Here is a 57671-nt window from a genome sequence, read left to right as displayed (position 1 = left end):
CTCATGAACCAATTTCTTATCATTAGCGTTTTAACAATTATTTTAACAACAATTTCTGTCTTTGTTTTTTCACGCGTTATTACAGAACCACTTGTAAAAATGAAGAGAGCGACAGAAAAAATGTCAAAATTAAATAAGCCAATTCAATTAGGTATTAAACGGAATGATGAACTCGGAAGTTTAGCAAAAACAATTGAAGATTTATCGAGTGAACTTACGTATATGAAAAAAGAGCGCAATGAATTTCTCGCTAGTGTCGCTCATGAACTATTAACTCCATTGACCTATATGAAAGGTTATGCAAAGGTAGCAAAGAGAGACTCTTTAACAAAAGAGGAGCGGGAAGAATACTTACAAATCATTGAGGATGAAACGGATAGTGTAACCGATCTCGTCCAAGATTTATTTATGCTTGTACAATTAGAACAACACCAATTTGTTATAAAAAAACAAAAAGTGCTTCTTCAGCCATTTTTAGAACGAATGGTTGAAAAAACAAAAACAACATTAACGAATAAGCAAATGCAACTTCATGTATATTGCAAAGATGATTTAGAAGTTTGTATAGACGAAAGACGTATGGAACAAGTTATGTTAAATTTATTACACAACGCTTATCAACATTCGCCAGAAAACACATCCATTACGATACGTGTACTCATGGAAACAGATTCTTTTACAATAAGTGTACAAGATGAAGGTGAAGGTATTCCTGAAGAAGATATCCCGCATATTTTTGACCGTTTTTATCGTGTTGATAAATCTAGAACACGAGCTACAGGCGGAAAAGGCATCGGGCTAGCTGTTGCAAAGGAAATTGTAGAATTGCATAACGGTTCTATTCTAGTAACAAGCCAATTAGGAGCGGGAACAAACTTTATAATCGAGCTACCTTTTGAATAATATGCGTGTGAAAACACCAGTAGTAGTAAACACTACTGGTGTTATTTTGTTCATAAAAACAGCTCATATAAGCTAAGCTTTTGAAATTATTCTTATTTCAATATAAAATAAAGGTACATTTGCAAAGATTTGGAGGGTGATATAATTGGATATCCATGTATTAACAAAAGACGAAGCAGAAATTTACTTAGAACTTCGCGTAGAAGGATTAAAGCAAAACCCTGAAGCATTCAGCTCTTCTTATGAAGATATTATTAATAAAGAGTGTGCGATTGAATATAAAGCACAAAAATTAGCACAAGATGAAAACTATACGCTAGGTGCATTTAAAGATGGAAAATTAATCGGGGTTGCAACACTGGAAACGAAACCATATGTAAAACAAGAACATAAAGCTAAAATCGGTTCTGTATATGTATCTCCAAAAGCACGCGGACTTGGAGCAGGAAAAGCACTTATTAAAGAATGTCTTGAGCTTGCTAAATCTTTAGAAGTAGAACAAGTTATGCTTGATGTTGTTGTTGGCAACGATGGAGCGAAAAAACTTTATGAATCATTAGGTTTTAAAACATTCGGTGTACAAGAACGTTCATTAAAATATAACGGACAATATTGGGACGAAGAGCATATGGTCTTATTCTTAGATGAAAATAAATAATAAAAAACATCCTCATGTTTGGAGGATGTTTTTTACTTTCTTGTAAACCATGCCGTGTGTAATAATTGAATCGCTTTCGCAATCTCTTCCTCTGATAATATCGCAAACCCAAGTAAAACTACACTCTCAGGCGCCGTACCGTCTTTATAGTACGTAGACACAGGATATATTTTAATACTATATTTCGCAGCTTCTTGAATTAATTCTTCTTCCCGCATTCCATTATGCACTTTTAATAAAATGTGTAATCCGGAATCTTCTCCTATCACTTCAACACGATTAGAGAAATACTTCTCTATTTCAAAAACAAGTCTATCTCTCTTCTTTCGGTAGACAACACGCATTTTATGAATATGTTTTTCCCAATATCCTTCATTTAAAAATCTTCTAATCACTTCTTGATCTATTCTTGAAACACTTTGTGTATAAAATAAATATTGCTGTTGATACTTTTTAATTAATTTCTTCGGCAACACCATATAGCTCATCCGTAGCGATGGCAATAATGCTTTAGATAGCGTCCCCATATAAATAACTTTCCCCTCTGTATCTAACCCTTGCAGCGCCGGTATAGGCTTTCCAGAATAACGAAATTCACTATCGTAATCATCTTCAATAATATACCTGTTCTCTTCTTTCTTTGCCCATTGTAAAAGCTGCATCCTTCTCGTAATAGGCATAATCATTCCAGATGGAAACTGATGGGAAGGTGTAACAAATACAACATTCGCATTGCTATTTTCTAAATCTGCAATACAAATTCCATCTCTATCTAAAGATAACATTTTGACTCTTGCTTCTCCCTGTTCAAAAACAACCATCTTCCTATGATACCCTGGGTTTTCAACTGCATAATTGCTTTCCTTTAACAATTGAAACAATAGTTTCACTAATATTTGCGTTCCCGCTCCTAATACAATTTGACTAGCTGAACAACGCACACCTCTAGATTCATACAAATAATTTGTAATCTCTTCTCTTAAGCTTGCTTCCCCTTGAGGGTGTCCTAGAAAGAGAAGTTCGTTATTATGCGGTTGCCATACTTCATTTACAATTTTCCGATACATATTAAATGGAAAAGCATTTGTATCAATTCCTGTTTGTGTAAAGTCAAATTTATAACGCTTCTCCTGAAACAGGACTTCTTCTATCCTCTCTTCGCTATCCTCTACATGAACCATTTGCTCAATCTTGCATACAAAATAACCTTTTCTCGATATCGATTCAATATAACCTTCTGCAAGTAATTGTTCGTAGGCTGCCTCTACTGTATTTTTACTTACTTGTAAATGTATCGCTAACTTTCGCTTAGCCGGTAATTTCGTAAAAGGGACAATCAATCCATCTTTAATCTCTTTTTTTATATACTCATACAATTGCACATACAATGCCTTTTTACTATTCACATTTAAATTAGGCGTTAATTCTAACATAATATCTGACCCCTTAATAAAACTAAAATCTGATACTTTTTACAGTACCAGATTTTATATATAATTCCTTTTATCATGTCACCCATCAAAAATCAAATACCGGAGAGGAGAAACATGATAATGAACAATGGTAGACGTATCGGACTCATTATGATTATTACAGGGGCTACATTATGGGGATTATCTGGTCCAATGATTCAGTGGCTATTTCAGCATACTAATGTATCCTCAATTGATTTTTTAACAATTCGATTGTTACTTGCAGGAATATTTATTTTGTCTTTCTTACTTATAAAGAAACAAAACATATTTCAAATTTGGAAACACCCTAGATATTCTATACAACTTATTATTTTCTCTATTCTCGGCATGCTTGGTGCGCAATACGCCTTTATCGAAACGGTTCATATTAGTAACGCGGTCACAGCAACGCTATTTCAATTTCTAGGTCCTGTTCTTATTACCATGTATGTTGCATTTGAACAAAGAAAATTCCCTGCTTCCATGCAACTATTCGCAATTATAGCCGCGCTAATAGGAACATACTTTATTATTACAAATGGCTCAATTGAAAATATTGTTTTATCTAAAGAAGCTATTATTTTTGGACTATTAACAGCAATTGGATTTGCATTTTATACCCTTCATCCAGCTTCGCTTATTAAAGCATGCGGAACAACTATAGTAATTGGTTGGGGGATGTTAATCGGAGGAATTGCACTACTTATTTATAATCATTCATTCGGGTGGAATCAATTTTCACAAACCTTTACACTAAAAACTTTTTCTATGCTTATTCTTATCATTATTAGTGGTACCCTTTCTTTCCTTCTGTATATCGGTAGTCTTAAATATTTAGCAGCAACAGAAACAAGCATTTTATCTAGCATTGAACCCCTTGTAGCTGCCATCGTTTCAATCACTTGGCTAAGTGAATCTTTTGGAGCATATCAATTATTAGGCGGCATATGTATCGTTCTATCCGTTATTTTTTTGACGATGCCCCAAAAAGAAACCGAACCAACCTATACAACGGAACAAATATAAAATGAAACTTTAATTAGTGGGGCTATCTCCCACTGATTATTAACCTACACCAATCGGGCTTTTACGGGATACAAAATGTCAAAAGAGGTCGTACAAAACTTACGACCTCTTTTGACATTTTAAAGGAATTGTCCCGCCTTCTAGCAAATACAATTACACTAACAATAAAAACTAGGAGTGTGGCACCATGAAAAAAATCGGAACTATGCTACTTCTCTCCTTCCTCATCACTGGATGCACACAAGCACAACCTGATTCAAAAGCATCTAAAACTGAAGCTGTCGCAACGTCCAATCAAGTGAACGCACCTTCCTTCTTTCATCTTAGTGTTTTAAAAGATGTAAATTGGGAAGAAGCACCCTCATTCATAGACGGAAAAATACCTTTAAAAGGCATCGAAGGAAAAATCGCAATGGCTGATAGTCCTATTATCGCAAATGAACAAAATGAAATAATGTGGTACTTTCTAGATTCTGAAATACCAACTGGAAAATTGTCTATTATTGCGCTAAAACAAGGATCTGTAACTCCAACACCAGTACTCTTTCAAAAAGAAATTTCCAAACAAACTTGGACTACTTCAAATACAATCAATTCTACTACAAGCGAACTCCCTCTCGCTATGTCACTACCTTCATCTGGATTATGGTTATTAAATATATATGTGAATGAAAAATATTATGATCAGTTTGTAATCACCGCTGAGTAAAGTGACAAAAATAAACAACTTTCTTACAACAATGTAATTTCTACGTCATGTACTTTGATAGTTGAATTATCTCTCTTCTCTTATACTTAAAGTAAGAAATGAACGAGGAGAGATGAGAGATGAAAAAAATGATAGAAGTAATCGTAGCAGTAACTGAGGTTTTAGTGAATGGTAAACAAGTTGCAATGGAATTAAATAAATAGTGAAGAAACATAAATAATTCTACACTTCTTCATTATTTTGATTTCTTATCTCAAAAAAGCAGTGCCTTTTAGGCACTGCTTTTAGCTATTAATAACGTGGTATTTTCGTAATTTGTGCCACGCCTGAATCAATAGCTGCTTTCGCTACTGCTTCCGCAACACTTGGAACAACTCTTTTATCTAATGGATTCGGGATTACATAATTCGCATTACGTTCTTCATCAGTAATGATGTTAGCGATCCCATATGCTGCCGCTAATTTCATCTCTTCTGTAATATCAGTTGCGCGCACATCTAACGCACCGCGGAATATTCCGGGAAACGCCAATACATTATTTACTTGATTCGCATAATCCGAGCGCCCAGTTCCTACTACGGCTGCCCCAGCCTCTAATGCATCCTCAGGGAAGATTTCTGGAATTGGATTCGCCATTGCAAACACAATTGCTTTCTCATTCATCGTCTGTACAAGTTCTTTCGTTAATACGTTAGGAGCAGATACGCCAATAAAAATATCAGCTTGGTTAATCGCTTCTTTTAACGTTCCACGCACATGTTCACGATTTGTCTTTTTTGAAACTTCAATTTGTGCTTCGTTCATCCATGTTTCACCTTCACAAACAATACCTTCTAGGCTAACTAGCGTAATGTGCTTTGCACCAGCCTTTAATAATAATTTTCCAATTGCAATTCCTGCCGAACCCGCACCGTTAATAACAATTTTCACATTATCCATTTGTTTGCTAACAACTTTTAATGCATTAATAACAGCTGCTAAAACGACAATAGCTGTTCCATGTTGATCATCATGGAATACAGGAATATTCGTTTCTTCTTTTAATCGTTTTTCAATTTCAAAACAACGCGGTGCTGCAATATCTTCTAAATTAATCCCTGCAAATGTAGGCTCTAAATTTTTTACAAGGGTAACGATTTCATCTACATCCGTTGTGCCTAAACATAATGGGAAAGCATCTACATTCGCAAACTTCTTAAACAAAATACTTTTTCCTTCCATAACAGGCATAGCCGCTTTCGGTCCAATGTTTCCTAAGCCGAGTACCGCTGTTCCATCTGAAACAACTGCCACCATATTGCCACGTGCTGTATAGTCATACACCGTTTCTTCATCTGCTGCAATTGCCTTACAAGACTCCGCTACACCTGGTGTATACGTCAGGCTTAAATCATCCGCTGAATTTACCTCAACTTTACTTGTAATTTCAATTTTCCCTACTAATTCTTTATGCAATAACAATGATCTTTCATTAATTTGATTTGCTAACATACTTATAATCTCCCCTTAATTTGACAAGCTAGCTATATGAATATAGCTAGCTTGTTTGATCATGAAAACATCTTTAATAATATTGTCGCCGTTACAACCATTGCTGCCCCGCCTAAACGAGTCGAAATTTGCGCGAACGGCATTAATTCCATACGATTTGAAGCCGATAAAATAGCAACATCTCCAGTTCCACCTAAACCGCTATGACATCCAGTTACAATCGCCGATTCAACTGGATACATCTTCATCACTTTCCCTACAAGAAAACCTGATGCTACCATTGTAAGAACAACCGATGCGCACACAACAACATATCCTACTGAAAGAACTGCTGCTACGTCTTTTAACGGAATATATAGCAATCCTAATCCAACCATTAAAGGCCAAGTTAAATTCTTCGAAATAAATTTATATAAATGGAATGCCCCTTGCTCCATTTTTGCTGGCATTAATTTAAAGTATTTCACAAGCGCTGCTGAGAAAATCATAATGATTGCCCCAGGAATACCGATGAACTTAGAAGCAAATCCTCCGAAGATAAAGAACGTACACGCAATTAATAAACCTGCTCCCATTAATGAGAAGTCAATTGGCTTCTCTGTATTTTGTTCTTTTAATAATTCTGCTTGGTTGTCTGTTTTCACTAATACACCGTTACCACTAAGCTCCGGTTTCTTCTCACCTAAACGCTTCATATACCCTGCACTTACAATTGCGAACATATTTCCAATAATAGCTGCTGGAATAAGCTGTGATACAAACGTTGCTGATGATTCATTTAAAATATCACTATAAGCTAGCGACAATGGTAAAATCCCTTCCCCGATACCACCACTCACAATTGGTACGATGATAAAGAAGAATGTGTGCTTCATTTCAAATCCAAATAATGAACCGACCAATAATCCTACTGCTACAGAAGCTAACGTCCCTACTACTAAAGGAATAAACATGCGAACGAAACCTTGTACTAACACTTTACGGTTCATTCCTAAAATACTTCCGACTACTAAACAAGAAATATATAAATATAAAAAGTTCGATTTTTTCATTAACATAGTCGCAGCTTCCATTGAAGCTGGATTCATCCAGTTAAAAAATACAAGTAATGATGGAATAAATAACGAAAGTATTGCTGGACCGCCGATATTTTTTAAAATTGGAATTCTCATCCCAATATCGCCTAAGAAAATCCCCATGATCATAATAACTGCAAATCCACCAATCATATCTGCTGGCAATTTATTATATACAGATGCCCCATAAATAATAGCAGCCAATACTACATATAACGGTAAAGGTATAACACCGATTTTTACATTCATAATTTTAGAAGCGAAAGATTCTCTTTGTACTTCATTTCCTTCAGAAAATGATACCGCTTCCACATTCTTTTGAATTCCCATATGGCACCCCCTCGTTTTCTTAATAACAATATTAAAACGCTTTCAATAGTAAAAATAGTTTTTGTAAGTTTTGTAATTGATTTTGTAATTAAAAAAAGTATAAGCGACTTATATTAAGTCGCTTATACGTAAAACTCTATTTTCTTTTGATCAACACATCTTAATTTACTTACAGGTCTTCCCACATGTTGGTACATCATTTCGTTTTCTAACACCCCAATGTCAGTCAGAAACATTACATATTTTCGAATAGAAACTCTTGAAATTCCAACTAATTGTGCCATTTCATCTGTTGTAAATACTCTTCCATTCAGAGACTCGATCTTCTGCCAAATTAATTGCAACGTTTGCTTCGTTAAACCTTTCGGAAGCTCTTTAGTGACAGTAGGCTCTCTTTTTTCTTTTTGTAAAATTAACGAATCTAATTCCGATTGACTAATTTTTTGTTGTTCTTTCATGAAAGTAAATTTTTCTCGATATATAGTTAATGCCTCTTTAAATCGTTCAAATGTAAATGGTTTAATTAAATAATCTACAACTCCATATTGTAATGCTTTTTTAATACTCCCCATATCATGTACAGCTGAAATCATCATTATATCGATTTCTTTTTCTTGGTTCCGGATATACATTAAAAGCTCAAACCCAGTCTCTTCAGGCATAAAAATATCAAGTAATACTAAATCAACTCGTGATTTCTCTAATACTTCTATCGCTGACTTTACTGAGTTAACTGCTTGAACAAGTTCAAACCCTCCTACTTGTTCTAAATAATGCGTATTTAACATTGCTACCATCGGGTCATCTTCTACAATTAAAACTTTAATCATATTTGCCTCTCATCCCTACCTTTAGGTATTTCAATTGTTATCGTTGTTCCCTTTCCTACTAATGAATGCATATGAATTTCCCCATTTATTCGCTGTATACTTTCTTTTACAAGATACAAACCATAACCGCGGTTATCTCCCTTTGTGGAATAACCTTTCGTAAATAATTCCTCTATTTCTTTTTCTTGTATACCTTTTCCCGTATCTTGTACTGTAATAGTTAGTATATCCCCATGTTGTATCTCAACTTCAACTTGCTTCTTTTCACAATTCGTCACTGCTTCTAATGCATTATCAATTAAATTTCCGACAATCGTAATAAGTTCATGAGTAATACTTTCATCATCTATTTCCGGCATATAAGAATCTTCACTTATAATTAATTTTATATTTTTCTCTCTAGCATAGCTGAGCTTACCTAGTAAAAAACCAGCAAATACTGGACTTTTTATTCTTTTCATAACTCCACCAATTTCATATTGATGCTCTGATACCATGCCGCTTATATACTTCTGTAATTCTTCATACTGTTTCATATGTGTAAGCCCTAATACGACATGCATCTTATTCATAAACTCATGAGATTGTGCCCGTAATGCTTCTGCATATAGTCTAATACCAGTTAGTTCCTCTGCTAGTTTTCTAATCTCTGTTTTATCACGAAATGTTGCAATTGCACCAACTATTTCTCCTTTTACATATAAAGGAACTCGATTCGTCACAATCGTAATTCCATAAATATTTTGTTCTTCGTTTAATTGTACTTCTCCCGTTTGCAATACTTCTTTTATACGTGAATTTGGCATATACAACTCAACATCTTTACCGATAAAATCTTCTTCAAGTCCGCTTTTTTTAAATAGACGTTTCGCTTCATTATTAATTAACGTTACTCTAGCCTCTTTATCTACAGCAATAATACCTTCCTTTACAGATTGTAGCATCGTATTTCTTTCTTCAAGAATTTTTGCTATCCTGTGCGGCTCAAGACCGAATAAACTTTTCTTTATATGTCTAGCTAGCAATATTGCTCCTATAATTCCGACTAATACACCCACTCCAACACCAATATAAATGATATGTCTACTTTCCTTAACTCTCTCTTTTACATTATCTGCTGAAATACCAACAGCCACTGCTCCAAGTTGTTCACCTGTTTCAGAAAATATTGGTACAAACACTCGCATGGAAATACCTAAAGTTCCTTCTGCTAACGATACATGTTCTTTTCCTTTCAATGCAGGCCCTTCATCTCCCCCAATAAAATGATGCCCTATTTTTTGAGGATTTGGATGTGACTTTCTTATTCCATTCATGTCCATAACTACAATAAATTGAACACCTGTGTTTTGTAATATTCTATTTGTATACGTTTGGATTGCAGAGGTATCTGCTTTCCCAACCAAACCATCGATTACAATCGAATCATTCGCCACAATGTGTGCAATTGTTTTTGCTTTCTCTGCTTGGCTATCCTCCGTCGTCCGTTCTACATTATGACTAATTAATATATCTGTCACAAGTAAAGAAAAAATTACAACTGTACAAACTAACAATGTAATCGTTTTCCATAAATTCCATAGTCTTTTTCTTTTTTTCATCCTGTTAATGACTCCCCTAATTGCTGAATAGAAAAATAAGTAAGGTGATATTATTTTCACCTTACTTATCTGCTGTTATTATACTTTAAATTTACTAGTCATCGCTTGTAGTTCTTCTGCCATCTCAGCTAAGTTTTGCGAAGCTGAACTAATTTCCTCCATGGAATTAACCTGTTCTTCTGTTGAAGCTGCAACACTTTGCATACTAGCTGTATTTTCTTCTGCAGCAGCTGCAATTTCATCAATAGCATTTGTCACTTCATTTGCATCTCCAGCAATTCTCTTCGTTGTTTCTACCATTTGATTAACTTGAGAAACAATATGTGTAGTAGAACTTAAAATTTCCGTAAAACTTACTTTCGTTTTTGTTACAACATCAAGGCCTTGTTGAACTTCTCCATTCACATTATCCATCGCCTTAACAGTATGTTCAATATCCGCCTTAATTTCTGCAATTAAATTTGCAATCTCTCCAGATGACTCTCCTGATTGCTCTGCTAATTTTCTAACCTCATCTGCTACAATAGCAAATCCTCGTCCCTGTTCACCTGCTCTTGCTGCTTCAATAGCCGCATTTAAAGCTAATAAGTTTGTTTGAGTTGCAATGTTTTGAATTGCTTCAGAAATAGCTCCTACTTGCTTTGATTTCTCATCAAGAAGTTTAATAATAGCATCTGACTCGGATACCGACCTAGAAATAGACTGCATTTGTTTTGCGGTTTGTTCAACTAAATCTTCTCCCTCTTTAGCTCTTTCACGGGCATGTAATGAGGAAATAGAAATTGACTCTGCGCTTCCGGTTACATCTTGAATTGCTGTATTTACTTGTTGTAATGTAGCAGCACCTTCTTCAACACCTTGACTTTGTGACTCAGCCCCACCTGATACTTGTTCCATCGCAATTGTAATTTGATCTGTCGCATCATTTGCTTGCTGTACGCTCGCTGTTAACTCTTCAGCCGATGCTGCAACATGTTCTGCTGAAAAGCTAATTTGGGTAATAACATCTTGTAAAGACGTAGACATTTCATTAAATGAATTCCCTAATTTCCCTATGTCATCCTTGGAATGGATTGTAATTTTCTCTGTTAAATCTCCCTTACTAATTTTATATGCCGATTCAGCTATTTTTCGTAATGGCCCTGTAATAGACTTTGTAATGAAATAAATTAATATACTACCAAATGCAATAGCAATAGCAATGACAATCAAAGTCTTATAAAACACTGGACTGGCAGCTTGGTTAATTTCTTCATCGAACATAACACCAACTACTTTCCAACCTGTTTTCTCATTTGTTGCAAAGATTAAATTCTTTTTATCATCTTGTTCTGTATAAGAGACATTTCCTTGTTTTTCTTCATAAATTGGTTTAATCCAAGGATCAGTAACTTTTGCACCTGGTTTTCTAGATGGATGACTAACAATTTGCTTATTTTGATCTAAAATAACTGCATAACCTTTTTCACCAATGTTAATCATTTTGGAAATTTTCAAGATGTTATCTAGATTTAAGTTAATTCCTATAACACCTTTACCATCTTTTACTTCTTTTGCAATTGTCACTACCATATTTTTTGTAGATGCTGATTGATATGGTGCAGTAACAATTACTTTCCCTTTATTTTCATGTGCTTCTTTATACCAAGATCTATCTGTTGGATTATACCCACCATCCATTTGGATAAATGGTTCTCTTATAAACTTTCCTGTCTCTGTTCCAATATAAATACCTTCTACTTCTGGATGAAGTTTTATATATTGCGCTAGCTTCGTTCTTACTATTTCTTCCTGTCCATTTGGATAGGTATCCTCTGTTAAGATGTCTGCAAAGTACGTCGCATCAACAAATTTCTCTTCTATATTTTGAGAAATAACAGTATTTAAAATCGAAATATTCTCCTTTGCTTTAGCTGTCATTTGATGTTCAAAATTTGTTTTGGCAGTTTGATATGAAACACCACCGATAATAATTCCTGGTATAGTTAAAATAATAAAAAATGAAATGATTAATTTTTTATTGATACTCATACATTTAACCCAGTTAAATATTTTTTGCATAATAAGCCTCCTTTATGTAATGTGGATACTTGTGTCATTTTATACAATTAACATGTATAAAACAATATATAATGATAACATGTAAATTTTTCGTCAATTATGCATTTTTACATATTCACTCCTTCTAAAGATGTAATCATAAAAAAATAAGAGAACTTCAGCTTATATAATAAGTTCAAGTTCTCTTATTTCGTAACAAAAAACCCCCACAAAAACTCCTCTTACAATTCCTTACATCTCTTTTCTTACTCATTCATTTAGAGCTTTTCACATAACTAATCGCCTGACTCCCCATTTGCATCCATGCCTTTTCAAAACTTTCTCTCGGTATTTTTACATCTAAACTTTCATTAAGAGGATCTCGAATATATACAAATTCCTTATCATATCCAATAAGCACTACACAATGTTCATTATACGTAATTGAAACATCTCCACTATTTGTTTCCCATGTAGTAAATTCATCTGCATCTAATGGTGCAAATGTTGCATTTGTGATCATGACTACCGGTTGTCCTGCTTTTACACTCTTATAAATTTCTTCTATATTCTTCCCTGTTAAGTCTACAGCTTTATTAGGTAAATATTTTTCCGCTAACTGAAAAAGTGGCCCATGATATACACCGTATCCTGATTCAGAAAATGTATAAATATTACCTACAAATCCTTCATTTGGATTCCCGCGCACACCATCATCTATAAAATCAACTTTTTTTATTTCATTTGCTAATGTCATCTTATCCACTGAAACACCAGCGTATTGTAACATCATCGCTAAGCTTGTCACTTCACAGCCTCGATCTAGCTCTGGTAGTTGCTGAATTAATGGTACACTTGATAAAATGACCTTTTCATCATTATTACTAAATTCCGGTTCTTTTCCGTTTTGTATATTGAAGAATGTCAACTTCTCCACATACTTTGTAACTCCATTTGTATATACACTCCATACCGCTATAGCTAGTAATGCTAATATATACCACTTAAACCTCCGTATCACTCTCACGCCCTTTTTAGTTCGTTAAATAAGAATAAAATGCGTCAGCATCCGTTCGAATCACTGGTACAAAATTTAGTTCTTTTTCTCTCTCAGGTTGATCTTTTTTTATTTTTTCTGTTAGCTCTTGAATATTCATGTTCGCTTTGTCCATATTAAGCTCATCTGCCAATTGTAGCACCTTTTGTTCATTAATTTCTCTTAATACTTGATATATATCTTTCCCATACAAATCAATATGATATTTTTTTGCTTCTTCCTGCACTTTTTGTTCGTACACCTCTTGTGCTAATTCTTCAATTTCTTTTCCCTTTTGAGAAATGTCTAACTTCCCTGCTTCTTCTCTTACTTTCTTTCCATAGATTTCTTCTGCAATGTCCTCTATTTCTTTTCCATTTGTCGAAATACCTAATTTATCTGCTTCATCATTAATTTTAATCATATTAATTTGATTAATTAAATTTACAATTGATGTATTTTCTATAGATATGCCTAGTTTTAACGCTTCTTGCTTCACTTTTGTTTCATAGATTTCTTCTGACAACGTCCCAACATCTTTTCCTTCAATCAATATGCCTAACTGCTCTGCTTCCCTTCCTACTTCTGTTTCATGAATTTCTTTTTCTAGTGTAATTTGTTCTTTTCCTTCCGTTTCAATACCTAGTTTCTCTGCTTTTTCTTCTGTATGCACTGCATGTATCTTACCATTGTTCAATTGTTCTTTACTGCGCTGCGTGTAATCAGTCTTTCCTTTTTGTGTTTCAGAAGGAGAGGCACCCCCTAATATACTTAAGCTCATTACTCCAATAGTGAATACCGTCATCATTTTCTTTTTCAAAATTAATTCCTCCCTCTTATACTTTCTTTCCCATCATTCCCCTAGTTTTTTTAATACTATACATACATCTCATCGCTGCTTGAGATAACATTATGATTGATAAACCCCACTCACATACACCTTGTCTCTTCTTCATGTAACGAGCTTTCTTTATGCCATACATAATATAAATAGTTTCTTAACTTTACCTTAAAAAAAGACGACCTTGTGTAAAAACAAGGTCGTCTTTTTACTTATATTTTTTGATTTTTAGGGAAAATCACTTCAAAACAAGTGCCATCTCCCCATTTGCTCTCTACTGATATTTTTCCGTAATGCTTTTCTACAATCCAATTTGCGATTGAAAGACCTAATCCAGCTCCTTCTGACGTACTTCTTGCTTTATCCCCTTGATAAAAACGATCAAATAATTTCGGAATATCTTCTTCTTTCACTCCTATCCCGTCATCTTTCACCTGTATACGAATTGAACTACTCGTTTGCGTGCAATCAATTTGAATATGCCCACCTTCATTTGTATACTTCATCGCATTATCCAACAGTATGACCATCATTTGATGAATCCGCTCTCTATCCCCCATAAAAGATACACCACGTTCTACTTTTAGCATCATTTCTTTTTCTTGATAAGAAGCAATCTCCTTATATGGAGCTACTATTTCTTCTAACAATTTATCAAGTTCAAATATTTTCTTATCCATCTCAATTTGATTAGAATCAGAACGTGCTAGCAATAATAAATTACTAACGAGTTTCGATAACCGCCTACATTCTTTTGAAATTGTAGAAATATCCATCGCTTTTTCTTCTATCGTAGCGGATGGTGACTGAAATAAAACATCCGTTTTTGATTGAATAACTGCAAGTGGTGTCCTGAGTTCATGTGATGCATCAGAAACGAATTGCTGCTGTTTCTCCCATGAATTTTGAATAGGTACGAGTGCTCTGCCAGCTAGGAAAAAGCCGATACCTATCGCACAGAGGCTTCCTATGCTACAACCTATAACGAGGATTAAAAATAAAGTATTTAACATTCCTTCTTCCGCTGTTATATCTCGCACGATTTGAACTATTTCTCCATCTTTTTGAAGCGAAAATGCTCTAAAATATCGTCCTTGTACTTTGATATCTTGTAACTCCCCTATTTTTTCCGGAGAAAACTTTTCCAAATTCTCTTCAAAAATAGAACGGAATTTACGGTTATCGCCCTCTATTTTCACTATTTTCCCATTCCAAGTTATTCTAGTTACTCGCGGATCTCCAATTTGGATATTCTCCATACGTTTTCTTGGTGGTATTTTAACATTTAATTTTTCTCTATACTGAGCCATCATTTTTATAGATTGATCCACTTCATTATAAATACGCTTATATGTGTATGAATAAATAATACTACCTAATATACCTATTAATAGGATAAATACTAATGAATTCACTATAGTCAATCGAATGCGTGTCTTCTGAAACATACTTCCTTTTTTCATTGTTCTTTTAATATATATCCAATACCTCGAACGGTTTGAATATCTTTCTGATAACCGAATGGTTCTAATTTTTTACGCAAATGATGCACATATACTTCTACAATCGCTACTGTCGTATCTGAATCAAAGCCCCAAACACGATCAAAAATTTGTTCACGCATTAAAATCTTCCCGCTATTTTGAATGAGATACTCTAGCAGCTCATATTGTTTCAATGTCAGCTTAATACTTTGTCCATCTACTTGAACATCTTTATCTTTTCCGAACAATTCAATCCCTCTATAGCGAATCGTTTGCTGCGTTGTTAAACTACCACTTCTTCGTAGTAAAGCACGAATTCTCGCTTTTAATTCAGGGGCCTGGAATGGCTTAACGATATAGTCATCTCCACCAAAATCCAATCCCTTCACCCGATCTTCTAAAGAATCTCTCGCTGTCAAAAACAGGACTGGTGTTTCAATCTTTTCATCACGTATTTTTTGAATTACTTCAAATCCGTCCATCCCTGGCATCATCACATCCAGTAAAATTGCATCATATATATTTTGAAGAGCTAAAAACAATCCATCTTCTCCATTTATTGCCGTATCTACTTCAAATTCATCACGCAAAATTTGTACGATAGACTCTAATAACGAGGCATTATCTTCTACTACAAGTAAGCGCATGCTCTCACCTTCCATCAAATAGTTCAATTCTATTTATTATTACATTTCTTCTCTTCATAACAAAAGAATGTAGTTACATTACGTATTTTCATTTTTAACTATTTCCTTCTAAAATTTTGAAGTTTTATTATAAAAACTTTGTCTTAAATTTAGCTTAATAAAAAATTGAAAGAAATAAGATTCCTCTTATCTCTTTCAATTTTTTATTACATATACCTTTTTACTCGGCAATTCCAAACAATTTAGCTGACCACCGTACACAGCCCCGCCATCAATTCCAATAATACGATTACTACCAAAATACACTCCGCAATCCTCACTACCATGAAGCGTTTTTGTTTCCGTATGCCCAAATACAACAACCTTTTCACCGCTATATCCATTATGAAATTCATTACGGATCCACATTAACGTATATGGTTCAGATTCAGAAACTCGTTTCATCGGTTCAACCCCAGCATGTACAAATATATACTCTTCTGTTTCAATGTAATGATCTAATTCTTGAATAAACTTTATATGTTCCTCTAATACACGAGAGTGTAAAATCGATTTTTGGAAGTCTTTGTCATTAACCGCAATATCCTCTTCTACAAATCCATAGCTATATAATGTCTTATCTCCACCATTTCTTTTTACCCAATGGTTCCATGAACGTTCCTCATTTGTCGTTAACGCCTTAATCATCATATCTTCATGATTTCCCTTTAAAGTGAGTGCTCCCTCTTCTTTCAATTCTCTTACCTTTTCAATTACAGCACGCGCATTTGGACCACGATCTACATAATCTCCCAGTAAGATTAATTGATCCTGTTTCGCATCATATTGAGCTTCTTCCAATAACTGTTCAAACTTTTCTATCTCTCCATGAATATCACTAATAACAAGAATTCTTTTCATATTATCCCCCCCTCTTTCTAATTATAGTTCAAAACGACAGAAAGTTCAGAATTGAAATCCCGAATCATATTTATCCCGCATTAATGGGCCGTAAGACCCCCGCTCATTAAAGTTTCACTTTATTACAAACTAAACTATTATCCTTACAACAATGTAAGTCTCTTGTCATCCAATTCGATAGTTGTAATTACTGTATTTCCTTATACTGAAAGTAAGAAATGAAACAAAAAACAAGGAGAGATGAGAGATGAAAAAAGTAATGGAAGTTATAGTAGCGGTAGTAGAGGTTTTCGTAAATGGTAAACAAGTCGCAATGGAGTTAAATAAATAATGAAAAGGACAACATTCACTCTAGACCCTTTACTCATATAAAAGAGATAAGACTTCATCATTTCTTTGATCCCTTATCTCCCTATAAAGAAAGCCGTATCCCTTTTAAGGATACGGCTTTCTCTTATTTTTGACTTGTACGAGCTGAAATGCTAATTGCTCTATCTGTTGCTTTGGCAGCTTCATCTAACGCTTCTTTACTATTCTTCCCGTCATACATCGCTTCTAATGCTTTTACAACTGCATCTCGTGATTCTGGGAATACACTAATTAAAGCCCCTTGTGTTGCTGGAGATTGCTTCGTCGCTTGCAGTTGATCTACTGTTACTTTCAACTGTGGATATTTTTCATATTGCTCTTTTACTAATGGCTCATTATATGCATCTGGATTAATTGAGAAATAACCTGTTGCAGTATGCCATTTTGCTTGTACGTCTGGCTTCGTTAAATATTTCATAAAGTCCCAAGCACCTTGTTGCGTTTCTTCTGAAACCATATTCGTCATCCATAATGATGCTCCACCAATAACAACACCATTTTGTTTCGAATCCTCTGGATACGGAATATATGAAACACCTACATTAAACTTAGATGCATCAATTAAATCACGAACACCTGCTGAAGAATCTAAATACATAGCAACTTGTCCAGACTGGAACGCGGCACGAATATCATCCCAACTTGCTCCATACTTTCCAAGTGCGCCAGCTTTATTTAAATCATCTAACATTCCAAATACTTTCTGTCCTTCTTTACCGTTAAATACCGCCTTCTTTGCAGCATCCTTACGACCGTTTTCGTTATCTACATATAAAGCACCTTGTGTCGCTAACAATTCTTCAAAGAACCAACCGTAGTTAAGCATGGAGAATCCATATTGTTTTACATTTCCGCCTTCTTTAATCGTTAACTTTTTCGCTACTTCTTGTAATTCCGCATATGTTTTCGGAGCTTTCTCTGGATCTAAGCCCGCCTTTGCGAAAGCATCTTTATTATAAATTAATACTGGTGTAGATGAATTAAATGGCATAGAATACATTTTTCCATCAACTGAATAATAATTTGTAATTGCTTTTTCTAATTTTGACGTATCGTACTTATCTTTTTTTATCCAGCTATCAATTGGTGTGATTTTTTTACTATCAACCATATATTTCGTTGTAATTTCACTCGATTGAACAAGAGCTGGCGCTTCTTTCGTTGCAGACATCGTTCTAAATTTCGTTAAAGACTCTTCATATGTTCCTTGGAACTCTGCCTTTATCTCATATTTATTTTGCGACTTATTATAGTCTGCAACAAGACCATCTAGTACTCCTTGTGTTTTTCCACCCATCGCATGCCAGAAGCGAATTACTGTTTTATCACCATTTTTTTCAACTGGTGCTACTTTTGCCTGTGCTTCAGGTTTTCCCTCTGTTTTACTATTTGAACAAGCGACACTAGATAATGCCATTGTTGCTACCATTAATAGCGCAGCACCTTTTTTAACTAGACTCATTTAAATCTCACCTTCTCTTAGTTATTTAATTGCACCTTTTGTTAATCCTTGTTGTAATTGCTTTTGCCCTAAAAATAGTAAAATCAATGTTGGAATAACGATAACCGTAACACCGGCCATTACGCTTCCCCAATCAGTTGCAACTTCTTGAGACTGAAGCTGCTTCACACCGATTTGCACTGTTCTTACTTTTTCATCAGTGGTCACTAAAAGTGGCCATAAATACATATTCCATGTTGTTAAAAAGCTATATACTCCAAGCGTAATAAAACTCGTTTTACAATAAGGAATTACAACGCTGAATAAAAATCTTATATTTCCAATTCCTTCAATAAACGCAGCTTCTTTCAGTTCATTCGGAAGTGTCATAAAATGTTGACGTAACAAGAAAATACCAAAAGCTGTTGCAAAAAACGGCACTGTCATCCCAGCAGAACTATTGATCCAACCAAAGTTTTGAATCGTTAAAAAATTAGGTACCATCGTTGCTTCCCACGGAATCAGCATCGTTGAAATAAACAGGAAGAAAATTAAGTTTCTCCCTTTAAACTGAAGAAAAACAAAAGCATAAGCTGCTAAACTTGATACGATAAGTTGTCCAATCATAACGACTGTCGATACAATTAAACTGTTATATAAGTATGTAAAAAGCGGTACTTTTTGAAAAATATTAATGAAATTATCAAAAGTAAACTGAGTCGGAAATAACCTTCTCATTTGAATATCGTCTGGTGTCATAAAACTTATTAAAAATGCATACAGTACAGGAAAAAATACCATTACTGCACTAATAATGAGCAGCATATATAATAGGAAATTTTGTTTCCACTGTTTAACAATCATTTATAATGCACCTTTCTCTCAGCAAACTTAAATTGAAGTAATGTAGCAAGGAAAATGAAAACAAATAATACCATTGCTTGTGCACTTGCTGTTCCAAATTGATGATTCACAAACGCCTCTTTGTAAATCGAGTACACAATCAAATTCGTTGCATCATTTGGTCCACCGTGCGTTAAAATATCAATTTGTCCAAAGCTTTGGAACGCACTAATTAATGTTACTGTCACAATAAAGAATAAAGTTGGTGATAGCATCGGTAATGTAACACGGCGAAGTTTATATAAATAACTAGCACCATCTATAGATGCACTCTCATATAACGACGTATCGATATTTTGTAAACCACCTAATATAACTAAAAATGCAAAACCTGTATTCACCCAAACTGTTGTAACTGATACAGAGAATAGTGCCCAGTCCGGACTCGTTAACCATGCGATTGCAGGAAGGTTCATAGAGGCTAATATATTATTAAATAATCCTACACTTGGATGAAATAAAAATAGCCAAATCACTGCACTAGCAGCTACTGATATTCCCATCGTCGAAGAAAACAGAACTCGGAATAACCCAATACCTCTTACTTTTCCATTTGCAATCAATGCAAGAAACAAAGCAAATATAATACTCGTAGGCACTGTATATAAAACAAATAATAAAGTTGATTTTATACTTTTGTAGAAGGCTGGATCAGAGAATAAGTATTGATAATTTTCTAAGCCAACGAAAAGATTAGCTTCCCCATGTATATCGGTTAAATAAAAGCTATAGTAAATCGTCCTAAACAATGGATAGAACAAAAAAATCGAAAATAACAAAATAGATGGCGCCAAAAACAATAATCCTATTCTTAAATCTTTCGTTCTCCCCCATAATTTTTTCTTTTTTGACACCTTTGTTTGAACTGGTAACTTACTTACTTCGATCATTATTTCGCCACCACTTTCAACTCTTTTTCAGCTACCACTTTTAAGCGTTCATTCGTGTTTTCGTTAAAGAAGCATAACTTTTCTTGCGAGAATAATAATTTTACTTTGTCACCTTTGTTCAGGAGTAACTGTCCGATAACTTTCGCACTCCAAGTTGTTCCATTTACCGCAAAGTTCAATATAGATTCATTCCCTAATACTTCTACAGATTGCAACGTCACTTCTTGTCCCTCCTCAGACAGTGCAATATGCTCAGGGCGCATGCCTATGCGAATTGTTCCTTCTGGTAATTGCTTTAACTGTCTAATAGATAATGGAATTTGCAATTGTCCTATATGTAATACACCTTTTTCTTTATTTACTTCCCCATCATTTATATTCATAGAAGGAGAACCTATAAAGCTTGCAACAAATTCGTTTGCTGGTTCGTTATATATGTCAAGTGGTGTTCCAACTTGCTGTATACTTCCTTTATTTAAAACCATGATACGATCTCCCATAGTCATCGCTTCTATTTGATCGTGGGTAACGTAAATCATCGTAATTCCTAATCGCTGCTGAATTTCTCTAATTTCAATTCTCATTTGCGCACGTAATTTCGCATCCAAATTCGAAAGTGGTTCATCCATTAAACAGATTGGTGCTTGACTCACAATTGCCCTGGCAAGTGCAACACGCTGTCTTTGTCCGCCTGATAATTGGCCTGGTTTCATTTTCACATACTCTTTCAGTCCTACCATTTCAATAGCTTCCATTAATCGCTTTTGTCGCTCTTCTTTTTGTACTTTTCTTACCTTAAGTCCAAATAAAATATTTTCTTCTACAGATAAGTGTGGATATAATGCATAATTTTGAAATACCATTGATAGATTACGGTCTTTTGGCTCTAGATCATTTGCAACACGTTCATTAATAATTAAATCTCCTGAAGAAATCTCTTCTAAGCCAGCGATCATTCGTAATAATGTACTTTTCCCGCACCCCGAAGGTCCAACTAAAACAAAAAACTCACCCTTCTTAATATGAACCGATACACCTTTAACCGCTGTCTCTTCTGCATTTTTATATACCTTTGAAACATTTTTCAATTCAATCACAAGGTTGCACTCCTTTTTTCTTCTTGTATCCATACTTCATAATGACTTGTTGAAATCGCACTTGCTCCTGCATGAATTGCAATTTCCGCATCTTCTCGCGTTTGAATCAGCCCGCCTGCAATAATAGGAAACTCTATTTCCTCTACTAGCTGTTTAATTATAGAAGGCATAATCCCCGGCATAATCTCTACTGCATTTGGTTTAGTCGTTTTACAATTTTCAATTGATTTAGTAAGGGATAAAGTATCTACAATAAAAATACGTTGAATTGTTTTCAATCCAATTTTATTAGCATTTCGAATTGTTGAACCCTTTGTTGAAATAATACCTTGTGCCCCGATAACATCTTGAATATACAAAAGCGCTTCCTCTGTATTCGTATTTAAGCCTTGTATAAAATCACAATGAAGAAATACATCATGTCCATGTTTCTGCAATTCATATACACGCTCTGGTAATTCCAGCATTGAACCAGTCATAAGAAAAACTGTTTTCGGCAATTTTTTGTATGCTTTGTATCCTTTCCAATCCTTTATCATCGCAATATAAGGTTCTTTAAACATTTTTTCCACCTAACTGTTCTATTTTTATCCAAACTAAAAACACCTACTTACATAGAACGCCTTTCTCCTTATTTGAACTCTAGGGAATAGAGCACACCTAAGAAAGTGGCACATTATATGTAAGTGGGTGTTCTCAAAGGTTCTCTACCCTATTTATTTTGTTACCTTTACTATATTACGCATTTATTAAGTCAGTTTTGATAGATTGTTAATTAGGTGTTAATCGAATGTTAATATTCACCATATTTTCTTAACATTAATCTAGATATACAAATAAATCCTAACGGCAAACAACTATCTTTAAAATTTAAGTGATATGCAAATTCATTCCATAGTTAATTAGTTTTAGTTTTCTCGCAACGGCTTGTGAAGCATAATTATTCCAAGAAGTACTATAAAGTGGAATGCTTTTTCTTCTTGTATTGATATCGCCCAGGCTGTAACACCATCAGTACCATATCCGTTCCCTTGAAACTCCGCTAAAGTTTCCACACTTACCTCAGCAGCTACGGGCGTACTTCTGGCACTGCAACAAACAGAAACTCCCTTTTCATTTTTTACAATTGCAAAATAAGGTTTCCTCCTTATTTACTCCATTTACCATCCATTCATAATCTATTTTTCATATTCAAAATAAAAATCCCATTCAAATACACATTACTGAATCCATCATACTAACTGATTTCTTCATTCTGTCTATCTAAATGGGATTATTTTTCGTTTTTTACTCTACTGGTTGTTGTGGCTGTACTACTTCATTCGCTCCAGCTACCCTCAACATATTTACAATATCTTTAAAACCTCTTTTTTCAGCGTATTGCAGTGGCGTCAGATGTTCCTTGTTAGCCATATTTACATCTGCACCGTGATCAATAAGCAATTGAATTACTTTCTTATGGTTTTCACTACCATTTCCTAATACAATTGCTTCTAATAGCGCTGTTCCACCACGTTCATTTTTATAATTCACATCAATATCTGTATGCTCTAATAATTCTTTAACAACCTCTACATGGCCACGCTCAGATGCAGAAATAAGTGCTGTCCCACCTGACCTAGTCGTTTCTTTCGTATTAACTCCTGCATTAATTAATACTTTTACAATATCCGTATATCCTTCTCTACTTGCATAAAGAAGTGGATTACTTTTTTTCTCATCTTTAATTTCAATATTAGCACCTGCACCAATTAATGCTTTAACTGTCTCTACATGATTTTGGTACGTTGCTGCAAGGACAGGCGTTTCTCCGTTGTCACCTTCTACGTTTATATTCGCTCCATCCTGAATCAACTTCATAGCTGTCTCTGTGTCTCCAAGAGTAGCTGAAAGTAACAACTGTTTGTCCATTAAATTTATACTTTTCTCTTCTTTAGATTCTTCCTGTTCTTTATGCTTCTCTTTTTTCTTTTCATTTTTCACATGAACCGGTTTCGATTCTGGTTCTTCTTGCTTATCGCAAGCCACTACCGTCATTAAAAGTCCTAATAAAATACATAATAAAATTTTTTGTTTTCTCACAACTACAGCTCCTATGAAAGATAATGTTTTCTTAACCATTCCTCCATCACATACAATAACTCTTCTTGAGTACATTTATCCATAAGCCCTTTATATTCCTTCTTTAATCGGATTATCTTAAGCTTATACTATGTTTCTCAACCTATTGAAATGATACGCCTGATGGCCCCATCATTAACATTATGAAGCAATTAGTTTAGCACGTTTTTACCGCATTTGTATACATTTCTAAAAAGTACATAAAGTGAAACTTTAATTAGTGGGGGTTTTGTTCATCCACCACTAATTATTAGCCCACACCAATCGGGCTTTTACGGGCAGCCCGACTCCACCTAACTTCTTTGCTTTCACTAAATTTTGAGGTGGGGATCTTACTGCCCGTTAATGTGGGATAAATGATTGCTTTAGGTTACTATATTCCATTGTAACCGTTCTTCTAAAAATTTTACACCTTTTCTATATTTGCACCTGAGTAATAATAGAAAAAGACAACTATATAGTTGTCTTTTTCTATCATTAATGATGTCCACCATGATTTCCTGCTTTCGGTTTCCCCATCATCTCTTTATTCATTTCCCATTTATGCTCTGCTAGCTCTTTATATGAAAGAACTTTCCCCTTATAGTTAGATACAAAGCTCTCTGCATCTTTTTTATTTTTAAATGAAATGACATTATAAGCCATCGGTGTCGTTATTGTTTTATCATATACGTAAGTAGCGTCTTCTAACGAAATCCAATCTTTCGAATCATAATCTCGAACAAATTTCTCTTTCGTCTTTTCACCTGAGTTGATCTCCATCCATTTATACATACAACCGATATCATCAAACTTTAACGCTTTTCCATTTTCTAAAATAATTTCTGTTGCAAATTGATTATCTGTTACCCCAATTTGACAAATATCACATTTATCATGTTTCTCATCAATGGCAACAGCTGCTGTTTCCTTTTTCCCACACCCGACTACCGTAAATACGAAACATAAACATATAGCAAGTACGACATATTTTACTTTCATCAATATTCCTCCCTAGAAACCATATACTCCACGAAAAGAATACCAAAAGGTTGTGTGAGATTTGTGAAAAAACAATGTGCTTTTTGTAATATAGGAAACAAACAAAGATGTGTAGTTATTTCTACACATCTCTCATCACTCGCAACCTGTAATTAACAAATCATCTTCTAACTTAACTAATAATGTATCCGCACTAATTTCCTGTCCAACTTCTACATTTACCAATCTTATATTTCCACTAATCCCGACTGCGATTTTTTTAAGCTCACCGTCATTTTTTCGGATCACCAGTAATTTTTCCCATTCATATACGTAAGAAGATTCATTAATAAAAATCTCCTCTACTTTTCCTTCATAAGAGCTATAAATCTCTTCAATTCTCGTTTTCATATAACATCTACTCCCTATTTCACACTTCACTATTTTCATCTTATTCTACCATTCTTACGAGGAGCAGCTTACTTTTTAAAAATTCAAATTAACTACCGTGAACAAAATGAACAAAATAAAAATTATGCTTCTAATGATGTTATTTTTCAAATTATTTACCATTTGAATAGATGCTTTTATTATAAATAAAAAACCTTTTTCTGAATTTTTATTCTATTTTGAAAGCGCAATCATTCTTTTGAGGGGGAAATTACATGTTAGCACTACTTGGATTTGCGATGGTATTTGTCTTTATGTTTTTAATTATGACGAAACGTATGTCAGCGCTAGTAGCATTAATATTAATTCCGAGTGTTTTTGCATTAATTGGCGGATTCTATGCCAATATGGGACCTATGATGTTAGAGGGGATTCAAAAATTAGCACCTACTGGTATTATGCTTATGTTCGCTATTTTATATTTTGGGATTATGATTGATAGCGGTTTATTCGATCCTGTCATTAGTAAGATTTTAAAATTTGTAAAAGGAGATCCTTTAAAAATCGTTGTCGGAACGGCTATATTGACTATTATCGTCTCTCTAGATGGTGACGGTACAACAACATACATGATTACAGTTTCCGCAATGTATCCACTATATAAGCGCCTTGGAATGAACCCCCTCATATTAGCTGGAGTTGTTATGTTAGGGGCGGGGGTAACAAATCTTACACCTTGGGGTGGACCCACAGCTCGTGTTATGAGCGCACTTGGACTTGAGGCTTCTGAATTATTTACACCTCTTATTCCAGGAATGATTGCTGGTGCAATTTGGGTCGTTTTCGTTGCTTACTATCTTGGAAAAAAAGAAAGAAAACGTTTAGGAATTATGGATGTACAGTATTTAAAACAAATGCAAACAATGGATGAGCAAGCTGCAACTGTCGAAGACGCAGTGCATAAACGTCCTAAACTTCTATGGATTAACTTTTTATTAACCGCTACATTACTTGTCTGTCTCATACTAGAAGTTATGCCGTTACCTGTTTTATTTACAGTCGCTTTCGCTATTGCTGTTATGATTAACTACCCAAACTTAGAACAACAAAAAGAGCGTATTGCTTCTCACGCAGGAAACGTATTAGCGGTTGTTTCTCTCGTATTTGCCGCTGGGATTTTCACTGGAATTTTATCAGGAACAAAAATGGTAGATGCAATGGCTAAAAGTGTAGTAACTCTTATACCAGACGCTCTTGGACCACAACTACCAATTATTACAGCACTTCTTAGTATGCCATTCACATTTTTCATGTCCAATGATGCATTTTACTTTGGGGTATTACCTATTTTAACTAAGGCTGCTGCTACTTACGGAATTAGTGCAGCTGAAATGGGACGTGCTTCCTTACTTGGGCAACCCGTTCACTTATTAAGTCCTCTTGTTGCATCCACTTATTTATTAGTTGGGATGGCAAAAGTTGATTTTGGTGAACATCAACGTTTTACTTTATTGTGGGCAGTTGGAACGACAATGGTGATGTTGATTACTGGAATTGTAATTGGGATTATTCCAATATAAGACGCAAAAAACAGTAGAAGAAATAAATCCTCTACTGTTTTTTATTATGAAGAAACAAGAAAATACCGTCTCTCCGGTCTCCCAACACTTCCATATATTAGCTCTGCGTGGACTTTCTTCCCAGATATCAAATACTCTAAATAGCGCCTTGCAGTTGATCGACTTACGCCTACCATTGAACTTAGTACCTCTGCTGTAATCCCTTCTTCATTAACTGTTAACATATGTTTTTTTATTTTTGCTAAAGTTAAGGGGTCTATCCCTTTCGGGGCATATTCCATTTCATTTCCCTTTACGCCTCTTTGAGACCATAAATGTTCTATTTGTTCTGTAGATAATTGATTATTTTTCTTCAGCTGCACAATCTTTTTTTGATAACTTTCCAAACTCGCCTTAAATCGATCAAACATTAGTGGCTTTACAATATAATCTGTTACTCCGCCCCGCAGGGCGTGCCTCACTACATCTGTTTCCGATGCCGCTGTAATCATAATAATATCTGTATCGTGCAAATGATTCCTAATATATGTGACAAGTTCCGTTCCGTGCATATCAGGTAAGTACACATCTAATAACACGAGCTGTGGCTTCACAAGCTCTAGCCATTCTTTCGCTTGTTCTCCAGTCGTTGCCGTTCCAATTACTTTAAATCCCTCAATTTTTTCAGTAAAACGACGATGAATATCAGCAATCCGAATATCATCTTCTACAATTAATACTTCAATCTCCTCACCCATTACTATTCGCCTCTCTCTTTCGGTAGTGCAATAATAAATAACGCACCACCTAAATCCCCTTTTTCAATTGCAATACTTCCATTTAAATCTTCTACTAACTCTTTCACTTTTGCTAATCCATATCCTCGCTCTCCTCCTTCTTTCGTCGAAAAGCCTTTATAGAATATGCTAGTAATTATTTCATCATGAATCCCTTGCCCTGAATCTTCCACTTCAATTACTATTTCTTCTCCAATATCAGTTACAAACATCCTTACTGTCTTATCATTCTCTTCATTTTTTTCAATTGCTTCAAATGCATTCGTAATTAAATTTCCTAAAATAGAAACGACATAATTACTCTCAATATGTGGACTTAATTTGTCTAAACCACTTTCTCTATCTAGCATAAAATCAATCTTCAACTCTCGTGCTCTATTATAAAATCCAATTAAAATTCCACCTAGCCATGGATTTTGAATCCGCTTCATAATAAATTGAACAAAATCTTGATATACCGCTGTTTCCTTATGAATAAGCTCTAAAGCATCTTCGTATGATTCTAATTGAATAAGACCTGAAAGTGTATACAATAAATTGTTATATTCGTGCGCTTGCGCTCGTAATGCCTCTGTATATTGCTTCGTCTGAGATAATTCTGCTGTTAACTGATCCATTTCAGATTTCAAACGTAAGCTCGATACAACGCCAGTTACTTTATTCTTTACTTTAATAGGTAGACGGTTCGCAATAACAGCCTGTCCTTTTATATTTAATTGGCGATCAAACTGTTTTTCACCAGTTTGAAGTACATCTAGTATCGTTGAATTAGGAATTACATTTAAAATAAATTCCCCAATAATATTTTGTTGTTTATCTAGCGAAAGAATATCATAAGCTGCTTGATTGACTAAACTAATCATGCCATTTTTATCGATTACAATAATCCCTTCACGTACAGATTGAATCACTGTACTATGCTCTTCATATAAAGATGAAATTTCTTCTGGTTCCATCCCGAACATCATTCTTTTTATACTTGCCGCTAAATATATAGAGCCAATTACTCCAATTAATAGCCCTATTATTGTAATCCAAAATACACGCTTTCCATACACTTCTATCGCTCCATGAATATCGTCCATTGAAAATCCAACAGACACCACACCAATGATTTCATTTTCCTGATTACGGATTGGAACTTTTCCACGTAATGAAGGGCCTAATGATCCAGTTGCTTTCGAAACATATGATTTTCCTTCTAATAAAACACCTTTGTTATCTCCACCAATCATCGCTTCTCCTATTTTATCTCGCTCAGGATGTGCATATCGAATCCCCTCTTTATTTCCAACTACAATGAAGTCAGCCTCTGTATCCATTCGAATTCTTTCTGCAATCGGCTGAATGATAGAAGCTGGGTTTTCTTTTTGAAAAGCTTCCTTTATTTCAGGTATAGCAGCAACTGTTTTCGCAACATGCAAAGCTCGTTTCCCAATTTGCTCTTCTACCGTTTCAGATAATATGTAATAAAATAAATAACTCGTTAGCATAAGTACAACTAAAATAAGTGTACTTATAGTTAATGTAATTCTCGGTTGGAGTTTTAATTTTTTAAATTTCAAAACCATTCCCCTAACATGATTAAAGATAGAATTTAAAGAATATACAGTCTCTTTAATTATACTTAATCATAACACGGTTACTCTATATTTCTTTCTTTTTCTCTTCATAAAAAAAGAAACGAAGTAAAATTATTACCTCGTTTCTTAATATTTGTTATTACACTTTAAACTTACCAATCATCTCTTGTAATTCTTCTGCCATTTGTGATAAATGAACTGCTGCTGCATTTATTTCATCTACTGAAGCTAATTGTTCCTCAGAGGAACCAGCAATATTTTGAACACTTGCTGCATTTTCTTCAATCGTAGCTGCAATTTCATTAATAGATGCACTTACTTGTTTTGCATCTACCGTCATTTGTTTTGCTACATCTACCATGCTATCAATTTGTACAACTGTATCATTTGTAGACTTCAATATTTCGGCAAAGCTTTGCTTCGTTTCATTTGCAACTACAAGTCCTGATTGTACTTCTACTCCAACTTGATTCATAGAGCTTACTGTTTCTTTTATATCAAATTGAATCTCTTTCACTAGTTTCCCAATTTCCGTAGAAGACTGTCCTGATTGTTCTGCTAGCTTTCGCACTTCATCTGCTACAATTGCAAATCCTCTTCCTTGCTCTCCAGCTCTCGCAGCCTCAATTGCCGCATTTAACGCTAATAAATTTGTCTGTTCAGCAATATGTTGAATCACTTCAAGGATTGCTCCAATTTGTTTCGACTTATCGTCTAACAAACCAATGATTTTGTCTGACTGCGAAACAGACTCATGAATTAATTGCATTTGATTCACAGTTTGTTCAACTAACTTCCCACCATTTTCAGCTTTTTTCTTCGTATACATAGAGGCTGTAGATACTAATGAAGAACTATCTGCAACACGCTGAATTCCTTCTGTAACTTCTTCTAACAATGTTGCTCCTTCTTCAACTTCTTTCGTTTGTATTTCTGCACCACTTGATACTTGCTCTATGGCCTGTGTAATTTGTTCCGTTGCTTCGCTTGTCTGCTTCATACTAGCTGTTAATTCTTCTGAAGATGCCGCTACATGACTTGCTGAAGTGTTTATATTGGAAATGACACTTTGTAACGATGCAGCCATCTCGTTAAAACTTTCTCCTAGCTGTCCAATTTCATCTTTAGAATGAACTGTAATTGACTCTGTTAAATCGCCTTCACTAATCTTTTTCGATGATATAACAAGTTGTTTTAACGGACTAATAATAGAAGCAATTATGAAGTAAATTAAAATCCCACCAATTACTAATGAAATACCAATAACAGTTATTGTTTTATAGAAAATAGGGTTAGCTGCTTCGATAATTTCTTTTGAAGGCATAATTCCTGCTATTTTCCATCCAGTCTGCTTATTTGTTATAAAGGTAATATTGCGATCATCACCATCAAGTTTGAATTTAAAATCACCTGTTTCTTGTTTATACAATTCCTTCTCCACTTTTTCTTCTACCTTGTCACCTGGCTTCATCGTCGGATGCGCTATTACATTTTTAGATTGGTCAAAGATTGCTACATATCCTTTTTTGCCGATATTGACCATTTTTGAAGTATTTACAATATCATTAATAATTAAATCAATACCGAGAACACCACTTTTATCCTCATTTTGTTTTGCTATTGTAATAACAATATTCCCTGTTGTACTTGACTTATATGGGGCTGTGATAACCACTTCTCCGCTTTTTTTCGCTGCTTCTTTATACCAATCTCTTTCGGTAGGATTATACCCATCTGGCATTTGAATAGACGGTGATTGAATAAATTGTCCCGTACTAGATCCCGTATAAACTGCTTCTATTTCTGGATGTAATTTATTATATTCTTCTAATTTATTTTGCACATTTTGGAGCTGATCAGTTCCGTAACTTACTCCATTAAATAACTTTGTAAAATATACTGCGTCTACCTTTTTACTGTCTATCTCTTTGTTAATAACATTATTTAAAATCTTTACGTTATCTTCCGCTGATTGTAAAATTGTTTCGTTAAAATTTGTCTTCGCTTGTTGATAAGACGTCCAACCAATTACAATACTTGGAAAAATTAAAACAATAACAAATGATACAAGTAACTTTGCTTTTAAACTACTTCCCCTTAATTTCCCTTGAAGCATATTCCTACCCCTCCATACCGTTTTAAATGTAATTATTTCACATTTAATTTATTTATATAAATTACACGATTAATTGCATTAACTCTTTTTCTATTAAAGAGTTAATACATACCTTTTTTATTCTATATAAATTAAATAATTAAAACAATATATAAAAATGTATATTATTCGAAATATTATAATCCACAGAAGAACCTCTAGCATCGTACTTACTAGAGGTCTCTCCCGCCTTACTATTCTTTCTCTTTTTCTACTTCCTTTTTCTCATCTTCTACTACAGATACAACAGGTTTATCGCTTGATAATTGCTGTACTGCTCCTTTTCCAGCAAATCCTTCTAATAACTCTTTTAAATCAATGCCAGAAGATGCTTTTAACGTTTCTTGCATCGTTGCCATTAAATCAGTCGCATAACCTGCAACTTTTCCGGCGCCGCTATTTTTACCACCGCCACCTGTATCGACAACTGTAATTTTATCAATATTGCTAAGTGGGCTTGCAATTTCTTTCGCATAACTTGGAAGCATTTTAAGAACCATATCCATAATTGCCGCTTGGCCATATAACTCGAATGCCTCTGCAATTTTTTGTTTCGCTTCTGCCTCTGCTAAACCTTTTAATCTAATAACATCCGCTTCCGCTGTACCTTGTGCTTTTTGTACTTCTGCTTTTGCTTGACCTTGCGCTTTTTCAATTTCCGCCTTCGCTAAACCTTCTACACGTACTTCTTCTGCACGAGCTCTCGCTTCAGCTTCAATCTTATATTGATCCGCATCTGCCTTTTTAATTTGTTTCACTTTTTCTGCTTCCGCTGATTGCTCAACAGCATAGCGATCTGCATCTGCTTTTTTCTTAACTTCTGCATCATATTGCTTCTCACGACGCGCAATCTCTTTTTCTTCTAATTCAATTTGTTTCTCACGCTCAATGATTTTAACGCGCATTTGCTCTTCTGTAACACCTTGTTGTGCTTTCGCCTGTTGTAATTCGTAAGAAAGATCCGCGTCTGCTCGAGCTTGTTCTTGCTCTCTCTTATAAGATTGTACTTTTAATTCTTTATGTTTTTCAGCTTCAGCGATTTGAGCATCACGTTGATATTCAGCTTCTTTTGCTTCTTTCTCAGCACGAGCTTTTTCAATACGAGCTTCTTTTTCACGCTCTGCATTCGCAATTGTTGCATCACGCTTCACTGTCGCAATTTGCGGCTGACCAAGTGCATCTAAGTAACCATTCTTATCCATAATTTCTTTAATTGTAAAGGAAACGATGCGAAGACCCATTTTCTTTAAATCAGTAGAAGCTACTTCATGTACTTTTTGAGCAAATTGCTCTCTATTACTATACGCATCTTCTACTGTCATAGAAGATAAAATCGCACGTAAATGACCTTCTAAAACTTCTTTTGCTTCTACTTTTAACTCTTCTGTTTCTTTTCCTAAATATTGCTCAGCTGCTGTAGATACTTCTTCAATCGTAGAACCTACTTTAATAATAGAAACACCATTTACTGTAACTGGAACACCTTGCTTCGTATACGTATCACGTGTACCCACTTCTAACTTATAGTTTAATAGGCTTAAAGGCTCTGCTCGTTGCATAATTGGAACTACGAATGTACCGCCACCGCGAATAATCTTAATCTTCTTTCCATCATCAGTGGTAACTACATTTTTTCCGCCACCAAGCCAGTTCCCTGTAACAATTAACGCTTCATCTGGTCCAACTGTTCGATACTTCGTAATGAATACTAAAATGAGTAGAATTAAAATTGCGAGTAACACTCCACCAATAATTAATGGAATCGTCATGTGAATTCCCCCTTATAATTTTGGTTTTTTTAAAGAATAAGCGATGTTTTGTACAAGTAAAACACCATCTTGGACTCCCTCGATAATAACTTCAGTTCCTTGTGAAATATCTTTTTTCCCAATTGTTTTAGCTGGAATTGCATTACTTCCAAATTGAGAGGAGATTAGTACTTCTCCAAATCCTTCTGTAGGAATTGTTGTAATGACTTCCCCCTTGCAACCTATGAACTCATCCATACGTTGCACAGTATTTTGTTCTGCTTCTGCAATCGGCTTTAAAATTAGTATTTTCATTATGAATACACCAATAAAGGATATAGCACATGCAGCCCCGAAAATAAGAATGCTATTAAAGGAAAATAAATATTCTCCTATATAACTAAGTCCACATAACATGGCGAAAAAACTAAGTAATAAAGTAACAACGGATACCGATCCGCCTCCAAAACTAAATATGGATTCAAATATATCTCCAAAAAAGATATAAATCACAGTGAGTATAGTAGCAATAATAAATCCGTATAAATAAATTGTTTCAAGTGGATAACCAAACAAAACCATTTCTTATCCCCCTCTCTTAAACAATCCCTTTTTTGTTATGTGTATGCCCCACCTCTTTCAAAGATTATTATTCTTAATTTTCAGTTATTTATTTTTTAAAGAAAAGCCTGTAAGACAGGCCCCCTAAAAAAGAACAGGAGAAGCCTATTGTGACAGGCTCCTCCTAGTAAATAACCGATATATTATATATCTATATAATATACTATTTTCCACAAAAAGTAAAGTTAAACATACATTGGAAAAGCACTTATTTTATTGATAATTTGTACGTTCCATCGCCATTATCATATTTATATACATACAAATAATACTTACCTGGTTTTGCATTCATTTTTGCCTCTATATGATTTCCATTAGCTTGACCGTAAGCTGCATAATTTTGCATATCTGATTCATGGTGCAGCACCCATGTCATCCCGATTCCATACTCATTTAAAACGGAAATATCGATATCTTTCGCTGATGCTACATTAAATGTATAAACATCAGTATGATCTCCGCCGATAAGGCTACCTTTTATAGTAGTGTTTAGCCCAATATAATTCGCTTCTTCTGGAAGATTATTTGGTTCTGATTCTGTTAAACTTCCATCTTTAATCGTAACCGTTGTTTCGCTTCTGCTCTCTCCCCCTTTATCATCTTTTACTAGTAACGCAACTTTGTAAGTTCCTTCTCTTTCATATGCATGTACTGGATTAGCCTCTGCACTTGTGCTTCCATCTCCAAAGTCCCATAAATAAGAAACGATTTTTCCATCTTCATCTTTTGAGCCATCACTTTTAAATTGAATACCTTCTTTTACACGTCCATTATAAGGACCATTTATATGAACCGTTGGAGCTTTATTTTCTCCGTCATCTTTTGCGATACCGTGGAAAACTACATCATATTCAAATTCATTTGAGCTATTCACACGATAATTGACGAAGTATGCTGTAACAGTTTTGTAGCCACTCCATTCTTTTTGCGCCAATTGTTCTAAAGATTCATTTACTCTTTTACTCATTGCTTTCCAATCTTCTGATTCACCTTTTGTGACACTACCTGTATACGTACCTTCTAATGTAAATGTATTAAAGAATTGAGAATTATGTTTTGTCATTTTTGTATCTTTCATAGGCAACGTATCACTAATTTCTTTCTTCACCGCTGCTAACGACTTCGTTGCATGTTCAGCTAAATAATCATCAGCTACTTCTGGTACAGTGTATGTATCTTGATTATCAATTAACTGCTGCATATACTCTTGATACTCTTTATTTAACTTATGATCTTTACTTAGATTTTCACGATATGCATCATAATTTTTCACGTCATTCGCACGAATCAAATCTTGAATTTTATCAAATGTTTCAAACTGATGCGTATATAAGTAAGACTGCAATGCGAACGAGTAATTATAGAAATCCCAAGAACCGTATTTAGCAAATAGTGTACGCTCTGCTGTATAACGGCTTGCAGGATCAGATGATAATCCGCTAATTATACTCTTTCTTGGTACAACGTTATTCGTACGAGTAGATCCTGCGAAAAACTCTGCATTTCCTTCTTGGAACCAAGTTAGCCTTTCATTTTGATACATATCTCCTCTTCCAAATAAACCAGGAACTTCATATCTCCCTTGCAGATAATGAGTAAATTCATGACGGAATAACTCTTCTAAACTATAAATACTTTGCTCTGGTGTACGCTCATATGTAAAGAATGTACCTGTCTCTTCAATATAAATTCCACCGTTGTTTGTTTCATATCCATACAATTGTCTATTTAACTGATATTCATCTGGACTATTATAAATTACGATCGTTAATACATCATCCGCATTTCCTGGCTCTAACGCTTTGTCATTTCCAATTACACGGTGATACTGTGCCTTTACTTCCTTCGCAGCCCAATATAGTCTCTTAATTTTTTCTTCTGATACTTTATCTCCTGTTTTGAACACAATTGATCCATCGTCGAATGTATACGTTTTTGGTAAGTATTGCTCTTTTCCTTCTTTACGTATTTTCTCTAAATCTACTGTATTCCCGCTATAATCTTTACCATTATAATTTGTTGTAATTTGTTCTACCGCAACAAAATACGGTTCACTTAAGCGCGGGTACATATGCATTGCTTGTGTAACAACCTCTAATCCTTTATTTGGATTACTATGAAACGTCCCTAAACGGCTAGCAAAATAAATGCCATTATTAACGAGCCATTTATTTTCTGGCGTTACTTCATTTAGAAGAGCAATACGATTTATTTCATTAATAAACCCATCTACTTTTCCATACCACATCGTTTCATTCGCTTCTTTACGAGCCACAGTTAAGTACGACTGTATATCATAGTCAATACCTTGCATAATATCGTATATTGCTTGTCCCTTCATTCGATCATTTACATAAGTAGTATAATTATCATTGTATTGCTTTAAAATATTCGATGCGTATTGAACCGTTTCAACATCACTTGAAGCATTACTAATTAATTTACCGTATGCAGATACGACTGTATCTTGTTCAACTGTACCAAGCTTAAAATTCGGATTTTTTGCGATTGCTTTTAAAGCAGGTAAACATTTGTCCTGGAAGCTTCTTTCATTTAAGTCGCTTAATTCACTATTATAAAATGCAAGATAAAAAGCTGAACGCAGCACTTCAGTAAACGTTTGAATTCCTTTTGAATCATCTTTCGTAAATGTACTACCTCTATGAGCTAATTCATCTATAATGACTTGCATTTTTCCTTTATCTTTATAAAAAGCCTTTGCATCTTCATTAAACTGGAATAAGTCTGTAATTTGGTGCCACTTAATACTGCCTAACGTTTCAACTAATTCTTGATCATTCATTTTGTTTAAATCAGCCATTGAATAGCTTTCTTTAACTTGCTTTACTGCAGTTTTCTTCGTAATAGATGCTGGTCGCTGTGAAAAATCTCCTACTTTTAAACGTTCTTGAAATAATAAAGTTTCATCAACTTTTGAAATATGTCCAACTTCATCTACCGACTTTTCAATTCCAACCGGTTTCGTTTTCAACACGTTATACGGTACTTTTTCTTCCGCTGCTGCATGAGTTTGAAGTGCGCCTAACGATAAAGCCATTGTACTAATGCTAAGCATCACTTTATTGATCTTTGATTTCTTGTTCATATCCTTGCCCCCTATTTTAATATTCCATTCAAGAATTTAACATAAAATCTGGATGTAACAATATAAAATGCAATATTTCATATTATTTCTTCCTATAATTTGTACATATCGTGAACACATTGCTCTTTACCTCCCTAAAACAAATTGCATCCTTTCACATTATAAAAAGGTAATTTTTTGACAATTAAAAACTTAATTGTTATGATTATTATAATTGTTAACTTTATTAAATAAGGGTGGGATTCTATGATAAAAAAAGAAAACAGTGTATTTTATATCTCCTTCTTGCTAACAACATTATTCATTATATGGGGAATTACCCCAGCAAGTTGGATACAAGGCTACGATTTACAAAGTGTTACATCTTCTTTAAACTCATTTATCCTCAATAAATTTGGGTGGTTTTACTCTCTACTTATGACTACAATGATTATTTTGGCTGCTTATTTAGCATTTTCTAAGTACGGTTCTATTCGTCTTGGTAAAGATGGAGAAAAGCCAAAATATAATTATCCATCTTGGCTATCCATGTTGTTTGGAGCAGGAATGGGGATTGGACTCCTCTTTTATGGAATCGCTGAACCGATTTCACATTTTACAGATCCATTAACAGGAAAAGCGGGGACAGAGGAAAGTGCCAAACTCGCTATGCAATATTCATTTTTCCACTGGGGTCTCTTTCCATGGTCACTATACGCAATGGTTGCTTTAACAATTGCATATTTCACATTCCGCAAACAAAAAGGTAGCACTATCGGGGCTACAGTTACTCCATTATTTAATCGATCGAAAAATTCTCGTATCGGAAAAACAGTCGATATTTTAGCTGTTTTAGCCACAGTATTTGGCATTGTACCATCTGTTGGGATTGGTGCTCAACAAATTGCTGGAGGATTAAGCTATTTATTCCCTTCTATTCATAACACTTTACTTACACAGCTCGTACTTATCGCCATCTTCGCCGTTTTATATTTAACGAGTGCACAAACTGGCTTAGATCGTGGGATTAAATATTTGAGTAACTTAAATTTCTCTCTTGCAGGTATTTTACTCGTCTCCTTTTTATTTTTAGGGCCAACCGTATTTATTATGAAATATTTCACATCTACACTCGGTTCTTATATTGGAGCTTTGCCTAGTATGGGATTAAATTTAGGAGCATTTAATGAAAAATCTTCTTCTTGGATTGAAAACTGGACTATTTTCTATTGGGGATGGTGGATTTCTTGGTCTCCATTCGTCGGTACATTCATCGCTCGTATTTCTAAAGGGCGCACAATAAAAGAATTTATTTTTGGAGTTGTATTAGTCCCAACTCTTATCTGTACATTTTGGTTTGCAGTGTTTGGTGGTACCGCAATCCATATGGAAATGTTCCAATCGCTTGGAATAGCTGATGAAATTGCAAAAAATGGTACAGAGATTGGATTATTTGCTGTTATTTCACACCTACCATTCTCTACATTTTTAACGATTATCGGGTTAATTTTAGTAGCCACATTTTTCGTTACTTCTGCCGATTCAGCAACATTTGTTGTTTCAATGCAAACGAGTAACGGAAGTTTATCACCGAAAAATAGTTTAAAACTTATATGGGGATTAACAATCGCGATAATTGCCGCTATTTTATTACAAGCTGGAGGATTAAATGCACTACAAATCGCAGCTATAATTGCTGCGCTACCATTTTCTATTGTAGTCGTTCTTATGGTTACTTCACTCTTTAAAGAGCTACGAAAAGAAGATGTTAATTTGCAAACGAAAGAAGTGCCGAAAAAAATAAAAAAGGTTATGTAACGATTGGCGCCTCAAATCACTTCTAAATCCGTAATAAAACCCATTCATATGAATGGGTTTTTCACTCTATTATATAGTGTTGTAAACATGCTTTTTCCTCAAAACCTACTTTCTTGTACAATTTCATCGCATGATCATTATTCGTATTCAAACATAGTACTATCTCTCTCATCCCTTGGAAAGAGAAAATATACTGAATTGCCCCTTGCAATATCCGCTCTCCGACACCTTTTCCATTTATATCCTCCTTAAAAAAGACATTATCATAAGCCTATTTCAAAATGAAACTGCCATGATAATGTCTTCTCAAAAACTCATACAATTATTTTACAATATAATAAGATAACACGTTATTTACTTCTTAAATAATCTCTTTCTAAATACAAACATACTCAGTGCTGAAAGAACTAATGCTACGCCTGAAAGTAACTTTGATGTATTCGCTTGTCCCCCTGTTGCTCCTAATGATTTCTTACTTTCTTCCTGTTTATTAGCAACTGGTTTATTTTCTTTCACAACTTGATGATTCATGTTTTGTTCTTGGACTACTTCGGATGGATTTACTGCTTCTTTTGAACCTTCAATTTCTTTTCCTGTTTCTTTCCCCTCCGCTTTCGACTCTTCAACTCCTGTTGTTAGCTCGTCCACTTCTTCTTTTGGCTCTTCAACTTCTTTTGCCGGTTCTTTCACTTCTTCTTTTGTTTCTTCAACTTCTTTTACCGGTTCTTTCACTTCTTCTTTCGATCCTTCAACTTCTTTTGTTGGTTCTTTCACTTCTTCTTTTGTTTCTTCAACTTCTTTTGTTGGTTCTTTTACTTCTTCTTTCGATCCTTCAACTTCTTTTGTTGGTTCTTTCACTTCTTCTTTTGTTTCTTCACCTTCTTTTGTTGGTTCTTTCACTTCTTCTTTTGTTTCTTCACCTTCTTTTGTTGGTTCTTTCACTTCTTCTTTTTCCACTATATTCTGTATAACTGTTCCGTTAAACCTTATGCTAATTTCATCAGAATCTAAATCAAATTTATACACCTTTTCACCTGGGGTATTCCATTTTATTACTCCGTTATTAAACGTCCCTCCCTCACTTGTCAATTGAATATTTTCAATACTTTCTCCTTCTAAATCATATACAGGAACTTGAATTTCTTCGTTTATTTTTGCATCATTTAAAATGATATTTTGTCTTCCAACATCAATTGTAAACCACTGCCCTAATTGTATTAACGGCCTGACATCACGAATCTCATTCCCAGCTAGATTTAAGCTAAATAAGTTTAGCATGGAACCAATAACCGTTACATCTTTAATATGATTGTCCGCAAGATTTAACCACTGTAAATTTTCCAATGAAGATAGTGGTGTTATATCTTCAATTTGATTATGAGATACATTCACATTATTCAATTGTTTCAAGTTTGAGATGAACTCAATATTTTTCAGGCCTACTCCTTCTAAAGTGAGGTTTTCTAAGTTCGTCATGTACTCTAAACCTGTTATATTTTCTATCTCATTTCCTTTTTCTTTAGGTATCTCTAATTTTTTGATCTGTAATAAATCTTCTTTTGTAATAGGAGCGTTTAAATTCTCTCTACCTAAATTCTTTTTATTAATATGTTGTTGTAAAGTTTTATCGAGAATTACATTTTCCTTTTGTTCATTATCCTCTTTTATTGTTTCCTTGATTTCGTCTAATCTTTCAACAACATTTTGAATTACTGTTCCATTAAACTTAATACGGTTCTCTTCTGGCTTTATATCCAACGTAAATTCGTATGTTTTTTCACCAGTAGTCCCCCATTTAACAGAACCATTATTAACGATCCCATCTTCACTCTTCAATTGAATAGTATCAAGTGGCTCTCCTTGTAAATTATAGATAGGTATTTTAACTTCCTTATCCTTTTCTACATCATCTAAAAAAATTTTTTGTCTTTGAATATCGATATACATTCTTTTTCCTAGTTCTTGAACTGGTCTAACATCACGAATTTCATTTGAACCTAGTTTTAAATCATATAAACCTGTTAATTGACTAAGTGGCGTTATATCTGAAATATAGTTTTCTTCTAGATTTAATTTCTGTAACCCTGACAATTTTGATAATGGCGTAAGATCTACTAATTCATTTTTGGAAAGCCCTAATTCAATTAATTTATTCATTCCATTAATATGTTCAACATTGCTCAATCCATTATTGCTTATTTCAAATGTCTTTAAATTCTTTAATTGGTGAACTCCTTCAAGACCTGTATTACTAATTTGATTATTTGCTACAGTCAAAGTCCTTAAAGATTTCACTGTAAATAATGGTTTAATATCTTTTATATAATTACTATTTAAATCTAGCATTTTAATCTTCTTCATTTGGCTTAATGGGCTTAAATCTGAGATTTTATTGTTTCTCAAAGTTAAAAACTCAATATGCTCTAACTTAGCCAAAGGTCCAATATCTTCAAGTTCACCATAGGTTATACTTAATGATTTCAATTGTCTCAAGTCCGAGATAAATTTTATATTTTTTAACTTAACTTCTTCCAACGTTAAGTTTTCTAAGTTCGTCATATATTCTAGACCACTTACGTCTTTTATTCCTTTACTTTTAGCTTCAACGACTATTAAGGATTTAACTTTTAATAAATCTTCCTTAGTTATTGGGGTATCTAGATTTTCTCTATTTAAATTATATTTATTAATATGCCTTTGTAGTTGCTTATCTACTATTACATTTCCAATTTCATCTTGTTGATCCACTTTATCCTCTTTATTTTCCTTTTGTTTTTCTGGAACATTGTTCTCTAAATTCAATGTATTTACTTCAAACTGTACTTGATACTTATTGTCATAGGCCATCGTTGGAATATAAATATGCATTTGCATATTGTATCTTTTTCCTAATTCTCCAACTTCAAATTGAATAACCTTCGTCCCATTTTTCTTTTTGTCTTCTGATATGACCTTTACATCATGAAACACACCTGGAGTGTGAATATCCTCTGTCTTCAAGTATTGAAAGAAATCACTATCACTTAACGTTGCTGTTACAATTTTCTTTCCATTCTCACTTGTTAATTTCGGATCCTTTATATAAACAGCTGCCATAGACTCTTCATTTGTTTTATCTTTATACGCTTTAATAACAGCGTCATATGTACCATCTTCTAAACCTTGTCCCGTTTTATTCGCCTCACTTGCTACTGCCGCTAAAGCAGGTGTTGAATAAACAGCAAACGGAAGTGATAACGCCGCCGCTATAATCATTGCATTTATACGTTTTCTTTTATTTTGTTTCAATTTTACATCTCCTTCAAAATATATAATTCGAAATGTAATCATTTCTCGAATAAATGATAATGATTTTCATTATCATTGTCAACTAGAAAAATAAAAAGTTTACAAAAAAAGAACCTCTTTAAAAGAGGTTATGCCATTTTCTCACCTGATTCTTCTCTAAAAAAGCTTTTCATCGCATGAAATACGTCTGCTTTCTGCTTTAAAATATAGTATCTAAAGTTTTCATCTTTAATATTTTTATAGGCTGACATGAGTGTACTATGGCGGTTATACTGATTCACTTCCCCATACCCAAACATATTACACTTCTTCATTAGCTCTTCAACAAGTTTTACACATCTAGCATTATCTGATGTTAAATTATCACCATCTGAAAAATGGAATGGATAAATATTATAGCGGTCTGGTGAATATTTATTATCGATAAGTTCGAGTGCTTTTTTGTATACAGAAGAACAAATCGTTCCGCCACTTTCTCCTTTTGAGAAAAACTCTTCCTCTGGAACTACTTTTGCCTCCGTATGATGGGCAATAAATTCAATATCTACTGTTTCATACTTTGTGCGTAAAAATCTTGTCATCCAGAAAAAGAAGCTACGTGCCATATATTTCTCCCATATTCCCATCGATCCACTCGTATCCATCATCGCTAATACAACAGCTTTTGAATCTGGCTTTAATACTTCATTCCAAGTACGGAACTTTAAGTCTTCTTGGTGAATTGGATGAAAAGATGCTTTACCACTCATTGCATTTCGTTTATATGCGGATATCATTGTTCGTTTCTTATCGATATTTCCCCATAATCCTGTTTTTCTAATGTCATTAAATTCAACATGTTCAATCCGGTTTTCATCCATTTCTTTTCTCTTTAAATTAGGCAGTTCTAACTCTCTGAAAAACGCTTGCTCTAATTCTAAAATAGAGACTTCAGCTTCATAGTAATCTTCCCCAGCTGCATCTCCTGCTCCTTGCCCTTTTCCTGGCCCTTTTTGTTTTTGACCACCTGATCCATCTCTCGCAACGACATCACCAACTTTGCTGTCACCGTTTCCTTGCCCAACATGTTTATTTTTATCATAATTGTATCTAATCTTATATTCATCTAGAGAACGAATTGGTATTTTTACAACATCCTTGCCATTAGACATAACTATACTTTCTTCTGTTACAAGATCGGGTAAATTATTCTTAATTGCCTCTTGTACTTTTTCTTGATGGCGCTGTTGGTCGTCATATCCTTTGCGATGGAGGGACCAGTTTTCCTGTGAAATCGTATAATTTGGTTGATTTTCTTCGCCCATTCCTTTCCCTCCTTACTGTAATTGTCTTCCTGTATGAACAGCAATCTATAAATTTTGTTCTGTAATGTGCAAGCTAGAATGTTTGAAAGGTAACTGCCCACAGAAAATCATCCCATAAACATTTATAACGTTTTTCATACAATACCCCGAGCATCCTAAACAAAATTTTGCCACTCACATAATAGAAAGAAATATTCAGCCACTGATAAGAAAGAAACACAATGCATTGTTGCACATATTTTTACTTTGCAACATATTGTATTGTGTTGGCTTTTTTCGTATGAATGGTTGGTTACTCTATCATATGCATATTGTAAAAATAATTGACAATAAATTCATAAAATTGCATCTTAATTTATTACATTTGGACAAGGTATGACACTTTATACACATATGAACGGATAATAAAACGCTGTCCCGCAAAATACAAGAGACAGCGTTTTGTTATCAAACTATCTGTTTAACAAGCTACCTACATAGCGTAGTAATTCATTTGCTGAAGAAGAATTATAGCCATGCTCATCAATTAAACGCGCAACAACATCATTGATTTTCTTAAGCTGATTTTCGTCCGGCGTTTTCGTTGATGTTGTAATTTTCACTATATCTTTTAAATCAGCAAATAGTTTTTTCTGAATCGCTTCACGAAGACGTTCATGTGAATTATAATCAAAGCGTTTTCCTTTACGGGCATAAGCAGAAATGCGAATTAAAATCTCTTCACGGAACGCTTTCTTAGCATTTTCTGAAATTCCAATTTGCTCTTCAATTGAGCGCATTAATTTTTCATCTGGACTCATTTCTTCTCCTGTTAACGGATCACGTAATTTCGATTTATTGCAGTACGCCTCGACGTTATCTAAGTAATTATCCATAAGCGTCTTAGCTGATTCTTCATATGAATAAACAAACGCTTTTTGTACTTCTTTCTTCGCGATTTCATCGTATTCTTTTCTCGCTAATGAGATGAAATTCATGTAACGTTCACGGTCTTCATTACTAATGGATGGATGCTGATCTAGCCCATCTTTTAAAGATCTAAGTACATCTAACGCGTTAATAGATGGTACCTCTTTTCGAATGATTGTAGACGAAATTCGGTTAATGACATAACGAGGATCAATACCCTTCATGCCTTCATCTTGATATTCGCGTTGTAATTCTTCTACATCAATCGCATTATAACCTTCTACCGTTTCTCCATCATACAAACGCATCTTTTTAATTAAATCAATATCCGGACGCTTCGGATCTTTTAAACGAGTTAAAATAGTGAACATTGCTGCAACGCGAAGTGTGTGTGGTGCAATGTGAACATTCGATACATCACTTTCACGAATCATTTTTTCATAAATATGTTCTTCTTCACTTACTCGTAAATTATAAGGAACTGGCATTACAATAATTCTTGAGTGCAATGCTTCATTTTTCTTATTTGCTATAAATGAGCGATACTCTGTTTCATTCGTATGCGCTACAATTAATTCATCTGCTGAAATAAGCGCAAATCTTCCCGCTTTGAAATTCCCTTCTTGCGTAAGTGATAATAAGTGCCATAAAAACTTCTCATCGCATTTTAACATCTCTTGGAACTCCATCATTCCTCGGTTTGCCTTATTTAATTCTCCATCAAATCGATACGCACGCGGATCTGATTCTGAACCATATTCTGCAATCGTAGAAAAGTCCAGACTACCTGTTAAATCTGCAATATCTTGTGATTTTGGATCAGACGGGCTAAATGTACCAATCCCTGTACGGCGATCTTCAGAGAAGAAAATACGCTCTACAACTACATCCTCAATTCTTGATCCGTATTCTTGCTCTAAACGCATGACATTTAGTGGTGATAAATTCCCTTCAATTCTAACCCCATACTCATCAAAGAAATCATCTCGTAAATGATGTGGAATTAAATGCAGTGGATCCTCGTGCATTGGGCATCCTTTAATTGCAAAAATTGCTCCGCGATCTGTTCTTGAATATGTTTCTAATCCTCGTTTCAACATTGTAACTAACGTTGATTTCCCTCCACTAACAGGACCCATTAATAATAAAATTCTTTTTCTAACATCTAATCGTTTTGCAGATGGATGAAAATATTCCTCTACAAGACGTTCTAGAGCATCCTCTAATCCAAAGAGCTGATTACTAAAGAAGTTATACTTTCTTCTACCATCAACTTCTTCAATTCCAGCATCTTTTATCATATTGTAAATGCGAGAGTGTGCTGTTTGAGCCACCCATGGTCTTTCTTTCACAAGCTCCAAATACTCCGCAAACGTACCTTCCCATTGTAAACGCTCTTCTGCTGCTCGATGCTGTTCAATCTTTTTTAGAATATCCATTATAGCTCCTCCCCCATCTCCTTGTTCAATCGGATTATTATAAAAGGTATGCTAGGATGTCCTTAAACATTCTTTAAATCAAAACGAAATATATAATAGCACACTAAAATTCTCTCCAAAATTCAAAGAAAATTCTGTATAATATAGGTATTAACGTTTTTACACTGCTATTCATTATAAATAAATTCTTTTCTTCTAAGAACCTTACATACATTTTGGGTAATAAATAAAACTCATGAACCGAAAAAAGTAAGGAGGATATTAGTATGAAATTATTATTAATTTTAGGTGTATCACTCACATTTCTTACAGCTATTTTTACATCCGGTTACAATGACAAACCAGGTACACATAAAAAATGATGTGCTTTTAGCACATCATTTTTTTATTTATAATACATATTTTCCATATCATATTTGGATAGTGGTCGGCTATAATAATAACCTTGTACAAGCTTCACATTCTTTTCTTTCAAAAACTGTATTTGCTCCTTTTTTTCTACTCCTTCTGCAATTACATTCAATTCTAAAGTATGAGCTAAATGAATAATTGCAGCTGTAATATTCGTATCACGTTCATCTATATGTATACCTTCCATAAAAGAACGATCAATTTTTAAAGTATCAATTGGATATGTTTTTAAATAACTTAAAGATGAATAGCCTGTTCCAAAATCATCTAAATGAATCTTTAAATTTTGCTCTTTTAATTGTAGTAACACTCTCTTCGATATATCTTTATGTATAAGAGCTCCTTCTGTAACCTCTATCGCTAATAAATGAGTTGGTACATTGTACTTATTTAAAGCCCGTGTAATCATCTCTATTAATGTAATAGAACGAAAGTGTCTAGCTGAAATATTAACTGCAATTGGGACTACATCATACCCTTTATTTAACCATTCGCGCAATTGCTGACACACTTGATTTACTACCCATTCATCCAGCTTAATAATAAATCCTGTTCTTTCTGCCAACGGAATAAATTGGTTTGGAGAAACAAATCCTAATTCCTTATTCTCCCACCTTATTAAAGCTTCCATACTAGCTATTTTTTTCGTTTCAATATTAATTTGTGGCTGATAATATAAGAAAAATTCATTTTTTTCTATAGCACGATGTAACTGGTTTTCTATTATAAACCTTTGTTCACGCTCACAGTCTAATCCACTACAATAAAAATGATAATGTCCTTTTCCTTTTTCTTTTGCTTTTTCTAAAGCAGCATCGACTCTCTGAAATAGTATTTTTTCATCTTCTCCATCTGCTGGAGCCATTACAATTCCAATTGACGCACTTAAATATACATCTTCTTCTTCGATTACAAAATATTCACTAATATTTTTCAGTATGCTTTTTGCAACTTCCTCTACATATTCTTTCGTTATATTTTCTATCAACATAACAAATTGATCATCGTGTTCTCTAAATAAGTGCATATCTTCTATTTTTAGATTGCTTAAACATTCTGTAACTTTTTGTAATACTTTATCTCCCTCTTTATGACCAAATGTATCATTAATACGATGAAACTCATCTAAATCTATAAATACAAGTGCAAAATTTACACTCTCATTTAAAAAAGTATTTAACTTATTTGTACATGAAATTCTATTCATTAATCCCGTTAACTGGTCATAGTAAGCTAAATATTCTGTTCGCATTTCGTTTAATACTTGCCTTGTAACATCTCTCGTAACAATATAAATCCCAACAATTTCACCGTTCACAATAATCGGGATAGTTCTCAAAGAAATATATAGCTCGTACCCTTCTTTATGAACATATTTCTTTGAAACAATTTGTTTTGCTTTTCCTTGCATCGATCCCTTAAATATAATTTGAAAATCTTTTTCATATTCTTTATTAATGAATTCAAAAATAAATTTATTATTTAATTCCTCATACCGGTATCCAAATATTTCATACGTTGCCGGATTTGCATATGTAACTCTCCCTATAGAATCTATAGATATAATTGAGTCATTATTATATTCCAGTAACGACTTAAATAACATTTGTTTTTCCTCTATCTCTGTCTTCTCCTCAATTTGAGCTGTAATATCTCTTGTAATACAAATAACAAATTGACATATTCCTTCTTCGTCGCAGACAGGATTAAGTGAAGATTCATAATGTATCTCACCTTTTGGTAAATTGACTACATCACAAAAGGTATGTGCTTTCGCTTCTCTCACTACTTTTGCATATTGCCTTTGCAATATCCCCGCTATATCTTTTGGTAATACTTCTGCAAAAGTTTTTCCATAGCACTCTTCGCTTAACCTAGCATAATCCATTCCTATTTTATTCACATACATATATTGAAACGTTTCATTATCAATAACTTTCAATATGAATACTAAATCTTGAATAGCATGTAATAATCCTTGTCTAATTAAATCCATATCTATCATACTTAAAAAGGTATTTTGATTACTATATTCTTCCTTCATATTTATCTCAACCCGTCTTATCTATTTTTAATCATATATCCCATTCTATATGATTATGTCCTCTCTTTTAAATGTATGATTATATATTATTTTTATTTTATAAAAAAAAGTCGCCATATGGCGACTTTTAATAAACGATTTCTAAATCTAATCCAGGGTAATTTTGTTGACGGAACGCTTCATAAATTAAAATTGCTGCTGTATTAGATAAATTTAATGAACGTACTTTATCTGTCATTGGAATACGTAAACAATGATCAAAGTTTTCTTCGATTACATTAGCTGGTAAGCCGTTTGTTTCTCTTCCAAATACAAAATAGTAATCCTTCTCGCGCTTGCTATAGTCAAACGCTGTATGAGCTTTCTCGCCATACTTTGTTAAATAGAAGAATTCACCGTCTTTATTTTTTTCATAAAATTCTTCAATTGAATCATAATACGTAATTTTTACGTGCTGCCAATAATCTAATCCTGCACGCTTTAACATTTTATCATCCGTTGAAAATCCAAGCGGTCTAATCAAATGTAATTCTGTTCCAGTTGCTGCACAAGTACGAGCAATATTCCCTGTATTTGCTGGAATTTCTGGCTGATATAAAACAACATGTACTCCCACGCGATATTCACCTCTGTTTTTTGTCTACTACGTATTATACCACTTGAGCGAAAAATCTCTACCCATTAATAATATGAAAGAATTTATATTTCATTTGTGGTGTATATTTACTAGAGTCTTCATAGTTCCAATAACGTCGACGGCTATTCGCTGAATGTGCATTTACAAGCGGCATACCATCTGCATCTTTTGCTACTACAATCGTCGTATGATTCCATCTTCCGTCATCCTCGAAATCATAAGCAATGACATCTCCAAGAATAAGTTCTTCTGGCCTTTCTACCGCCTCTGCTCGAAGTCCTGTTGTAGCACCTGACAAATACCAATAAAAAGAATGTGCAACAGCCCAGCTCCAGCTCCACTGATTCTCCCTTTGCCACCATCCTTTACGAATATTAGGATACCCGCTCATAGGTACTTCTCCAGTATGAAGACATTGAGAAATGAAATTCGTACAATTATCAGGGAAATTACGATACATAGGATTTCGGTCATCCCACCAACGCTCTGCATATTTCACTGCCTCTAAACGATTATACTGATAAGAACCGTACTTCTCTTTCGTAATTTCCCTTTCTAATGTCTCACCCATTCTAATTTCTTCTGACACTTCAATAGCATAATCGCCTATAATCCGACTATTATTTAAACAAACTCTTCGTTTTAATTGTTCCTCTTCAATATAAAATAATTCTTTATGCTTAATTAAATATTTAAAATGTATTTGATAATCAATTTCTTGATGGTCATTACTATTTAATTGTCTAATGAAAGAAACATCCGCAGTTGCTTTCACTATATGTGCACTACGTCTTTGAAACAATTGTTTCTTTCTCAGTGCCATTTGTAGTAAATCCTCAGCAATACCATCCACATTCGTTCTTTTCTCCGTTATATATGCTAAAAATTGTTGTACTTGGTTTTCAATCTTCGTTTTTACAACCATTCTGTCTCCCTCCCATATTACAATATGAAAAAGGGAAATATTATCTACTCTTTTTTCTGTGCTAACAATTCAAGCCCGCGATTCATTTCATGAAGCACTTCTTCATCTTTCTCACGTTCCATCGCTTTCTCAATCGCTTCGCCTACTCCATCTCCGCCAATTTTCCCAAGTGCCCATGCTGCCGTTCCGCGTAGTACTGGTCTTGGGTCATCTTTCATAACACCAATTAAATCAGGAATTGCCGATGCTTCTTTAAAATGTGCTAATGCTAAAATCGCATTTCTTTGCAGTGGCTTTTTCCCTCTCCATGACCCTGACATAATCCCATATTTCTCTTTAAAATCACGATTACTAATTGTTAAAAGTGGCGTTAATAATGGTTTAACTAGCTCAGGATCCGGCTCCATCTCAGGATGATTATGAAAATCCATTCCTTTGTTTTTCGGGCAAACAGTCTGACACGTATCACATCCATATATACGATTTCCTATTTTATCGCGATATTCTTCAGGTAGGAATCCTTTCGTCTGTGTTAAAAACGCAATGCACTTCTTCGAATCTAACTGTCCCCCCTGTATTAAAGCACCGGTAGGACAAATATCGATACATTTCGTACAGCCCCCGCATTGATCTTCTATCGGCTTATCTGGCGGGAATGGAACATTTGTAATCATTTCCCCTAAGTATACGTACGAACCAAATTCAGGTGTAATAATAGAGCAGTTTTTACCGCTCCATCCAATGCCTGCACGCTCTGATACAGCTCGATCACTTAATTCACCTGTATCAACCATGGACTTCACTTCTATATCCGGAAGTTTTTCAATTAAATATGCTTCTAATTTTTGCAAACGATCTCGTAAAACAAGATGATAATCTTGTCCCCAAGAAGCACGACAAAAAATCCCACGGCGTTCTCCACGCTTACTTAATGGTGCATTTTTTAATTTTGAAGGATATGCTAAAGCAATCGCAATAATTGATTTAGCACCCGGTAATAACAGTTGCGGATTCGTTCTCTTCTCTATATCAGGCTCTTCAAATCCAGATTGATAATTTAATTGTTGTTGCTGGATTAAGCGCTGCTTTAATTCCTCAAAAGGAGAAGCACTCGCAAAGCCTATTTTATCTATGCCAATTGTTTTACTATACGCAATTACATCTTGCTTTAATTGTTCAAAATCCACTCTTAATCGCCTCCTCAGATGAATCCATCCCTTATGTAACGACTCTATTGGTTAGTAATTCACTTTTGGAATACTATTATTTACTTCTATTTTCGCATGTAATTAGGTTTTTCAAACATTAAAAAACGCAATGCCTCGTTTATCTCGGAAACGAAACACTGCGTTGATCACAATTTATAGAAAAACATTTAATAAAATTTGGAGCGGGTGAAGAGAATCGAACTCTCGACCAGAGCTTGGAAGGCTCTTGTTTTACCACTAAACTACACCCGCAAATATGAATTACATATAAGATATTAGAATAACTTATGTAAAGTAGTATAGCATGTAAAAAAAGTAGAGGCAAGAATTTTATCGAAAAAAGTCGAAAAAGTGATGAGAAACCTCATCACTTTTTCAATTCTTTATCAATTGCCTTCTTCATACTATCAAAATCAGGATTTGCAAGATTTCCGTTTACATATACTGAAGGAGCACCTTGAACTTTTAATTTTTGAGCACGATCTGAGTCTTTACGTACTTTTTCTTTAATGTCTTTACTGTGTAAATCTTTCTTAAATTGCTCTACATCAACTTTCGGCAGTTTCTCTTTCACAATGCTAAGAAGCAAATCTTCTGTAATCCATTCTTCCGTATCTTTCTTTTGATTTTGATAAATCTCATCATAGAAAATCCAGAATGAATCTTTATCTTGTTTATAAATTGCTTCACCAGCTGCTGCACCTAAATCCGAGTCTTTTCCGATAAATGGGAAGTTAATAAAATATAACTGCACTTTGCCTTTATCAATATACTCTTCTTTTAATCGAGGTAATACTGTTACATCCCAAGTACGACAAGCAGGACATTTAAAGTCTCCAAATTCAACTACCTTAACTGGAGCATCATCTTTCCCTAAAGATTGTTGCGTAGAATAAGCAAACATCTCATTCCCTTTATCTTTTTTGTCATTTATGATGCTATACGCAATTGTTCCAATTACAATCAATACTGCGATAGAAAAAACTATACCAAGAGCCATGAGTTTATTTGATTTCATATACATTCCTCTTTAAATTCATATTCTGTATACAGCATTGTACACAATACACATAATATCAACACTTATATACGTCACGCAATGAACACGCTCACATAAATTACAAAAACACAATAATTGTGACGATATTGTGTCACAATTTGTCACAATTTATTCAAAAAAAGAAGCTCCTCTGTAGGAACTTCTCTTAACTTACTGCTTTTTTACGCGCGCTATTTAACATCGACTGCTCTATCTTTATATCATGACGAATTACCAATTTCTCACTAACTGCTTGAACATACTCATCATGGCTTATATAGCCTTCTTTCTCCATTAGTCTCAAAACGACATTTCGTCTCTCTACTGCTTTATCATAATTTTGTGCAGGTGAGTAATAAGCAGGTGCTTTTACTACAGCAGCCATCATTGCACTTTCAGCCAACGTTAATTGGTTCACCTTTTTACCGAAGTAAAGGTTTGCTGCTTTTTCAATTCCCCACGCTCCTTCTCCATAATAAATATTACTTACATATAATTTTAAAATTTCATCCTTCGTAAATGTGCGTTCAATTTTTTTCGTATAAAAAATCTCTTTCCACTTACGAGAAAATGTACGTTCATTTGTTAAAAAGGCATTTTTAGATAGCTGTTGTGTAATCGTGCTTCCTCCTTGCACGACACCACCAGCCTTTATATTCTCAACTGAGGCCCTAATAATTGCTATATAATCTAAACCGTTATGATGATAAAATCTTTTATCTTCTGTCGCAATAAATGCATGTGTTAATGATTCTGGCACCTCTAACTTAGCCGGTACATGTAATTTACTAATATCACTTTTCTCAATCATTACATTTCCAATGAATAATAACGTACAACTTAACAATAATAATAATATAATGGCTTTATAAAAAAGTTTAGTCATTGGATTTAATGCAACTTTTTGATGATAGTTCACCCTAGATAATACTCGTTCTTTCATCTTGAACACCTCTTTTCCACACAGCATATAACTCTTACTTTAAGAATACATTGTTGTAAAAAAATATCCCATCGATTTCTCTTACACGTACCTTACATCATTGTAAGGTACGTGTAAGAGAAACTTTAATGAGCCCTCATCAATCAGGCTTACTGCCCAGCAAATAGTGGGATAAAAAAGTATTGTATCACAGTATTTTTTTATCTACTATTCATCTGAAATATTGAATATAGGTTATGTTAAAACACGAATAACCAATAAAAGAGAAACCCTTAAGACTATTATATTTTCACTTTACACTTTAATTATATCATCTACAAATATATATACTTTTGACTATCTAGTAATCTAAATGTATATAACATATAGATTTATTATACAGAACAAACGTTCTACAAATCAATACTAGTGCTATTATTATTTTGACCTTTTTCTTAAACAGTATACAAAAAAGAGTAGTGATTCGAATGTATCTCAAATCGGCTACTCTTTTCTTTACAATCTTCCTATTAAATTATATGGCTGTACTTCCCACGTTTCATACGGAATAAAATGTGTTGCACTCATTGCATCAAGCGTTCTGGATTTCATATGAGGACGCGTTATATACTCATCTATGTTCTCTTCATTTAAATCAACAAATTTAGCCTCTTGTATCTCTTCAGGTTGAGTTTTTATTTCACCACTTATATATGCTACTTTAAAAACAACAGCTAGAATATGCATAGAGGTATTATAATAAACCCCTGTAATTCCGATAGGCTTCACCGTTAACCCTGTTTCCTCTTTTATTTCCCTACAGACAGCTTGATCGAGCGCTTCGCCTTCTTCTACCTGTCCTCCTGGCAACTCCCACGTATCAGCTCGCCAGTGCACTTTTGTTAATAACACTTCATTTTTTTCATTTGTTAAATAACCTGCTACAGCAACTATATGCTTTGGTGTCTTATGTTCCATATTAAGCCTCCTAGAAATAATGAATATTTTATATATCCCTATAATCATATTCACTACCTACAACAAAATACCTTTAATACTTCATCACCTTAATTAACTTCATAAAAAAAGACCCTATCCGCTAAGCGAAAAGGGTCTTCTATCGTATTACTCTCCTAAGTCTACGTTGTGATAAACTTGTTGAACATCTTCTAAATCTTCTAATGCATCAACCATTTTCTCAAATTGTGCTTGAGCATCTTCAGGAAGTGTTACATCACTTTGTGCAAGCATTGTTAATTCTGCAACTGTAAACTCCTCAACGCCAGCACCTTTAAGTGCAGATTGTACTGCATGGAATTGATCTGGTTCAGCATACACGATAACAGAATCTTCTTCTTCTAGAATGTCACGTGCATCTACATCTGCTTCCATTAAAATTTCAAGAACTTCATCTGATGTTTTACCTTCAAGGCCGATAACAGCTGTCGCATCAAACATGTAAGCTACAGAACCGTTCACACCCATATTACCACTATTTTTGCTAAATGCAGCTCGTACATCTGCTGCAGTACGGTTTACGTTATTTGTAAGTGTATCTACAATAACCATAGCTCCATTTGGTCCGAATCCTTCATAACGAAGCTCGTCATAATTTTCTTCTGAACCGCCTTTTGCTTTTTCAACTGCACGATCAATAATTGTTCTTGGAACATTGTATGTTTTCGCACGCTCTAATACAACTCTTAGCGCTTGGTTTGATTCTGGATCTGGCTCGCCTTGTTTTGCTGCCACATAAATTTCACGCCCAAATTTCGCGTATATACGGCTTGTATTTGCATCTTTTGATGCTTTTTTGTCTTTAATATTGTTCCATTTACGGCCCATACTTTCCACTCTCTTTCCCGTTTTAAATCTACATAAAAATATTAATATGAAATATAATGTGTGTTCAACACATTTTTAAAAGAAATATAAAAAGTTCATTTTTGATTCATATTACAGACATAATATAAATCACTATCATTTTGTTCTTTCGACAAGTTATATTATACATGAATTCCTACGTTTATTACGAATTTTAGAAGCACATAGTATAATTTAACAAAAAGACTCTAACATTTCTGTTAGAGTCTTTTTATATTGCTGACACCTATTTCCATAATATTCCTATAATTACTTTCTATTGCTGTATAATAAAAATAGGGAAAAATTTGAAGAAAAGAGAGAGGGAGAATTATGACACATTCAAATGAGAAAAAAGCACATAGTCTTAAAGGGATAGAAGAAAAGTTAAACCCAACTATCTATCAAGTGAGATTCATGAAATTAGATGAACCAATTCAATTTGAGTCGTTCCCTGAATTAAAAGATTTAGGGGACTGGTTAAGTACTTCAACGCATATGTGGGCGTGCCACTCAACTATGTATAAGTACAACAGAGAAGGGTTTGAAAAGAAGTTTTTAGAGGTTACAAACTTAACCGTTGATAGTGTACTAATATCTACTGGTGGTATCGGATTCAACTTCATGTCACCGGGGTGGAGAAATTCTCTCTAGAGTACTCGAAAGAAATATTGTATATACAATACTTTTTCTACTTATTTTGTCATGTCATGAAAAGAAAACAAAAAAGCTCTATACTAATTGTATAGAGCTTTTTTACGCCGTTCATGATACCGATGGTCGGGGTCGAACCGACACTCCCGAAGGAACACGATTTTGAGTCGTGCGCGTCTGCCAATTCCGCCACATCGGCACAAAAGAAAAGGCGGCAACCGGATTTGAACCGGTGATAAAGGTTTTGCAGACCTCTGCCTTACCACTTGGCTATGCCGCCATATAAAATTTTATTGGAGCGGAAGACGGGATTCGAACCCGCGACCCCAACCTTGGCAAGGTTGTATTCTACCACTGAACTACTTCCGCAAAAATGGCTGGGCTAGCTGGATTCGAACCAGCGCATGACGGAGTCAAAGTCCGTTGCCTTACCGCTTGGCTATAGCCCATCGAATTCTTACTTAATTATATGTAAGTATCCATTAGATTATTTGTAATTTTTAAAATAAAAATGGGGCGACTGATGGGAATCGAACCCACGAATGCCGGAGCCACAATCCGGTGCGTTAACCACTTCGCCACAACCGCCATGTTGTGTAAATATATTTTGGCAGGGGCAGTAGGAATCGAACCCACACTGGAGGTTTTGGAGACCTCAGTTCTACCTTTAAACTATGCCCCTATGTAAATGGTGGAGGGGGGCAGATTCGAACTGCCGAACCCGAAGGAGCGGATTTACAGTCCGCCGCGTTTAGCCACTTCGCTACCCCTCCGAAACTTACATGGTGCCGGCTAGAGGACTTGAACCCCCAACCTACTGATTACAAGTCAGTTGCTCTACCAATTGAGCTAAGCCGGCGTATTTTATTAAAATAAATGGTGGCTCGGGACGGAATCGAACCGCCGACACGAGGATTTTCAGTCCTCTGCTCTACCGACTGAGCTACCGAGCCTTATTAAAATGGCGGTCCCGACCGGGGTCGAACCGGCGATCTCCTGCGTGACAGGCAGGCATGTTAACCACTACACCACGGGACCATTTGGTTGCGGGGACAGGATTTGAACCTGCGACCTTCGGGTTATGAGCCCGACGAGCTACCGTGCTGCTCCACCCCGCGATAATACTATTCATATAAAATTTATATGGTGGAGGATGACGGGATCGAACCGCCGACCCCCTGCTTGTAAGGCAGGTGCTCTCCCAGCTGAGCTAATCCTCCAAAGTGGTGACCCGTACGGGATTCGAACCCGTGTTACCGCCGTGAAAGGGCGGTGTCTTAACCACTTGACCAACGGGCCAAATATTATAAATCCTATGGCGGAGAGCAAGGGATTCGAACCCTTGATACGCTTGTGACGTATACACGATTTCCAATCGTGCTCCTTCGGCCAACTCGGACAGCTCTCCAATGGCTCCGCAGGTAGGAATCGAACCTACGACCGATCGGTTAACAGCCGATAGCTCTACCGCTGAGCTACTGCGGAATAATATTGCCTGGCAACGTCCTACTCTCACAGGGACAAGGTCCCAACTACCATCGGCGCTAGAGAGCTTAACTTCCGTGTTCGGTATGGGAACGGGTGTGACCTCTCTGCCATCATTACCAGACATTATTCTTTTGAGACAATCATTATTATAACTTATTTACTTTAAAAGTCAACAAGTTTTTTATGTTCTCTCAAAACTAGATAACATTGCTACATATTATATGGTTAAGTCCTCGATCTATTAGTATTCGTCAGCTCCACATGTCACCATGCTTCCACCTCGAACCTATCAACCTGATCATCTTTCAGGGATCTTACTAGCTTACGCTATGGGAAATCTCATCTTGAGGGGGGCTTCATGCTTAGATGCTTTCAGCACTTATCCCTTCCGCACATAGCTACCCAGCTATGCCCTTGGCAGAACAACTGGTACACCAGCGGTGCGTCCATCCCGGTCCTCTCGTACTAAGGACAGCTCCTCTCAAATTTCCTACGCCCACGACGGATAGGGACCGAACTGTCTCACGACGTTCTGAACCCAGCTCGCGTACCGCTTTAATGGGCGAACAGCCCAACCCTTGGGACCGACTACAGCCCCAGGATGCGATGAGCCGACATCGAGGTGCCAAACCTCCCCGTCGATGTGGACTCTTGGGGGAGATAAGCCTGTTATCCCCGGGGTAGCTTTTATCCGTTGAGCGATGGCCCTTCCATGCGGAACCACCGGATCACTAAGCCCGACTTTCGTCCCTGCTCGACTTGTAGGTCTCGCAGTCAAGCTCCCTTATGCCTTTGCACTCTACGAATGATTTCCAACCATTCTGAGGGAACCTTTGGGCGCCTCCGTTACACTTTAGGAGGCGACCGCCCCAGTCAAACTGCCCACCTGACACTGTCTCCCGGGTCGATAAGACCCGTAGGTTAGAATTTCAATACAGTCAGGGCGGTATCCCACCAGCGCCTCCACCGAAGCTAGC

Annotated in this window: 43 protein-coding genes, 16 tRNA genes, 2 rRNA genes and 4 pseudogenes (2 of these 65 running past the window's edge); 7 read left to right on the top strand and 58 right to left on the bottom strand. The window is 34.9% G+C overall.

Annotated elements, in window-relative coordinates; genetic code table 11:
• Nucleotides 1-903 carry the 3' portion of a HAMP domain-containing sensor histidine kinase gene (locus MHB52_RS03050; protein WP_000041026.1) on the top strand. It extends 552 nt beyond the left edge of the window, so the window shows 903 of its 1455 coding nt (coding positions 553-1455); its start codon lies beyond the left edge, outside the window; the stop codon is at nt 901-903.
• Nucleotides 904-1048: 145 nt separating this feature from the next.
• Nucleotides 1049-1561 (top strand): GNAT family N-acetyltransferase, encoded by a 513-nt coding sequence (locus MHB52_RS03045; protein ID WP_000351212.1) that lies wholly within the window; start codon nt 1049-1051, stop codon nt 1559-1561.
• 32 nt (nt 1562-1593) lie between these two features.
• Here the strand turns inward: MHB52_RS03045 and pdxR are convergent, their stop codons facing one another.
• Nucleotides 1594-2994 (bottom strand): MocR-like pyridoxine biosynthesis transcription factor PdxR, encoded by a 1401-nt coding sequence (gene pdxR, locus MHB52_RS03040; protein WP_061664088.1) that lies wholly within the window; start codon nt 2992-2994, stop codon nt 1594-1596.
• Between the two features lie 120 nt (nt 2995-3114).
• Here pdxR and MHB52_RS03035 point away from each other — a divergent pair, with 120 nt between their 5' ends.
• Complete coding sequence (locus MHB52_RS03035; protein ID WP_001059051.1) at nt 3115-4041, top strand: DMT family transporter; 927 nt, start codon at nt 3115-3117, stop codon at nt 4039-4041.
• A gap of 187 nt (nt 4042-4228) precedes the next feature.
• Nucleotides 4229-4750 (top strand): DUF4871 domain-containing protein, encoded by a 522-nt coding sequence (locus MHB52_RS03030; protein ID WP_000719682.1) that lies wholly within the window; start codon nt 4229-4231, stop codon nt 4748-4750.
• A gap of 291 nt (nt 4751-5041) precedes the next feature.
• Here MHB52_RS03030 and MHB52_RS03025 read toward each other — a convergent pair whose 3' ends face one another.
• From MHB52_RS03025 to MHB52_RS02935, 20 genes and pseudogenes are all read right to left on the bottom strand, one after another.
• The gene (locus MHB52_RS03025; RefSeq protein WP_000880782.1) at nt 5042-6241 is read right to left on the bottom strand and encodes an NAD(P)-dependent malic enzyme; all 1200 of its coding nucleotides are present in this window, start codon (nt 6239-6241) and stop codon (nt 5042-5044) included.
• 59 nt (nt 6242-6300) lie between these two features.
• Nucleotides 6301-7647, bottom strand: a complete 1347-nt coding sequence (locus tag MHB52_RS03020; RefSeq protein WP_000512722.1) for a 2-hydroxycarboxylate transporter family protein — start codon at nt 7645-7647, stop codon at nt 6301-6303.
• A 122-nt stretch (nt 7648-7769) separates the two neighbouring features.
• A complete protein-coding gene (locus MHB52_RS03015) occupies nt 7770-8477 on the bottom strand; it encodes a response regulator (RefSeq protein WP_000598689.1) in 708 nt (235 codons plus the stop codon).
• A complete protein-coding gene (locus MHB52_RS03010; RefSeq protein WP_000746420.1) occupies nt 8474-10078 on the bottom strand; it encodes a sensor histidine kinase in 1605 nt (534 codons plus the stop codon). Before MHB52_RS03010 ends, MHB52_RS03015 begins: the two co-directional genes overlap by 4 nt.
• 78 nt (nt 10079-10156) lie before the next feature.
• A complete protein-coding gene (locus MHB52_RS36740; protein ID WP_433763267.1) occupies nt 10157-10975 on the bottom strand; it encodes a methyl-accepting chemotaxis protein in 819 nt (272 codons plus the stop codon).
• Between the two features lie 120 nt (nt 10976-11095).
• A pseudogene (locus tag MHB52_RS36735) lies at nt 11096-11998 on the bottom strand (HAMP domain-containing protein); the annotation flags it as partial.
• A 394-nt stretch (nt 11999-12392) separates the two neighbouring features.
• Nucleotides 12393-13139 (bottom strand): C39 family peptidase, encoded by a 747-nt coding sequence (locus MHB52_RS03000; RefSeq protein WP_061664087.1) that lies wholly within the window; start codon nt 13137-13139, stop codon nt 12393-12395.
• 13 nt (nt 13140-13152) lie between these two features.
• Nucleotides 13153-13974, bottom strand: coding sequence for a hypothetical protein (locus MHB52_RS02995; protein WP_016117143.1), 822 nt, complete (start codon nt 13972-13974; stop codon nt 13153-13155).
• A 233-nt stretch (nt 13975-14207) separates the two neighbouring features.
• The gene (locus MHB52_RS02990) at nt 14208-15458 is read right to left on the bottom strand and encodes a sensor histidine kinase (RefSeq protein WP_016117142.1); all 1251 of its coding nucleotides are present in this window, start codon (nt 15456-15458) and stop codon (nt 14208-14210) included.
• Nucleotides 15455-16126 carry a response regulator transcription factor gene (locus MHB52_RS02985; protein ID WP_016117141.1) on the bottom strand — a complete coding sequence of 224 codons (672 nt, stop codon included), beginning with the start codon at nt 16124-16126 and terminating at the stop codon, nt 15455-15457. The genes MHB52_RS02990 and MHB52_RS02985 overlap by 4 nt, the downstream gene beginning before the upstream one ends.
• 195 nt (nt 16127-16321) lie before the next feature.
• The gene (locus MHB52_RS02980) at nt 16322-17026 is read right to left on the bottom strand and encodes a metallophosphoesterase family protein (protein ID WP_016117140.1); all 705 of its coding nucleotides are present in this window, start codon (nt 17024-17026) and stop codon (nt 16322-16324) included.
• A gap of 454 nt (nt 17027-17480) precedes the next feature.
• The gene (locus MHB52_RS02975) at nt 17481-18857 is read right to left on the bottom strand and encodes an ABC transporter substrate-binding protein (protein WP_016117139.1); all 1377 of its coding nucleotides are present in this window, start codon (nt 18855-18857) and stop codon (nt 17481-17483) included.
• Between the two features lie 21 nt (nt 18858-18878).
• Entirely contained in the window at nt 18879-19700 is an 822-nt protein-coding gene (locus MHB52_RS02970; RefSeq protein WP_016117138.1) for a carbohydrate ABC transporter permease, read from the bottom strand.
• Nucleotides 19697-20629, bottom strand: coding sequence for a carbohydrate ABC transporter permease (locus tag MHB52_RS02965; protein ID WP_000573803.1), 933 nt, complete (start codon nt 20627-20629; stop codon nt 19697-19699). Before MHB52_RS02965 ends, MHB52_RS02970 begins: the two co-directional genes overlap by 4 nt.
• Complete coding sequence (locus MHB52_RS02960) at nt 20629-21726, bottom strand: ABC transporter ATP-binding protein (protein WP_016117137.1); 1098 nt, start codon at nt 21724-21726, stop codon at nt 20629-20631. Before MHB52_RS02960 ends, MHB52_RS02965 begins: the two co-directional genes overlap by 1 nt.
• Nucleotides 21723-22289: a glycerol-3-phosphate responsive antiterminator gene (locus MHB52_RS02955; RefSeq protein WP_000472001.1), complete on the bottom strand. Its 567-nt coding sequence runs from the start codon at nt 22287-22289 to the stop codon at nt 21723-21725. Before MHB52_RS02955 ends, MHB52_RS02960 begins: the two co-directional genes overlap by 4 nt.
• 307 nt (nt 22290-22596) lie before the next feature.
• A pseudogene (locus MHB52_RS02950) lies at nt 22597-22871 on the bottom strand (GNAT family N-acetyltransferase); the annotation flags it as partial.
• 142 nt (nt 22872-23013) lie between these two features.
• Nucleotides 23014-23883: an ankyrin repeat domain-containing protein gene (locus MHB52_RS02945; RefSeq protein ID WP_000287336.1), complete on the bottom strand. Its 870-nt coding sequence runs from the start codon at nt 23881-23883 to the stop codon at nt 23014-23016.
• A 441-nt stretch (nt 23884-24324) separates the two neighbouring features.
• The gene (locus tag MHB52_RS02940; RefSeq protein WP_000865666.1) at nt 24325-24828 is read right to left on the bottom strand and encodes a nitrous oxide reductase accessory protein NosL; all 504 of its coding nucleotides are present in this window, start codon (nt 24826-24828) and stop codon (nt 24325-24327) included.
• Between the two features lie 135 nt (nt 24829-24963).
• Nucleotides 24964-25218, bottom strand: coding sequence for a hypothetical protein (locus MHB52_RS02935; protein ID WP_000857381.1), 255 nt, complete (start codon nt 25216-25218; stop codon nt 24964-24966).
• A 254-nt stretch (nt 25219-25472) separates the two neighbouring features.
• Here MHB52_RS02935 and MHB52_RS02930 point away from each other — a divergent pair, with 254 nt between their 5' ends.
• The gene (locus MHB52_RS02930) at nt 25473-26777 is read left to right on the top strand and encodes a CitMHS family transporter (protein WP_061664086.1); all 1305 of its coding nucleotides are present in this window, start codon (nt 25473-25475) and stop codon (nt 26775-26777) included.
• 44 nt (nt 26778-26821) lie between these two features.
• Here MHB52_RS02930 and MHB52_RS02925 read toward each other — a convergent pair whose 3' ends face one another.
• The 7 genes and pseudogenes from MHB52_RS02925 to colA all read right to left on the bottom strand — a co-directional run bounded on the left by MHB52_RS02925 (nt 26822) and on the right by colA (nt 36766).
• Complete coding sequence (locus MHB52_RS02925; protein WP_016117135.1) at nt 26822-27514, bottom strand: response regulator; 693 nt, start codon at nt 27512-27514, stop codon at nt 26822-26824.
• 2 nt (nt 27515-27516) lie between these two features.
• Nucleotides 27517-29124: an ATP-binding protein gene (locus MHB52_RS02920; protein WP_001999033.1), complete on the bottom strand. Its 1608-nt coding sequence runs from the start codon at nt 29122-29124 to the stop codon at nt 27517-27519.
• Nucleotides 29125-29275: 151 nt separating this feature from the next.
• A complete protein-coding gene (locus MHB52_RS36730) occupies nt 29276-30136 on the bottom strand; it encodes a methyl-accepting chemotaxis protein (protein ID WP_372476520.1) in 861 nt (286 codons plus the stop codon).
• Nucleotides 30137-30217: 81 nt separating this feature from the next.
• A pseudogene (locus MHB52_RS36725) lies at nt 30218-31252 on the bottom strand (HAMP domain-containing protein); the annotation flags it as partial.
• A gap of 233 nt (nt 31253-31485) precedes the next feature.
• On the bottom strand, nt 31486-33060 hold the full coding sequence (locus MHB52_RS02910) for a flotillin family protein (protein ID WP_000155006.1): 1575 nt from the start codon (nt 33058-33060) through the stop codon (nt 31486-31488).
• A gap of 12 nt (nt 33061-33072) precedes the next feature.
• Nucleotides 33073-33621 carry an NfeD family protein gene (locus MHB52_RS02905; protein ID WP_000242438.1) on the bottom strand — a complete coding sequence of 183 codons (549 nt, stop codon included), beginning with the start codon at nt 33619-33621 and terminating at the stop codon, nt 33073-33075.
• 247 nt (nt 33622-33868) lie between these two features.
• Nucleotides 33869-36766 carry a collagenase ColA gene (gene colA, locus MHB52_RS02900; protein WP_061664084.1) on the bottom strand — a complete coding sequence of 966 codons (2898 nt, stop codon included), beginning with the start codon at nt 36764-36766 and terminating at the stop codon, nt 33869-33871.
• Nucleotides 36767-37012: 246 nt separating this feature from the next.
• On the opposite strand from colA, the gene opuD reads away from it, so the two are divergent.
• Entirely contained in the window at nt 37013-38563 is a 1551-nt protein-coding gene (gene opuD, locus MHB52_RS02895) for a glycine betaine transporter OpuD (protein ID WP_000591575.1), read from the top strand.
• 61 nt (nt 38564-38624) lie between these two features.
• On the opposite strand, the pseudogene MHB52_RS02890 reads toward opuD, so the two are convergent.
• From MHB52_RS02890 to MHB52_RS02830, 13 genes and pseudogenes are all read right to left on the bottom strand, one after another.
• A pseudogene (locus MHB52_RS02890) lies at nt 38625-38810 on the bottom strand (GNAT family N-acetyltransferase); the annotation flags it as partial.
• A gap of 107 nt (nt 38811-38917) precedes the next feature.
• The gene (locus MHB52_RS02885; RefSeq protein WP_086423306.1) at nt 38918-41851 is read right to left on the bottom strand and encodes an NEAT domain-containing protein; all 2934 of its coding nucleotides are present in this window, start codon (nt 41849-41851) and stop codon (nt 38918-38920) included.
• Between the two features lie 128 nt (nt 41852-41979).
• Nucleotides 41980-43155, bottom strand: a complete 1176-nt coding sequence (gene yhbH, locus MHB52_RS02880) for a sporulation protein YhbH (RefSeq protein ID WP_000503518.1) — start codon at nt 43153-43155, stop codon at nt 41980-41982.
• 452 nt (nt 43156-43607) lie between these two features.
• Nucleotides 43608-45503 (bottom strand): PrkA family serine protein kinase, encoded by a 1896-nt coding sequence (locus tag MHB52_RS02875; protein ID WP_000353273.1) that lies wholly within the window; start codon nt 45501-45503, stop codon nt 43608-43610.
• A gap of 385 nt (nt 45504-45888) precedes the next feature.
• Nucleotides 45889-47958, bottom strand: a complete 2070-nt coding sequence (locus tag MHB52_RS02870; protein ID WP_044307500.1) for a sensor domain-containing protein — start codon at nt 47956-47958, stop codon at nt 45889-45891.
• 127 nt (nt 47959-48085) lie between these two features.
• Complete coding sequence (gene trmL, locus MHB52_RS02865; protein ID WP_000538147.1) at nt 48086-48574, bottom strand: tRNA (uridine(34)/cytosine(34)/5-carboxymethylaminomethyluridine(34)-2'-O)-methyltransferase TrmL; 489 nt, start codon at nt 48572-48574, stop codon at nt 48086-48088.
• Nucleotides 48575-48632: 58 nt separating this feature from the next.
• On the bottom strand, nt 48633-49520 hold the full coding sequence (locus tag MHB52_RS02860; RefSeq protein WP_000260592.1) for an amidase domain-containing protein: 888 nt from the start codon (nt 49518-49520) through the stop codon (nt 48633-48635).
• 44 nt (nt 49521-49564) lie between these two features.
• Nucleotides 49565-50707 (bottom strand): tRNA epoxyqueuosine(34) reductase QueG, encoded by a 1143-nt coding sequence (gene queG / locus MHB52_RS02855; RefSeq protein ID WP_000345215.1) that lies wholly within the window; start codon nt 50705-50707, stop codon nt 49565-49567.
• A gap of 199 nt (nt 50708-50906) precedes the next feature.
• Nucleotides 50907-50980, bottom strand: a tRNA-Gly gene (locus MHB52_RS02850).
• 115 nt (nt 50981-51095) lie between these two features.
• Nucleotides 51096-51746 carry a DsbA family protein gene (locus MHB52_RS02845; RefSeq protein ID WP_000841306.1) on the bottom strand — a complete coding sequence of 217 codons (651 nt, stop codon included), beginning with the start codon at nt 51744-51746 and terminating at the stop codon, nt 51096-51098.
• A gap of 187 nt (nt 51747-51933) precedes the next feature.
• On the bottom strand, nt 51934-52710 hold the full coding sequence (locus MHB52_RS02840) for a transglycosylase domain-containing protein (RefSeq protein ID WP_000664715.1): 777 nt from the start codon (nt 52708-52710) through the stop codon (nt 51934-51936).
• Between the two features lie 495 nt (nt 52711-53205).
• Nucleotides 53206-53667, bottom strand: a complete 462-nt coding sequence (locus tag MHB52_RS02835; protein WP_000400457.1) for an NUDIX hydrolase — start codon at nt 53665-53667, stop codon at nt 53206-53208.
• A 147-nt stretch (nt 53668-53814) separates the two neighbouring features.
• The gene (locus MHB52_RS02830; RefSeq protein WP_000532952.1) at nt 53815-54534 is read right to left on the bottom strand and encodes a YebC/PmpR family DNA-binding transcriptional regulator; all 720 of its coding nucleotides are present in this window, start codon (nt 54532-54534) and stop codon (nt 53815-53817) included.
• A gap of 351 nt (nt 54535-54885) precedes the next feature.
• On the opposite strand from MHB52_RS02830, the gene MHB52_RS02825 reads away from it, so the two are divergent.
• Nucleotides 54886-55206, top strand: coding sequence for a DUF3884 family protein (locus tag MHB52_RS02825; protein WP_000149817.1), 321 nt, complete (start codon nt 54886-54888; stop codon nt 55204-55206).
• 117 nt (nt 55207-55323) lie between these two features.
• Here MHB52_RS02825 and MHB52_RS02820 read toward each other — a convergent pair.
• The 17 genes from MHB52_RS02820 to MHB52_RS02740 all read right to left on the bottom strand — a co-directional run.
• Nucleotides 55324-55405: transfer RNA gene (locus MHB52_RS02820), tRNA-Leu, on the bottom strand.
• A gap of 10 nt (nt 55406-55415) precedes the next feature.
• A tRNA-Cys gene (locus MHB52_RS02815) sits at nt 55416-55486 on the bottom strand.
• 14 nt (nt 55487-55500) lie between these two features.
• Nucleotides 55501-55575 (bottom strand) — tRNA-Gly (locus MHB52_RS02810).
• Nucleotides 55576-55580: 5 nt separating this feature from the next.
• A tRNA-Gln gene (locus MHB52_RS02805) sits at nt 55581-55655 on the bottom strand.
• Between the two features lie 63 nt (nt 55656-55718).
• Nucleotides 55719-55794, bottom strand: a tRNA-His gene (locus MHB52_RS02800).
• 20 nt (nt 55795-55814) lie between these two features.
• A tRNA-Trp gene (locus MHB52_RS02795) sits at nt 55815-55888 on the bottom strand.
• Nucleotides 55889-55895: 7 nt separating this feature from the next.
• Nucleotides 55896-55979: transfer RNA gene (locus MHB52_RS02790), tRNA-Tyr, on the bottom strand.
• A 10-nt stretch (nt 55980-55989) separates the two neighbouring features.
• A tRNA-Thr gene (locus MHB52_RS02785) sits at nt 55990-56065 on the bottom strand.
• 18 nt (nt 56066-56083) lie between these two features.
• Nucleotides 56084-56159: transfer RNA gene (locus tag MHB52_RS02780), tRNA-Phe, on the bottom strand.
• Nucleotides 56160-56168: 9 nt separating this feature from the next.
• Nucleotides 56169-56244 (bottom strand) — tRNA-Asp (locus MHB52_RS02775).
• A gap of 3 nt (nt 56245-56247) precedes the next feature.
• Nucleotides 56248-56324 (bottom strand) — tRNA-Met (locus tag MHB52_RS02770).
• A 26-nt stretch (nt 56325-56350) separates the two neighbouring features.
• Nucleotides 56351-56426: transfer RNA gene (locus tag MHB52_RS02765), tRNA-Val, on the bottom strand.
• A 4-nt stretch (nt 56427-56430) separates the two neighbouring features.
• A tRNA-Glu gene (locus MHB52_RS02760) sits at nt 56431-56505 on the bottom strand.
• Nucleotides 56506-56522: 17 nt separating this feature from the next.
• Nucleotides 56523-56614: transfer RNA gene (locus tag MHB52_RS02755), tRNA-Ser, on the bottom strand.
• Between the two features lie 2 nt (nt 56615-56616).
• A tRNA-Asn gene (locus tag MHB52_RS02750) sits at nt 56617-56691 on the bottom strand.
• Between the two features lie 8 nt (nt 56692-56699).
• Nucleotides 56700-56815, bottom strand: a 5S ribosomal RNA gene (gene rrf, locus MHB52_RS02745).
• Nucleotides 56816-56915: 100 nt separating this feature from the next.
• Nucleotides 56916-57671: ribosomal RNA gene (locus MHB52_RS02740) — 23S ribosomal RNA — on the bottom strand; it runs 2167 nt beyond the window's last position.

This window comes from Bacillus sp. FSL K6-0073, from assembly GCF_038006085.1.
Taxonomy (GTDB): Bacteria; Bacillota; Bacilli; order Bacillales; family Bacillaceae_G; genus Bacillus_A; species Bacillus_A cereus.
Note: the sequence above shows the minus strand (reverse complement) of the source record. Positions and strands in the feature narration are given on the sequence as shown.

Coding starts and splice junctions, on each gene's coding strand:
- pdxR (WP_061664088.1), bottom strand. CDS start 2,994: ATGTTAGAATTAACGCCTAATTTAAATGTGAATAGTAAAAAGGCATTG.
- MHB52_RS03035 (WP_001059051.1), top strand. CDS start 3,115: ATGAACAATGGTAGACGTATCGGACTCATTATGATTATTACAGGGGCT.
- MHB52_RS03030 (WP_000719682.1), top strand. CDS start 4,229: ATGAAAAAAATCGGAACTATGCTACTTCTCTCCTTCCTCATCACTGGA.
- MHB52_RS03025 (WP_000880782.1), bottom strand. CDS start 6,241: ATGTTAGCAAATCAAATTAATGAAAGATCATTGTTATTGCATAAAGAA.
- MHB52_RS03020 (WP_000512722.1), bottom strand. CDS start 7,647: ATGGGAATTCAAAAGAATGTGGAAGCGGTATCATTTTCTGAAGGAAAT.
- MHB52_RS03015 (WP_000598689.1), bottom strand. CDS start 8,477: ATGATTAAAGTTTTAATTGTAGAAGATGACCCGATGGTAGCAATGTTA.
- MHB52_RS03010 (WP_000746420.1), bottom strand. CDS start 10,078: ATGAAAAAAAGAAAAAGACTATGGAATTTATGGAAAACGATTACATTG.
- MHB52_RS36740 (WP_433763267.1), bottom strand. CDS start 10,975: ATGGAACAAGTATCAGGTGGGGCTGAGTCACAAAGTCAAGGTGTTGAA.
- MHB52_RS02990 (WP_016117142.1), bottom strand. CDS start 15,458: ATGAAAAAAGGAAGTATGTTTCAGAAGACACGCATTCGATTGACTATA.
- MHB52_RS02985 (WP_016117141.1), bottom strand. CDS start 16,126: ATGCGCTTACTTGTAGTAGAAGATAATGCCTCGTTATTAGAGTCTATC.
- MHB52_RS02980 (WP_016117140.1), bottom strand. CDS start 17,026: ATGAAAAGAATTCTTGTTATTAGTGATATTCATGGAGAGATAGAAAAG.
- MHB52_RS02975 (WP_016117139.1), bottom strand. CDS start 18,857: ATGAGTCTAGTTAAAAAAGGTGCTGCGCTATTAATGGTAGCAACAATG.
- MHB52_RS02970 (WP_016117138.1), bottom strand. CDS start 19,700: ATGATTGTTAAACAGTGGAAACAAAATTTCCTATTATATATGCTGCTC.
- MHB52_RS02965 (WP_000573803.1), bottom strand. CDS start 20,629: ATGATCGAAGTAAGTAAGTTACCAGTTCAAACAAAGGTGTCAAAAAAG.
- MHB52_RS02955 (WP_000472001.1), bottom strand. CDS start 22,289: ATGTTTAAAGAACCTTATATTGCGATGATAAAGGATTGGAAAGGATAC.
- MHB52_RS02945 (WP_000287336.1), bottom strand. CDS start 23,883: ATGTACTCAAGAAGAGTTATTGTATGTGATGGAGGAATGGTTAAGAAA.
- MHB52_RS02940 (WP_000865666.1), bottom strand. CDS start 24,828: ATGAAAGTAAAATATGTCGTACTTGCTATATGTTTATGTTTCGTATTT.
- MHB52_RS02935 (WP_000857381.1), bottom strand. CDS start 25,218: ATGAAAACGAGAATTGAAGAGATTTATAGCTCTTATGAAGGAAAAGTA.
- MHB52_RS02930 (WP_061664086.1), top strand. CDS start 25,473: ATGTTAGCACTACTTGGATTTGCGATGGTATTTGTCTTTATGTTTTTA.
- MHB52_RS02925 (WP_016117135.1), bottom strand. CDS start 27,514: ATGGGTGAGGAGATTGAAGTATTAATTGTAGAAGATGATATTCGGATT.
- MHB52_RS02920 (WP_001999033.1), bottom strand. CDS start 29,124: ATGGTTTTGAAATTTAAAAAATTAAAACTCCAACCGAGAATTACATTA.
- MHB52_RS36730 (WP_372476520.1), bottom strand. CDS start 30,136: ATGAAGCAGACAAGCGAAGCAACGGAACAAATTACACAGGCCATAGAG.
- MHB52_RS02910 (WP_000155006.1), bottom strand. CDS start 33,060: ATGACGATTCCATTAATTATTGGTGGAGTGTTACTCGCAATTTTAATT.
- MHB52_RS02905 (WP_000242438.1), bottom strand. CDS start 33,621: ATGGTTTTGTTTGGTTATCCACTTGAAACAATTTATTTATACGGATTT.
- colA (WP_061664084.1), bottom strand. CDS start 36,766: ATGAACAAGAAATCAAAGATCAATAAAGTGATGCTTAGCATTAGTACA.
- opuD (WP_000591575.1), top strand. CDS start 37,013: ATGATAAAAAAAGAAAACAGTGTATTTTATATCTCCTTCTTGCTAACA.
- yhbH (WP_000503518.1), bottom strand. CDS start 43,155: ATGGGCGAAGAAAATCAACCAAATTATACGATTTCACAGGAAAACTGG.
- MHB52_RS02875 (WP_000353273.1), bottom strand. CDS start 45,503: ATGGATATTCTAAAAAAGATTGAACAGCATCGAGCAGCAGAAGAGCGT.
- MHB52_RS02870 (WP_044307500.1), bottom strand. CDS start 47,958: ATGAAGGAAGAATATAGTAATCAAAATACCTTTTTAAGTATGATAGAT.
- MHB52_RS02860 (WP_000260592.1), bottom strand. CDS start 49,520: ATGGTTGTAAAAACGAAGATTGAAAACCAAGTACAACAATTTTTAGCA.
- MHB52_RS02845 (WP_000841306.1), bottom strand. CDS start 51,746: ATGAAATCAAATAAACTCATGGCTCTTGGTATAGTTTTTTCTATCGCA.
- MHB52_RS02840 (WP_000664715.1), bottom strand. CDS start 52,710: ATGAAAGAACGAGTATTATCTAGGGTGAACTATCATCAAAAAGTTGCA.
- MHB52_RS02835 (WP_000400457.1), bottom strand. CDS start 53,667: ATGGAACATAAGACACCAAAGCATATAGTTGCTGTAGCAGGTTATTTA.
- MHB52_RS02830 (WP_000532952.1), bottom strand. CDS start 54,534: ATGGGCCGTAAATGGAACAATATTAAAGACAAAAAAGCATCAAAAGAT.
- MHB52_RS02825 (WP_000149817.1), top strand. CDS start 54,886: ATGACACATTCAAATGAGAAAAAAGCACATAGTCTTAAAGGGATAGAA.